General features: G+C 61.4%; 47 protein-coding genes, 1 tRNA gene, 3 pseudogenes and 1 riboswitch (1 of these 52 running past the window's edge). Of the genes and pseudogenes, 21 read left to right on the top strand and 30 right to left on the bottom strand.

From position 1 onward, the window contains the following. A protein-coding gene (locus tag HCZ87_RS03945) for a DUF427 domain-containing protein (RefSeq protein WP_175582145.1) crosses the window boundary here: on the top strand, positions 1–1,310 show its 3' portion. Its footprint begins 196 nt before the window's first position; the window shows 1,310 of its 1,506 coding nt (coding positions 197–1,506); the start codon falls outside the window, past its left edge; its stop codon occupies positions 1,308–1,310. A 54-nt stretch (positions 1,311–1,364) separates the two neighbouring features. Here the strand turns inward: HCZ87_RS03945 and HCZ87_RS03940 are convergent, their stop codons facing one another. From HCZ87_RS03940 to HCZ87_RS03930, 3 genes are all read right to left on the bottom strand, one after another. Then, entirely contained in the window at positions 1,365–2,873 is a 1,509-nt protein-coding gene (locus HCZ87_RS03940) for an aldehyde dehydrogenase family protein (protein ID WP_254868511.1), read from the bottom strand. Positions 2,874–2,881: 8 nt separating this feature from the next. Continuing rightward, a complete protein-coding gene (locus tag HCZ87_RS03935) occupies positions 2,882–3,991 on the bottom strand; it encodes a saccharopine dehydrogenase family protein (RefSeq protein WP_167642469.1) in 1,110 nt (369 codons plus the stop codon). 117 nt (positions 3,992–4,108) lie between these two features. Beyond that, positions 4,109–4,561 (bottom strand): Lrp/AsnC family transcriptional regulator, encoded by a 453-nt coding sequence (locus HCZ87_RS03930; protein WP_254868510.1) that lies wholly within the window; start codon positions 4,559–4,561, stop codon positions 4,109–4,111. A gap of 309 nt (positions 4,562–4,870) precedes the next feature. Between HCZ87_RS03930 and HCZ87_RS03925 the strand changes: the two genes are divergently transcribed. Continuing rightward, the gene (locus HCZ87_RS03925; RefSeq protein ID WP_254868509.1) at positions 4,871–6,409 is read left to right on the top strand and encodes a bifunctional diguanylate cyclase/phosphodiesterase; all 1,539 of its coding nucleotides are present in this window, start codon (positions 4,871–4,873) and stop codon (positions 6,407–6,409) included. 100 nt (positions 6,410–6,509) lie between these two features. Here HCZ87_RS03925 and HCZ87_RS03920 read toward each other — a convergent pair whose 3' ends face one another. From HCZ87_RS03920 to HCZ87_RS03885, 8 genes are all read right to left on the bottom strand, one after another. Beyond that, positions 6,510–7,655, bottom strand: coding sequence for an iron-containing alcohol dehydrogenase (locus HCZ87_RS03920; protein ID WP_167642466.1), 1,146 nt, complete (start codon positions 7,653–7,655; stop codon positions 6,510–6,512). A gap of 106 nt (positions 7,656–7,761) precedes the next feature. Further along, positions 7,762–9,144: an aldehyde dehydrogenase family protein gene (locus HCZ87_RS03915; protein WP_167642465.1), complete on the bottom strand. Its 1,383-nt coding sequence runs from the start codon at positions 9,142–9,144 to the stop codon at positions 7,762–7,764. A 102-nt stretch (positions 9,145–9,246) separates the two neighbouring features. After that, a complete protein-coding gene (locus HCZ87_RS03910; RefSeq protein ID WP_167642464.1) occupies positions 9,247–10,608 on the bottom strand; it encodes a glutamine synthetase family protein in 1,362 nt (453 codons plus the stop codon). Between the two features lie 114 nt (positions 10,609–10,722). Continuing rightward, entirely contained in the window at positions 10,723–11,757 is a 1,035-nt protein-coding gene (locus HCZ87_RS03905) for a TRAP transporter substrate-binding protein (protein ID WP_167642463.1), read from the bottom strand. Between the two features lie 27 nt (positions 11,758–11,784). Next, a complete protein-coding gene (locus HCZ87_RS03900; protein ID WP_167642462.1) occupies positions 11,785–12,522 on the bottom strand; it encodes a DUF4336 domain-containing protein in 738 nt (245 codons plus the stop codon). Next, entirely contained in the window at positions 12,512–13,831 is a 1,320-nt protein-coding gene (locus HCZ87_RS03895) for a TRAP transporter large permease subunit (protein ID WP_167642461.1), read from the bottom strand. The genes HCZ87_RS03900 and HCZ87_RS03895 overlap by 11 nt, the downstream gene beginning before the upstream one ends. Continuing rightward, complete coding sequence (locus HCZ87_RS03890) at positions 13,828–14,415, bottom strand: TRAP transporter small permease subunit (protein ID WP_167642460.1); 588 nt, start codon at positions 14,413–14,415, stop codon at positions 13,828–13,830. The genes HCZ87_RS03895 and HCZ87_RS03890 overlap by 4 nt, the downstream gene beginning before the upstream one ends. Continuing rightward, a complete protein-coding gene (locus HCZ87_RS03885) occupies positions 14,412–15,176 on the bottom strand; it encodes an N-formylglutamate amidohydrolase (protein ID WP_167642459.1) in 765 nt (254 codons plus the stop codon). The genes HCZ87_RS03890 and HCZ87_RS03885 overlap by 4 nt, the downstream gene beginning before the upstream one ends. A gap of 114 nt (positions 15,177–15,290) precedes the next feature. Here HCZ87_RS03885 and HCZ87_RS03880 point away from each other — a divergent pair, with 114 nt between their 5' ends. From HCZ87_RS03880 to HCZ87_RS03870, 3 genes are all read left to right on the top strand, one after another. Next, positions 15,291–16,148, top strand: a complete 858-nt coding sequence (locus HCZ87_RS03880; RefSeq protein WP_167642458.1) for a MurR/RpiR family transcriptional regulator — start codon at positions 15,291–15,293, stop codon at positions 16,146–16,148. Positions 16,149–16,211: 63 nt separating this feature from the next. After that, positions 16,212–17,366 carry an AMP-binding protein gene (locus HCZ87_RS03875; RefSeq protein WP_167642457.1) on the top strand — a complete coding sequence of 385 codons (1,155 nt, stop codon included), beginning with the start codon at positions 16,212–16,214 and terminating at the stop codon, positions 17,364–17,366. Continuing rightward, complete coding sequence (locus tag HCZ87_RS03870; RefSeq protein WP_167642456.1) at positions 17,366–18,475, top strand: acetyl-CoA C-acyltransferase; 1,110 nt, start codon at positions 17,366–17,368, stop codon at positions 18,473–18,475. Before HCZ87_RS03875 ends, HCZ87_RS03870 begins: the two co-directional genes overlap by 1 nt. 65 nt (positions 18,476–18,540) lie before the next feature. On the opposite strand, the gene katG is transcribed toward HCZ87_RS03870, so the two are convergent. Beyond that, positions 18,541–20,781: a catalase/peroxidase HPI gene (gene katG / locus HCZ87_RS03865; RefSeq protein ID WP_167642455.1), complete on the bottom strand. Its 2,241-nt coding sequence runs from the start codon at positions 20,779–20,781 to the stop codon at positions 18,541–18,543. A gap of 165 nt (positions 20,782–20,946) precedes the next feature. Between katG and HCZ87_RS03860 the strand changes: the two genes are divergently transcribed. Continuing rightward, positions 20,947–21,870 (top strand): hydrogen peroxide-inducible genes activator, encoded by a 924-nt coding sequence (locus tag HCZ87_RS03860; protein ID WP_167642454.1) that lies wholly within the window; start codon positions 20,947–20,949, stop codon positions 21,868–21,870. 12 nt (positions 21,871–21,882) lie between these two features. On the opposite strand, the gene HCZ87_RS03855 is transcribed toward HCZ87_RS03860, so the two are convergent. Then, positions 21,883–22,776, bottom strand: a complete 894-nt coding sequence (locus HCZ87_RS03855) for a LysR family transcriptional regulator (protein ID WP_167642453.1) — start codon at positions 22,774–22,776, stop codon at positions 21,883–21,885. A 102-nt stretch (positions 22,777–22,878) separates the two neighbouring features. On the opposite strand from HCZ87_RS03855, the gene HCZ87_RS03850 reads away from it, so the two are divergent. Together HCZ87_RS03850 and HCZ87_RS03845 are read left to right on the top strand one after the other, a co-directional pair. Then, positions 22,879–24,078, top strand: a complete 1,200-nt coding sequence (locus HCZ87_RS03850; protein WP_167642452.1) for an acyl-CoA dehydrogenase — start codon at positions 22,879–22,881, stop codon at positions 24,076–24,078. A gap of 3 nt (positions 24,079–24,081) precedes the next feature. Then, complete coding sequence (locus tag HCZ87_RS03845) at positions 24,082–25,218, top strand: CaiB/BaiF CoA-transferase family protein (protein ID WP_167642451.1); 1,137 nt, start codon at positions 24,082–24,084, stop codon at positions 25,216–25,218. Between the two features lie 23 nt (positions 25,219–25,241). Here the strand turns inward: HCZ87_RS03845 and HCZ87_RS03840 are convergent, their stop codons facing one another. After that, complete coding sequence (locus HCZ87_RS03840; protein ID WP_167642450.1) at positions 25,242–26,270, bottom strand: LacI family DNA-binding transcriptional regulator; 1,029 nt, start codon at positions 26,268–26,270, stop codon at positions 25,242–25,244. A 124-nt stretch (positions 26,271–26,394) separates the two neighbouring features. Here HCZ87_RS03840 and HCZ87_RS03835 point away from each other — a divergent pair. Together HCZ87_RS03835 and HCZ87_RS03830 are read left to right on the top strand one after the other, a co-directional pair. Beyond that, positions 26,395–26,471: transfer RNA gene (locus HCZ87_RS03835), tRNA-Arg, on the top strand. A 155-nt stretch (positions 26,472–26,626) separates the two neighbouring features. Next, positions 26,627–27,058: a hypothetical protein gene (locus HCZ87_RS03830; protein WP_254868508.1), complete on the top strand. Its 432-nt coding sequence runs from the start codon at positions 26,627–26,629 to the stop codon at positions 27,056–27,058. Positions 27,059–27,374: 316 nt separating this feature from the next. Here the strand turns inward: HCZ87_RS03830 and HCZ87_RS03825 are convergent, their stop codons facing one another. From HCZ87_RS03825 to HCZ87_RS03810, 4 genes are read right to left on the bottom strand one after another with little or no spacing between them, the layout of a single operon-like run. Then, positions 27,375–27,785, bottom strand: coding sequence for a pseudoazurin (locus HCZ87_RS03825; RefSeq protein ID WP_167642449.1), 411 nt, complete (start codon positions 27,783–27,785; stop codon positions 27,375–27,377). 10 nt (positions 27,786–27,795) lie between these two features. Continuing rightward, positions 27,796–28,557, bottom strand: coding sequence for an ABC transporter ATP-binding protein (locus tag HCZ87_RS03820; RefSeq protein WP_167642448.1), 762 nt, complete (start codon positions 28,555–28,557; stop codon positions 27,796–27,798). After that, positions 28,554–29,606 carry an iron ABC transporter permease gene (locus HCZ87_RS03815; RefSeq protein ID WP_254868514.1) on the bottom strand — a complete coding sequence of 351 codons (1,053 nt, stop codon included), beginning with the start codon at positions 29,604–29,606 and terminating at the stop codon, positions 28,554–28,556. Before HCZ87_RS03815 ends, HCZ87_RS03820 begins: the two co-directional genes overlap by 4 nt. A gap of 2 nt (positions 29,607–29,608) precedes the next feature. Then, the gene (locus tag HCZ87_RS03810; protein WP_167642446.1) at positions 29,609–30,619 is read right to left on the bottom strand and encodes an ABC transporter substrate-binding protein; all 1,011 of its coding nucleotides are present in this window, start codon (positions 30,617–30,619) and stop codon (positions 29,609–29,611) included. Between the two features lie 104 nt (positions 30,620–30,723). Continuing rightward, positions 30,724–30,913: riboswitch (cobalamin riboswitch) on the bottom strand. Between the two features lie 313 nt (positions 30,914–31,226). Between HCZ87_RS03810 and HCZ87_RS03805 the strand changes: the two genes are divergently transcribed. Genes HCZ87_RS03805 through HCZ87_RS03785 form a run of 5 tightly spaced genes read left to right on the top strand, consistent with a single transcriptional unit; the run spans position 31,227 to position 36,363 of the window. Then, entirely contained in the window at positions 31,227–32,216 is a 990-nt protein-coding gene (locus tag HCZ87_RS03805; RefSeq protein ID WP_167642445.1) for a 3-oxoacyl-ACP synthase III family protein, read from the top strand. 1 nt (position 32,217) lies between these two features. Next, on the top strand, positions 32,218–33,204 hold the full coding sequence (locus HCZ87_RS03800) for an NAD(P)-dependent oxidoreductase (protein ID WP_167642444.1): 987 nt from the start codon (positions 32,218–32,220) through the stop codon (positions 33,202–33,204). Beyond that, on the top strand, positions 33,204–34,043 hold the full coding sequence (locus HCZ87_RS03795) for an MBL fold metallo-hydrolase (protein WP_167642443.1): 840 nt from the start codon (positions 33,204–33,206) through the stop codon (positions 34,041–34,043). Before HCZ87_RS03800 ends, HCZ87_RS03795 begins: the two co-directional genes overlap by 1 nt. Further along, positions 34,040–35,317 (top strand): CoF synthetase, encoded by a 1,278-nt coding sequence (locus HCZ87_RS03790; protein WP_167642442.1) that lies wholly within the window; start codon positions 34,040–34,042, stop codon positions 35,315–35,317. Before HCZ87_RS03795 ends, HCZ87_RS03790 begins: the two co-directional genes overlap by 4 nt. Continuing rightward, positions 35,314–36,363: a sulfotransferase gene (locus HCZ87_RS03785; protein ID WP_368484079.1), complete on the top strand. Its 1,050-nt coding sequence runs from the start codon at positions 35,314–35,316 to the stop codon at positions 36,361–36,363. Before HCZ87_RS03790 ends, HCZ87_RS03785 begins: the two co-directional genes overlap by 4 nt. A gap of 21 nt (positions 36,364–36,384) precedes the next feature. Here HCZ87_RS03785 and HCZ87_RS03780 read toward each other — a convergent pair whose 3' ends face one another. The 6 genes from HCZ87_RS03780 to HCZ87_RS03755 all read right to left on the bottom strand — a co-directional run bounded on the left by HCZ87_RS03780 (position 36,385) and on the right by HCZ87_RS03755 (position 41,707). Continuing rightward, positions 36,385–37,068 carry an aspartate/glutamate racemase family protein gene (locus HCZ87_RS03780; protein WP_167642440.1) on the bottom strand — a complete coding sequence of 228 codons (684 nt, stop codon included), beginning with the start codon at positions 37,066–37,068 and terminating at the stop codon, positions 36,385–36,387. A gap of 6 nt (positions 37,069–37,074) precedes the next feature. Continuing rightward, positions 37,075–37,797, bottom strand: a complete 723-nt coding sequence (locus HCZ87_RS03775) for an ABC transporter ATP-binding protein (RefSeq protein ID WP_167642439.1) — start codon at positions 37,795–37,797, stop codon at positions 37,075–37,077. 3 nt (positions 37,798–37,800) lie between these two features. Continuing rightward, positions 37,801–38,583 carry an ABC transporter ATP-binding protein gene (locus HCZ87_RS03770; RefSeq protein WP_167642438.1) on the bottom strand — a complete coding sequence of 261 codons (783 nt, stop codon included), beginning with the start codon at positions 38,581–38,583 and terminating at the stop codon, positions 37,801–37,803. Beyond that, positions 38,580–39,560, bottom strand: a complete 981-nt coding sequence (locus HCZ87_RS03765) for a branched-chain amino acid ABC transporter permease (RefSeq protein WP_175582141.1) — start codon at positions 39,558–39,560, stop codon at positions 38,580–38,582. The genes HCZ87_RS03770 and HCZ87_RS03765 overlap by 4 nt, the downstream gene beginning before the upstream one ends. Before the next feature lie 4 nt (positions 39,561–39,564). Further along, entirely contained in the window at positions 39,565–40,434 is an 870-nt protein-coding gene (locus HCZ87_RS03760; RefSeq protein WP_167642437.1) for a branched-chain amino acid ABC transporter permease, read from the bottom strand. Positions 40,435–40,519: 85 nt separating this feature from the next. Further along, positions 40,520–41,707: an ABC transporter substrate-binding protein gene (locus tag HCZ87_RS03755; RefSeq protein ID WP_167642436.1), complete on the bottom strand. Its 1,188-nt coding sequence runs from the start codon at positions 41,705–41,707 to the stop codon at positions 40,520–40,522. A gap of 230 nt (positions 41,708–41,937) precedes the next feature. Between HCZ87_RS03755 and HCZ87_RS03750 the strand changes: the two genes are divergently transcribed. Next, positions 41,938–42,657, top strand: coding sequence for a GntR family transcriptional regulator (locus tag HCZ87_RS03750; RefSeq protein WP_167642435.1), 720 nt, complete (start codon positions 41,938–41,940; stop codon positions 42,655–42,657). Positions 42,658–42,783: 126 nt separating this feature from the next. Here the strand turns inward: HCZ87_RS03750 and HCZ87_RS03745 are convergent, their stop codons facing one another. From HCZ87_RS03745 to HCZ87_RS21260, 4 genes are all read right to left on the bottom strand, one after another. Then, entirely contained in the window at positions 42,784–43,995 is a 1,212-nt protein-coding gene (locus HCZ87_RS03745; protein WP_167642434.1) for a fumarylacetoacetate hydrolase family protein, read from the bottom strand. A 41-nt stretch (positions 43,996–44,036) separates the two neighbouring features. Then, the gene (locus HCZ87_RS03740; RefSeq protein WP_167642433.1) at positions 44,037–44,858 is read right to left on the bottom strand and encodes a CPBP family intramembrane glutamic endopeptidase; all 822 of its coding nucleotides are present in this window, start codon (positions 44,856–44,858) and stop codon (positions 44,037–44,039) included. After that, positions 44,848–45,612: a MipA/OmpV family protein gene (locus HCZ87_RS03735; RefSeq protein ID WP_167642432.1), complete on the bottom strand. Its 765-nt coding sequence runs from the start codon at positions 45,610–45,612 to the stop codon at positions 44,848–44,850. Before HCZ87_RS03735 ends, HCZ87_RS03740 begins: the two co-directional genes overlap by 11 nt. A gap of 135 nt (positions 45,613–45,747) precedes the next feature. Continuing rightward, positions 45,748–46,920, bottom strand: a complete 1,173-nt coding sequence (locus HCZ87_RS21260) for an AraC family transcriptional regulator (protein WP_167642431.1) — start codon at positions 46,918–46,920, stop codon at positions 45,748–45,750. A 399-nt stretch (positions 46,921–47,319) separates the two neighbouring features. Here HCZ87_RS21260 and HCZ87_RS03725 point away from each other — a divergent pair, with 399 nt between their 5' ends. Next, on the top strand, positions 47,320–48,147 hold the full coding sequence (locus HCZ87_RS03725) for a CPBP family intramembrane glutamic endopeptidase (RefSeq protein ID WP_167642430.1): 828 nt from the start codon (positions 47,320–47,322) through the stop codon (positions 48,145–48,147). A 104-nt stretch (positions 48,148–48,251) separates the two neighbouring features. Then, positions 48,252–48,386, top strand: coding sequence for a hypothetical protein (locus HCZ87_RS21180; RefSeq protein ID WP_303048831.1), 135 nt, complete (start codon positions 48,252–48,254; stop codon positions 48,384–48,386). An 8-nt stretch (positions 48,387–48,394) separates the two neighbouring features. Here the strand turns inward: HCZ87_RS21180 and HCZ87_RS03720 are convergent, their stop codons facing one another. After that, entirely contained in the window at positions 48,395–49,858 is a 1,464-nt protein-coding gene (locus tag HCZ87_RS03720) for an MFS transporter (protein ID WP_167642429.1), read from the bottom strand. A gap of 85 nt (positions 49,859–49,943) precedes the next feature. Here HCZ87_RS03720 and HCZ87_RS03715 point away from each other — a divergent pair, with 85 nt between their 5' ends. Next, a complete protein-coding gene (locus tag HCZ87_RS03715; protein WP_167642428.1) occupies positions 49,944–50,516 on the top strand; it encodes a TetR/AcrR family transcriptional regulator in 573 nt (190 codons plus the stop codon). A 341-nt stretch (positions 50,517–50,857) separates the two neighbouring features. Here the strand turns inward: HCZ87_RS03715 and HCZ87_RS03710 are convergent. After that, positions 50,858–50,995: pseudogene (locus tag HCZ87_RS03710) on the bottom strand (integrase core domain-containing protein); the annotation flags it as partial. A 39-nt stretch (positions 50,996–51,034) separates the two neighbouring features. Here HCZ87_RS03710 and HCZ87_RS03705 point away from each other — a divergent pair. Next, positions 51,035–51,703 (top strand): annotated as a pseudogene (locus HCZ87_RS03705) (IS3 family transposase); the annotation flags it as partial. A 629-nt stretch (positions 51,704–52,332) separates the two neighbouring features. Beyond that, a pseudogene (locus tag HCZ87_RS03700) lies at positions 52,333–57,671 on the top strand (calcium-binding protein); the annotation flags it as partial.

Genomic DNA, 57,671 nt, shown 5'->3' with positions numbered 1-57,671 from the left:
TGCCGGGCAAAAAGGAGCTCTGCAATGCGGTGTGGAGCTACGACGAGACCCTGCCGGAAGCGCGACAGATCAAAGGGCATATCGGCTTCATCCCCGAGGCGCTGGATCGGCTGGATCTCGGCGACAACCGGCTGCAAGCGCCGGATTACGGGAATATTTCTGGCCCGCTGGTGGACTGGCTCTTGCGCGAGGCGGCCTTTCTGCCCACGCCCGAAGACTTCACCCAGGCTTTTGTCGACAAGCTGCACGAACAGGGCGTGCCGCTCTCGCGCCTGACCATCCTCGCTTGGGCGCTGCATCCCCGGATCGCCGGGCATCACTACCTCTGGGAAAAGGGCGACCCCGGGGTCACCACCCGCTCGCCGTCCTATGAAATTCACGAACTGCCGGAATTCAAGAATTCGCCGCTGCGGCATGTCTCCAGGGGGCTCGGCGGGCTTCGGTATCGGCTGACGGCTGCGGTGCCCTCGGAGGATTTCCCGATCCTGAAGGACCTGCGAGACCGCGGCATGACCGACTATGTCGCCATGCCGCTGCCCTTCTCGGATGGGCGGATCAATGTGCTCACCGCCGCCTCGGACGCCCCCAGGGGCTTTAGCACAGCGGATCTCGGGCTGATCTTTGAATGTTCGGCGGTGATCGCGCGCTATTACGAGGTCTTCATGCAGCGCGAAAACGCGCAGGCGGTGCTGGAAACCTATGTTGGCAAACGCTCGGGCGCGCGGGTCCTTGGCGGCAATATCCGCCGGGGCGATGGCGACGAAATTGACGCTGCGATCATGTTTTGTGACCTGCGTGGCTCCACCAAGCTCGAAGAGCTGCTACCGCGCGACAAATACATCAAGCTGCTGAACCAGTTCTTTGAGACCACATCCGACAAGGTGCATGAAAACGGTGGCGAGGTGCTGAAGTTCATCGGCGACGCGGTTCTGGCGGTCTTTCCCGCAGGTCAGAACCCGGTCGAGGCACGCATGCAGGCGCTCGCTGCGGCGCGGGCGATTGTCGCCGCCTTGGCAGAGATCGCGCCCTGCCCCAGCCAGGACTGCCTGGACTGCGCCATCGGGATCGCCTCAGGGTCTGTGCTCTATGGCAATATCGGCTCGCAGGAGCGGCTGGATTTCACCGTGATCGGCCAGGCCGCCAATATAGCGGCGCGGCTTGGGGACTATGGCAAAGCCGTCGGGCACCGCATTGTCGTCTCGAAGGATATTCTGGTGGAGGCAGAGGCCGACGCGCTGCCGCTTGGACAGGTGAAGCTGCACAACGTCAGCACCCCGGTGGAGAGCTTTGCGATTCCTGCCGACAGGTAAACCTCCCCGCCGGGGCCGGCGGAGAGGCATTGTTTCAGGCCAGCCCCAGCGCGGTTAAATGTCGAATTTGACCCCCTGCGCCAGTGGCAGCTCTGCCGAGTAGTTCACCGTGTTGGTTTGCCGCCGCATATAGGCTTTCCATGCATCAGAGCCGCTTTCGCGCCCGCCGCCGGTCTCCTTCTCGCCGCCAAAGGCGCCGCCGATTTCCGCACCGGAGGGGCCGATATTGACGTTGGCGATGCCGCAATCCGATCCGGCAGCGGTCAGGAAGCCCTCCGCTTCGCGCAGGTTGAGCGTGAACACACAGGAGCTGAGCCCCTGTGGCACGTCGTTTTGCATCTCCAGCGCCTGGTCAAAATCGTCATAGCCCATAACGTAGAGGATCGGGGCGAAGGTCTCTTCCTTCACGCTGGCGGTCTGGCTTGGCATCTCGACCAGCGCCGGCGCCATATAGACACCACCAGCGGGTACGCCCTCGGTGACCCGTGCGCCGCCATGCACGGTGCCGCCCTCGGCCTCCGCCGCACGGAGCGCGGCCGTCATTGCCTCGCCTGCGGCCTCATCCACCAGCGGCCCCACCAGGGTGCCCTCGGCGAGCGGGTCGCCAATGGGCAGGCCCGCATAGGCGGATTTCAGGCGTTTCACCAGATCCGCGCGGATCGAGTTATGCACGATCAGGCGGCGCAGGGTGGTGCAGCGTTGACCGGCGGTGCCAACGGCGGAGAACACAATGGCGCGCACCGCCATTTCCAGGTCCGCCGAGGGCGCGACGATCATCGCGTTGTTGCCGCCCAGCTCCAGAATGCATTTGCCAAAGCGTTCCGCGACCACAGGCGCGACCGCGCGCCCCATGCGGGTGGAGCCGGTGGCGGAGATCACCGGCACCATCGGGCTTGCAACCAGCGCCTTGCCCAGGTCGGCATCACCGATCAGCAGTTGCAGCAGCCCCTCGGGCGCGTCATCGCCGAAACGGGCCAGTGCGCGTTCAAAGATCCTGGCGCAGGCCATCGCCGTCAGCGGGGTTTTCTCCGACGGTTTCCAGATCACCGGATCGCCACAGACAATCGCCAGCGCCGTGTTCCAGGACCAGACCGCCACCGGAAAGTTAAAGGCGGAGATCACGCCCACCGGCCCGACCGGCTGCCAGGTTTCCCGCATGCTGTGGCCCGGTCGTTCCGACGCGATGGTCAGACCATAAAGCTGGCGCGACTGCCCGACTGCGAAATCGCAGATGTCGATCATCTCCTGCACCTCGCCAAGGCCCTCGGAGGTGATCTTGCCCGCCTCCCAGCTGACCAGCGCGCCAAGATCCTCCTTGGCGGCGCGCAGCTCCTCGCCCAGCAGGCGGATCAGCTCGCCACGGCGGGGGGCAGGCACCAGACGCCAAACCTTGAAGGCCGCCTGAGCGCGCGCGAGGATCGCGGGCATGTCGCTGACCGGGGTGTCCTTCAGCTCTGCCAGCAGGCGACCGTCGATCGGGGAATGCACCGCACGGGTGCCGCCGCTGAGGATGCCCGCGTCGAGGCCGAAGGTTTTCAGAATGTCGTCTACTGTCTGTGTCATATCTTTCATCACTCAGCCGCCATTGTCATGTGGTCCAGGTCACCAGCCCGGTAGAGCTGGCCAAATTCAGTCTCTAAAAAGGCGTTTAGCGCCACTTGTTCCTGCCGCAGGAAGCCCTGTTGCGGCAGTCGCCCCCGCCGCACCAGATCCACAACGCCAAGCACCCCGGCCGCCGTGGTCACCTGGATCGCGCTCCAGGTCTGATCGCCGATCTGACGAGAAAAGCTCTTGTTGATCAGGCTTTTTTCACGCAGCGCGCCGTTGATCTGTCCGCGCGCGGTGCAATAGACCAGCACAACGTCCTGATCGGTGCGCGGCAGCGCGGTTTCAAAAATCTCCTTCAAGAGGTCGCGCCGACGCTCAAGTCCGAGATCATGCAACAGCAGTTTCAGGATATCGCAGTGCCCCGGATAGCGGATCGAGCGATAGGACACGGCCCGCGCCTTGCCCTCCAGCGTTTCCGGCAGGGTGCCGAGCCCGCCCGAGGTGTTGAAACATTCGTATTCCACCCCATCGAGACCAAGGCGTTCGTAGTCTTCCAGCGGCGCGGTCTTGGTTCGCTCTCCGGCGACGATGGCGTCGCAGGGATTGCAATATTCGTTGATCAGCCCATCGGTGGACCAGGTCAGATTGTACTTCAGCGCGTTTGTCGGGAACTTTGGCAGCGCGCCGACCCGCATGTGCAGGCTGTCCAAGGTGTCAAACTCCGCCGCCAGCGCCGCGCCTGCGATGCCGACAAACCCCGGGGCAAGGCCACATTGCGGCATAAAGACGGTCGCGCTGCCCTGGGCCAGCGCGCGCACGGCGTCAGTGGCGGCGACGTCCTCGGTCAGGTCAAAGTAATGCGCGCGGGCGGATTTGGCCGCCGTGGCGATAGCGGGCGTCAGGAAATACGGCGCGGCAGAGATGACGGCGTCAAACCCCGCCAGCCCTCTGGCCAGATCGTCGGGATCCTTGGCGTCGATCTGGCGGGTTGGGACCCCAAGGTCAGAAACCGCGCCAAGCGCCGCCAAATCGTGATCCGCAAGCGTCACCTGGTAGTTGGGCGACATTTTCAGCAGCGTGGCAATCATCTGCCCGATCTTGCCCGCCCCGACGATACAGATATTCCATCGCATATGACCCGCACCTCCTTGTTTTTTATGAGGATGCAGGGACATTTGTTCATATTGTAGGGCGAGGATTGTCGGATTGACGCGGATTACCGCCAAATCGACGAAAGCTCCGTCATAGCGTCAGGTTCGGTCGATACGACGCCCAAACACCACCAGCGTATTGGTCCGCTGCACCCCCGGCATGCGCCCGACCTCATCCACCAGAATGTCCAGATCCTCGATCCGGGGCGCCTCGGCCGAGACCATCAGATCATACTCGCCATTGATCGACAGGCATTGGCGAATTTCGGGATAGGCCTCCAGACGTTTGACAATGCGGCTGGTGTCTTTTTGTTGCACCTCAAGCAGCACCACCACCATCACGGTGTTGCCCTCATCCGCCTCTCGCAACACCACCGTATAGCCGGCAATGATGCCGCGCTCTTCCAGCCGGGTGATCCGCTCGTGAACGGTGGTGCGCGCCACCCCAAGCTTTGCCGCCAGTTTGGTTGTGCTCTCCCGGGCATTCGCTTGCAGTGCGGCGATGATCCGGCGATCCAGATCGTCCATGGTGCCTCCGTCGTGGTCCTGCATGATCTACTGCAAAGCCATCCCGCGCCGCGCAAGGGTTTTATTGCCTTCTGACCGGCACGCCCGCCGGGGAGGCGAGACGATCAACAACCTATAGTTGACATAATAAGCACTTACGCTACCCTGAATCAGAACACAGGAGGATCAGAGGTTGCGCGGAGGAGGACGGGCACAGGCGGTTGCGAGACTGCGTGGCATAGCTTCTTTAAGGAGCATATGTCGCCCTGCACCGCGACCACCGCACAACATGGCGCGAGCGATCCTGCCATACGCCTTGCGATCCCCGTGCCAGGTGCGTCGGGGGGCATAGCGATGATGTCTCCCCCTGCAATGGTCGCGGTTCTGGCCTGTTTGGTCGCTCTCGCCTTTGCCGGAGGCTATCTGCTCAGCACTGTTCTGCACATGCGACGTCAGGCGGCACAAGGCCAGGCCACGCGCCTGCTGCCCCCCGCCACCCGGCGCCATGGGCCGCAGCCAATACCCAACAAGGAGAGACATGCGGATGGCCAGGCCAAAGGCGACGGCGTTGCCCCCGCCGCAGAGAACACGACGCTTCCGCTTCCTTTGCATACGCGGCTCAGCATCAAGAGCCAGATCACCCAGGCCCTGGCGCGCGCCGCAGCCAAGGGCGAACAACTGGCGCTCATGCTGGTTGATCTGGATCGTTTTCGGGACATCAACGACCATATGGGCGATGAGGTGGGCGATCAGGTCCTTATGCGCTTTACCGCGGCGCTGCGCTCCAGCCCTCGTCCCGGGCTGACCATCGGCACGCTGGGCGGCGATGAATTTCTGCTGCTCGTGGAGCGCCTATCTGCCGAAGATTGCCTGGAACAGCTGGCAAAGGAGATCGCCGCAGCCCTTGGCGATGAGGTCACCGCCGAGGGGCTGACCTGTCGATTGAGCGCCAGCATCGGCATCGCGCAATACCCTGCGGATGGTCACAGTTACCGCGATCTGATGCAGGCGGCCAAGGTCTCCCTGAGCCATGCCAAATCAAAGGGGCGCGGCCAGATCAGCTGCCATGCGCAGCATATGGAACGCCGCACCGAAGAGAGTCTCCAGCTGGAAAACGACCTGCACCATGCCATCGCCAATAACGAGCTCTTGCTGCACTACCAGCCGCAGATCGACCTGCGGACCGGACGCTGCGTCGGTGCCGAGGCGCTGCTGCGCTGGCAGCACCCGCAGAAGGGCATGTTGTTCCCCGGCGGTTTTGTTCCGCTTGCGCTGGATAGCGGGTTAAGCTCGGTGATCGACCATTTTGTCCTGCAACACGCCTGTGCGCAGATCGGTCGCTGGAAGGCCGAAGGCTATGATACGCATCAGATTTCCATCAACGTCTCGGCGGCGACCCTGTTGCAGCCCGGCTTCAGCAATCTCCTGCTGAGCAATACGCAAAAGCACGATATCGACCTGCGCAAATTGGAACTGGAAGTCCTGGAAAGCACCCTGTTCCCCCGCATGCGGGCCTCTATCGACGCCATCGAGGATCTATGCGCGACAGGCATTGATCTGGCCATTGATGATTTCGGAACCGGCTATTCCTCGCTGGCGATGCTCAAGGACCTGCCAATCAGCCGGATCAAACTGGATCGGCAGTTTATCAAGAACCTGCCCCGCGACCAAAAGGACGACCGCATCGTTGCCGCCCTCATTGCGATGGGGCGGAGCATGGGCATCAATGTCATCGCCGAAGGCATCGAAACCCGCGAGCAAAAAGAGCGGCTGATCGCACTGGGTTGCACCCATGCGCAGGGCTATTACTTCAGCCGCCCCGTATCAGCGGATGACTTCGCCGCGCGCTGGATGAAATGCGAATACGCGGCGCTGCATGCCTCTGGAAAGTGACCCCTTTCCCGCCGCGCAGCACGCCCCCGCCCGTCGCGCCAACCCGCGCCAACAAAAAAGCCACGCCCGGCAGGCGTGGCTTTTCTTACCTTCAAGGTGTTTAGAGCGCCTCTTGAAAGAGCGCGGTCAGATTTGCTTCGGTCAGCTCGATCGGATTGCCGCCACAGCTGGGGTCGATGAGGGCATCCTTGACCAATGCCGGGATCGCGTCTTCGGTGACCCCAAGATCAGAGAGCTTGCGCGGGATCTCAAAACTGTCGTTGAACCCCTGCACAAAGCTCTGAAAGCCCTCAAAGCCGCCCGCGATACCGAGATAGGCCGCCGCCATGTCAAAACGGTCGGAAATCGCGCTGGCGTTGAAGGCCAGAACCGCCGGCATGCAAACCGCGTTGGTGGTGCCGTGGTGGGTGTTGAAATGCGCCCCGATCGGGTGACTCATGGCATGGATCGCACCGAGACCTTTCTGGAATGCGGTGGCCCCCATGGCCGCCGCCGACATCATATGCGCCCGCGCTTCCAGGTCACTGCCATCGGCATAGGCACGCGGCAGATACTCCTTGACCAGGCGCATCCCCTCCAGCGCGATGCCCTGCGACATCGGGTGATAATGCGGCGAGGAAAACGCCTCGACACAATGGGCAAAGGCATCCAGGCCGGTGCCTGCGGTGATGAATTTCGGCATGCCGACGGTGAGTTCGGGATCACAGATCACCACCGAGGGCAGAACCTTCGGGTGGAAAATGATCTTCTTTTGATGCGTCACGCTATCGGTGATCACCGAGGCGCGACCAACCTCTGATCCGGTACCTGCGGTGGTCGGCACCGCGATGATCGGTGCGATCGCATCGGCATCGGCGCGGGTCCACCAATCGCCGATATCCTCAAAATCCCAGATCGGGCGGGTTTGACCGGCCATAAAGGCGACCATCTTGCCCAGATCCAGCCCCGAACCGCCGCCGAAGGCGATCACGCCGTCATGACCACCGGCCTTGTAGGCCTCGACACCGGCTTCGAGATTTTTCTCGTTCGGGTTGGGATCCACCTCGGAGAACATCGCGCGGCCAAGGCCAGCGGCCTCCATGATATCCAGCGTGGATTGGGTGACGGGCAAGCTCGCAAGCCCTTTGTCGGTAACCAGGAGCGGTTTGCTGATCCCCGCCTGGGCACAGGCCTCGGCCAGTTCCTTGATCCGGCCTGCGCCGAATTTGATAGCGGTCGGATAGGACCAATTTCCGATGAGAGACATAAGCAGTGCCTTTCGTGAAGTGGCTGGCGCAATGGCCAGTAGGTGAAATCGCGCCCACGCAAGGCGCAGAAAGGATGCCGGACCGCTCAGGGTCCGGGGAGAAACATCAGCCGGTGACTTTTTTCAGGTGATAGGACTTGGGCCGTGTCAGATTCTGATAGCCGATGACAGACAGACCGCCACCCCGCCCGGTGTTCTTGCAACCGGTCCAGCACAAGCCGGGATCAAGGTAATCAGCGCGGTTCATAAAGACAGTGCCGGTCTCGATTTGATCGCCCACCGCCTGCGCACGCTCCAGATCCTTCGTCCAGAGCGAGGCCGTGAGGCCGAAGTCGCTGTCGTTCATTAGCACAATGGCTTCCTCGTCCGAGGACACCTTCATGATGCCCACAACCGGGCCAAAGCTCTCGTCGCGCATCACCCGCATCTCATGGGTGACATTGGTCAGGATCTGCGGCGTCAGATAGGCGCCGCCATCATCGGCCGCCATCGGCGCGATATGCGCCACCGCGCCCTGCGCCACCGCCTCGTCGATCTGATCGCGCACCTCCCGGGCAAAGCGCACATTGGCCATCGGGCCGATGGTGGCCTCACCGTCCAGCGGGTTGCCCAGTTTGTAGCCGTTGACCAGCGCGACAGCTTTTTCAACAAAGGCGTCGTAAAGGCTCTCATGCACGTAGATCCGCTCGATCCCACAGCAACACTGGCCCGAGTTGAACATGGCACCGTCGATCAGCGTGTCCACCGCCGCATCCAGATCGGCGTCTTCCATGACATAGCCGGGATCCTTGCCGCCCAGCTCGGTGCCGACACCGGTAAAGGTGCCCGCCGCCGCGCGTTCCATCGCCTGACCACCGCCAACGGAGCCGGTAAAGTTCACAAAATCAAACGCCCGCTCGGCAATCAGCGCCGATGTGGTGTCGTGATCCAGGAAAACATTCCTGAACACATCCTCCGGCACCCCCACGGAATGGAAAGCCTGCGCCATGCGCTCGCCCACCAGCAGGGTCTGGGTGGCATGTTTGAGTACCACGGTATTGCCGGCGATCAGCGCCGGCGCAACGGTGTTGATCGCGGTCATATAGGGGTAGTTCCAGGGGGCGACGACAAAAACCACCCCATGCGGCAGGCGCTTGATGTAGCGTTTGAAGGTCGCATCTTCGCCGACCTCGATATCCGCCAGCGCCGTTGCAGCGATCTCGGCCATATGGCTGGCACGCTCGTTGAACCCGCCAAATTCTCCGCCAAAGCGCACGGGGCGCCCCATCATATGGGCCAGTTCCGGCACGATCTCGTCATTCATCGCGCCAACGGCGGCAACCCCAGCCATGACCAGATCAATACGCTCTTGCAGCGGGCGTGCGGCCCAGGCTTTTTGTGCCGCACGGACCTGCGCAACCTCAGCGCGGGCCGCCTCCAGCGTCAGTGTCTCGCGACTTGCAAAGACCGATCCGTCGATCGGCGAAATACAGTTCAGTGTCTTGCCCATTGGCCAACTCCTCGGAGGGCGCCTGTCGCGACCTCGCTACGCTTTCATCTTTTCAAAAATATCCCGGGGGCGCGGGGGCTGGCCCCCGCCTCCATCGGCATGTCAGGCTTTTTCCAATCCACGCGCGATCTCGTAATCGGTCACGACGCGGTCGAACTCCTCAATTTCCCACTCAGCGGCACGGGCGTAATGGGCGATGACCTCATCGCCCATCGCCTCGCGCAGCATATCCGAGGCCAGCAAGGCCTCGCGCGCCTCCGTCAGGCTGCGGGGGATATGCTGTGTTGCGTCATCCGCATAGGCATCGCCGCTAAAGGGCGCAGACAGCGCGAGCTGCTCTTCAATGCCCTTCAGCCCCGCCGCCAGCATCGCCGCCTGGGCCAGATAGGGGTTCATATCAGAGCCCGGCACCCGGCATTCCACCCGCACCGCCTTGCTGCCCTCACCACAAAGACGGAAGGCCGCAGTGCGATTGTCCACCGACCAGACCACCTGCGTCGGCGCAAAGGTGCCCTTGGCAAAACGTTTGTAGCTGTTGATATAGGGCGCCATGAAATAGGTGTAGTCGGCGGCGTATTTCAGCAGCCCGGCCATATAGTGATCCATCAGCCTGGACTTGCCCAGGGGCGCGGCCTCATCAAAAAACGCATTCTTGCCATCTGCCCAGAGCGACTGATGCACATGGGCGGCAGAGCCGACACGGTCCTGATGCCACTTCGGCAGGAAGCTGGCCGCATAGCCCTGCTGATGCGCGATTTCCTTGATGCCATGTTTGGCCAGCGTGTGATGGTCTGCGGTCGCCAGCGCTTCGGCATATTTGACGTTCAGCTCTTCCTGACCGGCCTCCGCCTCGCCCTTGGAGCCTTCGACCGGAATCCCCATGGCGCGCAGATGGTTGCGAATGGGACGCATCACCGGCTCTTCCTTGGAGGTCTGGAAGATGCTGTAGTCTTCATTGTAGGTGGAGATCGGCTTCAGCTTGAACCCGTTTTGCGCGATCTCGTCATGAGTGCCCTGAAACAGGAAAAACTCCAGCTCGGTGGCCATCACCGGCGTAAAGCCCAGCACGGCACAGCGGGCAATTTGCTTTTTCAGCATCTCGCGCGGGGAATGGGGCACCGGCGCGTGGTGGTGGTGATCAAGCACATCACAGAGCACCATTGCGGTGCCTTCCAGCCAGGCTACGGGCCGAAGGGTCGTCAGATCCGGCTTCATGATATAATCGCCGTAGCCCGCCTGCCAACTGGTGGAGGCATAGCCATCGGGCGTCGCCATCGCGAGATCGGTGGCCAGCAAATAGTTGCAGCAATGGGTCTCGCCCTCGGCCATCTCTAGGAAAGCCTCCGCATGAAACCGCTTGCCTGCCAGCCGGCCCTGCATATCGACGATGCAAACCAGAACAGTATCAATTGTGCCGCGCTCCATTTCGGCTTTGAGCGCATCGAGAGTGAGAAGGCCAGACATGATACGTCCCCCGGTTGGTCAGAGTGGAAGGGTTCCTAAACGGTGACCGGCCCCATCGGGGCCGGTCGCTGATCAAGACCGGTTCGGGCCCAAGGCCCGGACCGGCCCGCTGGGTCACCCGTAGCGGTAGGGGCGACCTGCTTTGGCCATATCGGCGTTATACTTCTTGAAGATCTCGACGACCTTCGCCTTGGTTTCGGACTCCGCCGCGATTTCATCCCAGAACTTCACGGCGGCGTCTTCTACCTGCTGCCATTCCGCATCGGGGATGGAGGTCAGCTGCATCTTGTCGCCATTGACGCGCAAGGAAGCTTCGCCGCCCCAATACCACCACTGACGGTAATAATGGGATTGATCTGTGCAGACCCGGAACAGGGTTTGCAGATCTTCCGGCAGCTCGTTCCAGCGATCCATATTGGCAAAGAAACTGCCCGCCCATGCGCCGGAGATATTGTTGGTCAGGAAGTAGTTGGTCACATCGGCCCAGCCCACGGTATAATCTTCGGTGATACCGGACCAGGCGATGCCGTCCAGCTCGCCGGTTTGCACCGCAACCTCGATGTCTTCCCACGGCAGGGTGACCGGCACCACGCCAAACTGGCTGAGGAAGCGACCAGCGGTCGGGAAGGTGAAAACCCGCTTGCCCTTGAGGTCCGCGAGGCTGCGGATCGGCTCTTTGGTGGCAAAGTGGCAGGGATCCCAGGACCCGGCAGAGATATGTTTGACGCCGACCTTGGAATATTCCGCGTCCCAGATCTCGTTCAGGCCATACTGGTTGAACAGCACCGGCACATCGAGCGAATAGCGCGACGCGAAGGGGAAGTAGCCGCCAAAAACGGTGACTTCGGTGGGCGAGGCCATGGAGTCATCATCCGACTGCACCGCGTCGATGGTGCCTTTCTGCATGGCCCGGAACAATTCGCCGGTGGGCACCAGTTGGTCGGCATAGAAAAGCTCGATCTGCATCCGGTCGCCCGCGATCTTGTTGAACATCTGGATCGCCGGGTCGATCACATGTTCGGCAAGCGCGGGACCGGCATAGGTCTGCATCCGCCAGGTGATTTTGCCGGAGGCCAGCGCCGGTGTTGCCAGCGGGGCCGCGGCGGCGCCCAATGCGGTGGTCTTTAGAAAGTTACGACGTGTCGTCATGTTTCAGTCTCCTCTGTCGGACTTTGTTCAATGGCTGTGCCGGGTTGGCGCCAGCCCTCTGAATCCTTCCCGGAGCCGTTGCGGTGCATTCTCGCGAAGGATGTCGCCATGCGCGAGCACGACGATCGTGGGGTCCCAGTCGAGCATCCGGGCCAATGCGGCCCCGAGCTTGTCCCGGTTGCCGGCAAAGGACATCCAGATGTCCAGCGGCATTTTTCCGTTTGGTGCAAGGATGCCGGCCAGCCACGCAAAGGGGCGCACCCAGAGCGGCAGCCTGGCGCCATGCATATTCTCTATCAGATCTGTCAGCACCAGCGTGTGGCTCTTTTTGTGAAAGAACACCACCTCGGTATGAGCCTTGCTGCCGCGAACGATCAGCTGGTCGATCTCCTCGGCCCAGTCGGGCGCGGGGGCCTCGCCCAGATCCCGGTCAAAGGCGATGGAAACATTGCGGCTCTCGGCCCGCTCGCGCACCCCGGGAGAGGCCCAGCTCACGGCCTCCGGGTAGTGCTCTGCCCAGGTGCCGATATAGGCATAGTGAATCCAGTTCGGCGACACCAGGTGACGGATCCGGCCCAGCGCCTCCAGCTCGGCGGCCAGTTGCGGCGTATAGGCGATGGGCGAATGCAAGAACAGATCGCCGTTTTGCAGCCGCATGACGGTCATCCGGGTCGGAAAGGGGATCTTGTAAAAGTCAATGGTGGGGCCATCAACGATCCAGATGTCCTCCCCCAATGGGGTCAGGAGAGCGGGGTCACTTGCCATAGACCAGCTCCGGCAGCCAAAGGGCGATTTGCGGAAAGACCATGATGATCCCCAGTGCCACCACCATAATGCCGACAAAGGGCACGATGGAGCGATAGATATCCATCAGCGAAATCTCGGGCGGGGCCATCGCCCGCATCAGAAAGAGGTTATAGCCGAAGGGCGGGGTCATATAGGCGATCTGCGTGGTGATCGTATAGAGGATGCCATACCAGACCAGATCAAATCCCAGCTCGCCAACCAGCGGCACATAGAGCGGCGCAACGATGACCAGCATGGCGGTATCATCAAGGAAGGTTCCCATGATGATGAAGGACAGCTGCATCAGGATCAGGATCACCCAGGGGCTGAGGCCCCATTGATCGGTAAACAGGCTGTCGATCGCCTTCACCGCGCCGAGCCCATCAAACACCGCGCCAAACCCCAGCGCGGCCAGAATGATCCACATGAACATGCAGGAAATCGCCAGCGTGCTGCGGGTGCAGGATTCAAAGATTTTCCAGCTCATCCGACGCTTGGCGATCGAGGCCGCCAGGGCGGTCAGCGCCCCGATGGCGGAGCTTTCCACCAGCGAGGTCCAGCCGTTGACAAAGGGCACCATCATGGCGGCAAAGATCAGCAGGGGCAGCGCACCGGCACCGAGCAGGCGCAGTTTTTCGGCACGGCTGACCTCATGGGCATCTTCCATCGCCGGGCCTAGATCGGGCGAGATTTTGCAGCGCAGCCAGATGTAAATGATGAACAATCCGGCCATCATCAGCCCCGGCATCACCCCCGCGAGCCAAAGCTGGCCCACGGGCTGACGCGCAATCATCGCATAAAGCACCAGCACCACCGAGGGCGGCACCAGAATGCCGAGCGAGGACCCCGCCTGAATCACGCCGGTGACCATGGTTTTGTCATAGCCGCGCTTCAACAGCTCCGGCAGTGCGATGGTGGCGCCGATCGCCATGCCCGCAACAGACAGGCCATTCATCGCCGACACCAGCACCATCAGGCCGATGGTGCCAATCGCCAGCCCGCCGTTGATCGGCCCCATCCAGACGTGGAACATCTTGTAAAGGTCATCGGCCAGGCGGCTTTCGCTCAGCACATAGCCCATAAAGATGAACATCGGCAGCGTCAGCAGCGGATACCATTTCATCAGCTTCATCGCTGCCGAGAACGGGATGTCATAGCCTCCGACACCCCAAAGCAGCATGGCCGCAATCGCTCCGACAGCACCGATCGCCCCAAAGACCCGCTGCCCGGTGAAGAGCATCAGCATCATCGACGCGAACATAAAGATGGCGATATATTCCTGGTTCATGCGTCACGCTCGCTTGCAATCTCGTGCCCGTTGAGGCGGGCAATGTCTTTGAAGAGTTCGGAGACGGCCTGAAGCAGCATCAGGAAGAAGCCCAAAACCATGATGGATTTAATCGGCCAGATGAAGGGGCGCCACGCGGTGGAGGCGCGCTCCATATGGCCAACCTCTTCAGCGCCAGTGATCAAACCCCAGAAAAACGCAAAGGGATTGTCGCCCCAATAGCCCAGTGAATAGGCCGTGGAGCCAAGCCCGCCGTAAAAAAGGATCGCGAGATAGATGATCAGGAACAATACGGTGAAGGCATCAAACCAGGCTTTTCGCCGCGTTGACCAGCTGTGGTAGAACAGGTCCATCCGCACGTTGGAACCCAGCTGGATCGAATAGGGTCCGCCCAGGATATAATAGGTCACCATGGCAAACTGCGCCATTTCCAGCGTCCAGAGCGATGGCAGGAAAAAGGTCTTGGAGATCGAGGACCACAGCAGGACCCCCATCATCGCAAACAGGCCCCACATCATCACCCGGCCAATCCGGTAGTTCACCGCATCCACGACACGGGCATATCCCAACATGGCGTTGATCATGCAAAGCCCTCCTTCAAAGTGGCGCGGATCCAGGGGGCCAGGGCATCGGCCCAGGCGTCCTGCTGTGCGGCGGTCGCAATCAGATCGTTGCGGATTTCCAGCATGACATTGAGCAGCCCATTGTCACAGCCGTGTAAATCCAGCGTATGCGCAACACCGTCGCTGGCGCTATAGGGCGCGTTGAGGCGTACATCCCAGCCAAGATCCGCGGGCTTGCGGGCCAGCATTTCCGTGGCGAAACGCGCATCGCGGCCGTGCAAGAGGCCAAGTTCAACCGCCCGGCGCTCGCCCTTATAGACCGGGGTGAAACTATGCACTGTCACCATCAGGCGCAGCGCGTCTTTGCGGCGGACGATTTCCTCCGCCAAAGCGGCGCGGAACGGCTCGTACACAGCCGCCACCCGCTGCGCGCGCGCCGCGTCCGAGAGGTCGTGGTTGCCGGGAACGTCAAAAATCTCTGACCTGGTCGGGATCGCGCTAGGCGCCGAGGGCGGCCGGTTCAGATCGTACACAAGCCGCGAGATGCAGCCCTCCACCATCGGCCCGCTGAACCGCTCTGCCAGGCGGCGCGCAACGGCGAGGGCGCCGGGATCCCAGGCGATATGGCTCTGACGGGTCGCCGCATCCAGACCCAGATCCGCAAGCGCAGGCGGGATCCAGTTGGCGGCATGTTCACAGACGACGATCACCTCCGCATCTGGGGATGAGGGCGTCTTGGCGAATGCGGGGCCGAAGCCCGAGGCAGAGGAATCCGGTTGCATATGTCGCATGCTCTTCAGCCAGCGGCCTTCTGTCAATATACTTTCTGTAAAAATCCTTTCATCGAACACTCGTCTGTAATAATATGAATAAATATCGAGCAGAGGGAGACCGGAATGCCGACGATTGCCGAAAAGCTAAAGGCCCGTGAACAAGATCTGACTCGGGCAGAGCGACAACTCTCGGCGGCGATCCTCGACAATTATCCGATCCCCGGGCTCGGCAGCATTACGGAGCTGGCGGAGCTGGCGCAGGTTTCGACCCCGACCGTTGCCCGTATGGTGCAAAAGCTCGGCTTTTCCGGCTACCCCGAATTCCAGCATGCGCTGCGCGAGGAACTGCACGAGATTATCTCCAACCCTGTGGAAAAACGGGCAGAAATGGCCCCCGCCCTGCCCGAGACCCATATGCTCAATCGCTTTGCCATAGGGGTCTATGACAACATCCGCGCCACGCTGGAGAATGTGAACCTGGAGGAGTTCGACACGCTCTGCGATCTTCTCGCGGATACCAACCGGCGCGTGCATATCGCCGGCGGGCGGCTGAGCGGGACATTGGCGCAATCGCTCTATCTGCACCTCCAGATGATCCGAAAAGATGTCTTCATGATCCCGCCACGGGCCTCCTGGGCGCATTCGGTGCTGGATCTCCTGCCCGGCGACACGCTGATTCTGTTCGACATCCGCCGATACGAGAACGCCACCTTGCTGCTGGCCGAGATGGCGCATGAGCGCGGGGTTGATGTGGTGCTCTTCACCGACCAATGGCGCTCGCCGATCCAGAAAGTGGCGAAATACACGTTTTCTGCGCGCATCACGGTGCCCTCGGCCTGGGATTCCGGCGTTGCGCTGCTCTTGCTGGTGGAAAGCATGATCGCCCAAATCCAGGAGCAGCACTGGGAAACCGTAAAGCTGCGCACCGACGAGCTGGAAGCCGCCTTTGATCGCACCCGGCTGTTTCGCAAGTTCACCTGAGGCCTGTTCTCTCACCCGGCCCCGCGATACGCTGATCGCCGACCAGAAAGCGGCGGAGCGCGCATGACCTCGACCCAGAACAGATTTCAGCTGTCGCCGCAGACCCGTTTCCTGACACCCGATGTTGCAGGTCTGCCGGAGCTGCGAGAGGCGCTGCTAAGCGAAACATCCATCCTGGCAAAGCCCGAGGATGCGCCCATTTCCCCTGTATTAGAGCCGCAACAATGGCTTTATTGCCAAAGCTCCGGCTCCACCGGCTATGCCAAAACCATTCGCCGCAGCCCTGAAAGCTGGATCCGCAGCTTTGAGCAGGATCGGGATCTTTTTGCCCTGAAGGGGGCCGATACCTATGCCACCCTTGGCAGCCTCTCGCATTCGCTGACGCTCTTTGCCGCTGTCGCCGCCTGTCACATCGGCGCCGATCTGGCGATGCTGGGAGGCGCGACGCCGCGCTCTCAGCTTGCCCAGTTGCGCGCTTTGGAGGCGAGCATTCTCTATGCCACCCCGGCGCAGCTTCGGCTGCTGCTCAGGGCCGCCCATGACCGCAATCTGCCGCAGCTGCGTCTGATCTTTTCCTCCGGCGGCAAGCTGGACGAGGCCAGCCGTCACGCCCTCGCCCGGCTCTGCCCAAATGCACAAGTGATGGAGATTTTCGGCGCGGCGGAGACCAGCTATATCACGCTTTCCACACCGGAGACCCCGGCAGGCTCGGTCGGGCGCCCCTATCCGGGGGTCGAGCTCCGCATTGCCGATCCCGACCCCCTGGGCCTGGGCGAGATCTGGTTGCGCAGCCCCTATCTGTTTGACGGCTATGCCGAGGGCAGCAGCACCGAGACCCGCTGGGATGGTGACTGGCTCAGCATTGGCGAGATGGGCTGGCTGGATGCAGCGGGCAACCTCTACCCCAAGGGGCGGCGCAACCGGATGGTCACCGTCGCTGACAAGAATGTCTTTCCCGAAGAGATCGAAAGCCTGTTGATGCAGGCCGAGGGGGTCGAGGCCGCCGTGGCGCTGGCCCTGCCGGACCCCATGCGCGGACACCGGATCGTGGCCGTGGTCCAGGGCGATTGCAATCCTCAGCACTTACGGCAGCTCTGCCGGACCCAGATCGGCGCCCATGCGGTGCCAAAGGAGATCCGCAGCCTCGACAAGATCCCGCTGCTCGCCGCAGGCAAGCCCGACTTGCGGGCGCTGGCAAAACTCTGGGAGGGTGCATAATGGCGCGGATCATCGCCGCGCGGCGCAGTGCAGTGGTGCCAAAAGGCGGGAAATTCGCCGCATTAGAGCCACATCAGCTCGCCGCGCCGGTGATCACAACGTGCCTGTTGGATGCCGGATTGCGGACCGATGAGGTTGGCGAGCTGATCCTTTCCAACGCGCTTGGCGGGGGCGGCAACCCGGCGCGGATTGCGGCGCTGGCGGCAGATCTGCCCGAACGCGTCGCGGGGTTGAGCATTGATCGCCAGTGCGCGGGCGGGCTGGATGCGATCCTGCTGGGCCATGCGCTGGTAGATGCGGGCGTGCATGACGTGGTGATCGCAGGCGGGGCCGAGAGCTACTCCCGCCGCCCGCTGCGCGCCCACCGTTTTGCCGATGGCCGCACGCCCGAACCCTATGATCAGGCGCCCTTCACCCCCTGGCCCGAACGCGACCCCGATATGGCAGAGGCCGCCGCCGCGCTGGCCCAAACGCAGGGCATCAGCCGTGCCGAGCAGGACGACTGGGCGATCCGCAGCCATGCATGGGCCCGGGCCGCTGCCACGGCGCGCAGCGCCGAGATCGTGCCGATTCATACCATCACCGACGATCAGTTCACCCGTGAGCTGAGCCCGCGCCATTGTGCCAGAGCGCCAAGTGTTTTTGGCGATATCACCGCCGCGACCATGGCGGTAGCGGCAGATGCGGCGGCCTTTGTGGTGATCGTCAGTGATACCCTCGCGCGGCGGCTGAACCGGGGTGGGATGCGCCTGATGCAGGGCGTCACGCTGGGGGCCGACCCGGAACAGCCGGGCCTCGCCCCAATCCCCGCCATCGCGGAGGTGCTGTCGCGCGCCGGACTATCCGCCAAAGCACTGCACCGGGCGGAAATCATGGAGGCTTTCGCGGTGCAGACGCTGGCCTGCATCCGGGGCGCACATTTGGCCGAGGAGATCGTCAACCCGGCAGGGGGCGCACTGGCGCAGGGCCATCCCGTCGGAGCCTCCGGTGCAATCCACGCGGTGAAGCTGTTTCACGCGCTGCGCCCCTCCGATGGTCCTGCGCTTGCCGCAATTGCGGCAGCGGGTGGGCTGGGCTCTGCTGCGCTGTTTGAAGCCATCGCACCCTGATCCCCCAAGACGAAAAAAGGCGCCGCTCACCGCGACGCCTTCTTTGCCTTCAGGATCTGAAAGACTTATTTCAGATCAAAGCGGTCCAGCTCCATGACCTTGACCCAGGCCGCAACGAAGTCATTCACGAACTTCTCGGCGTTGTCATCCTGCGCATAGACCTCGGACAGCGCCCGCAGCTGCGAGTTGGAACCAAAGATCAGATCCGCACGGGTGCCGGTCCATTTGACCGCGCCAGATGCGTCGCGACCCTCGAACAGCTCTTCGCTGTCGTCGGCGGCGGTCCATTTGGTGTTCAGGTCCAGCACATTGACAAAGAAGTCATTGGTCAGCTGGCCCTTGCGGTCGGTGAAGACACCATTTGCGCGGTCGCCATAGGTCGCCCCAATGGCCCGCAGACCACCCACCAGCACGGTCATTTCCGGTGCGGAGAGCGTCAGCAGCTGCGCCTTGTCCACCAGCATCTCCTCGGTGGAGACAGTGAACTTGGCGCTGGCGTAGTTGCGGAACCCGTCGATTTTCGGCTCCAACGGCTCGAAGCTCTCGACGTCGGTTTGCTCGGCGGTAGCATCGCCACGACCCGGCGTGAACGGCACGGTGATGTCAAAGCCCGCGTCCTTGGCGGATTTCTCGACCGCGGCCGAACCTGCCAGCACGATCAGGTCCGCAAGCGAAACCTGTTTGCCACCAGAAGCCGACGCGTTGAACGCCGATTGCACGCCCTCCAGCGCCGCGAGCACCTTGGAGAGTTTCGCAGGCTCGTTGGCTTCCCAGGTGTTCATCGGCGCCAGACGGATGCGCGCGCCATTGGCACCGCCGCGTTTGTCCGAGCCACGGAACGTGGAGGCAGAGGACCACGCTACATAGACCAGATCCTGAACCGAAAGACCGGTGGCCAGAATGTCAGCCTTCAGGGCCGCAACATCCGCATCGTCGATCAAGATATGTTCGACCGCGGGGATCGGATCCTGCCAGATCAGGTCCTCTGCGGGCACGTCCGCACCAAGATAGCAGGCTTTGGGGCCCATATCGCGGTGTGTCAGCTTGAACCAGGCGCGCTTGAAGGCTTCGGCGAACTCTTCCGGGTTTTCGTGGAACCGCTTGGAGATCGGGCCATAGATCGGGTCAAACCGCATCGCCATATCGGCGGTGGTCATCATGATCGGAACCTTCTTGCCGGAGCCGTCCACCTCAGGCGCGTGATCTTCCTCTTTCAGGTCCACCGCGTGCCAGATATGCGCGCCCGCCGGGGATTTGGTCAGTTCCCATTCGTAACCGAACAGGACGTCGAAATAGCCCATATCCCATTGGGTCGGGTTCGGCGTCCATGCGCCCTCGATGCCGGAGGTGATGGTGTCCACGCCCTTGCCAGTGCCATGAGAGGACAGCCAGCCCTGGCCCATTGCCTCGATCGGCGCGGCTTCGGGTTCCGGGCCGACCTTGTCAGCGGGACCGTTGCCATGCGCCTTGCCGAAGGTGTGACCGCCAGCGACCAGCGCCACGGTTTCCTCGTCGTTCATCGCCATGCGGGCGAAAGTCACGCGGATGTCCTTGCCGGAGGCCACCGGATCCGGGTTGCCGTCCGGGCCTTCCGGGTTCACGTAGATCAGACCCATCTGCACGGCGGCCAGCGGGTTTTCCAGCGCGGTTGCACCGCCGTCGCCCTTGTCCAGGTCGCGCTCGCCTGCATAGCGGCTGTGCGGATTGCCAGACCCGGCCAGCCATTCGGTTTCGGCCCCCCAGTAGATGTCTTCCTCGGGCTCCCAGACGTCGGCACGGCCACCGCCAAAACCAAAGGGCTTCAGCCCCATGGATTCGATGGCGCAGTTGCCGGCCAGGATGATCAGGTCAGCCCAGGACAGCGCGTTGCCGTATTTCTTCTTGATCGGCCACAGGAGCATGCGGGCTTTGTCGAGGTTGCCGTTGTCGGGCCAGGAGTTCAGCGGCGCAAAGCGCTGCGTGCCGGTGGAGGCGCCACCGCGACCGTCTGCGGTGCGGTAGGTCCCGGCAGAGTGCCAGGCCATACGGATCATGAAGCCGCCATAGTGACCGTAGTCCGCCGGCCACCAGTCCTGGCTCAGGGTCATCATCGCCATCAGGTCTTTTTTGACCGCGTCCAGATCCAGGCTCTTGAACGCCTCGGCATAGTCAAAATCTTCGCCCAGCGGGTTCTGGCGAGCCTGATGCTGGTGCAGAATCGCGAGGTTCAGCTGATTGGGCCACCAATCGCGGTTGGAGCGACGCCCCTTGCTGGTGTTTGCGCCGGAAAACGGGCAGCCGCCTGCGCCCATATCTTGTCCGTCCATGTCTTCCTCCAGAAATCGTCCGTGGTGGGGACTGTTTGAATGGTTTGAAACGTCTTGCCGCTCGCCGGTGTAACAGCGAATCCCGACCGCTTCCGCTGGTGACGTTAGCAAGGTTTGAGAATTATTCTAAGTTGCATTTTTTGATGATTGCGATAAGAAAAAGCTATGGTCAACATTACATTCAAACAACTCCGCTATTTCGAGGCCCTGACCCGTCACGGCCATTTTGGGCGTGCCGCCGATGCCTGTGCCATTTCCCAGCCTGCGCTGTCGGTGCAGATCAAGGAGCTGGAAGAAAGCCTCGGCATCGTGTTGTTTGAACGTAGTGCGCGGCAGGTGCGGCTGACAGGCTTTGGGCAGGATTTCGCCGAACGCGCCCGCGACATCCTGCGCGCGGTGGATGAGCTTGGCGATCTGGCGCGGCTGGCGCGGGATCGCATGATCAGCCGCTTGCGCATGGGAGTTATTCCCACCATCGCGCCCTATTTGCTGCCGACGCTCATCCATCAGCTGCATAGCGAATATAGCGGCCTTGATGTGCATATCCGCGAAACCCTGACGCAAAAGCTGATTATCGAACTGCTGGACGGCAGGCTGGACGCCGCCATCGTCGCCCTGCCCGTCTCGGAACCGGGGCTGGTGGAGACCGCGCTCTTTGACGAGAAATTCGTGCTGGTGCGCAGCGCGGCGGATGCGCAGGCGCCGGTGCCCTCTCCCGAAGGGCTGCGCGAGATGAAGCTGCTCTTGCTGGAAGAGGGCCATTGTTTTCGCGACCAGGCGGTTTCCTTTTGCAACCTTCGCCCATCAATGCCCCAGGCAGGGCTGGACGGCAGTTCGCTCTCGACGCTGGTGCAGATGGTCGGCGCGGGGATCGGTGTCACGATCATTCCCGAAATGGCGATCCCGGTCGAGACACGCTCCGCCCCGGTGTCGCTGGCGCGCTTTTCCGGCGAAGAGCCCGGGCGCACCATTGGCATGGTCTGGCGCAAGACCAGCCCCCTCGCCCCGCAGCTGCGCGATATCGCCGAGGTGGTCCGCCGCGCCGCCGAAGCGCTTTATGCGCAGCATCGCTACGTCTTGCCCGCCTGATCCGGCCTGCCCTCATGCTGGCATAGACGCCTGACCGGAGACCCAGCTCCGAAAGGCGCGCAGGGGCGCATCCGCATCTTTGTCCTTTGGCCAGGCGAGCCAATAGGCACCCCGGACGGGAACCGCCTCAGTCAGCACCGGCACCAGCCGCCCTTCTGCGATCTCGATCTGTGCCAGATAGTCCGGCAACAGCGCGATCCCCAGACCGGAAATCGCCACCTGTATCATCATCGAAAACTGATCCATCAGCATGCCGCCCGCCGTCGTGATCTCGCCGCCCTGCGCGGCATACCAATCGGCCCAGGCGGTTGTCCGGCTTTCCAGATGCAAGCGGGGCAGCTCCGCCAGATCCTCCAACCGCTCCAGCCGATGCTGCCTGCCATAGTCGGGCGAGACGCAGGCCGTCACCGTTTCATCCAGCAGCTTGAGATGATTGACCCCATCCCAATCGCCCAGCCCAAAGTAGATCGCGGCGTCAAAGGGCTCGTTCGTGAAATCCACATGGCCGATGCGGGTGGACATGTTGATGCCAACCCCGGGATGGGCATTGAAGAATGCTCCCAGCCGCGGCCCCAGCCATCTGGTTGCAAAGGTGGGCAAAACCGCCAGCGACACGGTGCCGCTCTCGGGGTTGGTGACAAGCGACATCGACGCCCGATGCACCATGTCGAGCGCCCGCGCCACGTCCTGCTGATAGCGCAGCGCCGCCGCATTCGGGATCAGCCGTCGCCGCTCACGGGTGAACAAATCCTGCCCCAGCTGCGCCTCCAGCGTCAGGATCAACCGGCTCACGGTGCTTTGGGTCAGGTTCAGCTCTGCCGCCGCAGCCGTCACCGACCGATGCCGCACCACCGCATCCAGTGCCATCAGGAGCTTGATCGAGGGAAGGAAACGTCGCTGTCGCATTCATACATTTTCTACATGATTAAATGCAGAAATACCGCTTTTTATCGGCGATATCCATGCATACAATCGCTGAAATTTCAAAAATCAATGGAGACTGCCGCGATGTCCACATCCTCTCACAAAGGTGTAGCCTATAATTGGGAAGATCCCTTTGCCCTCTCCGCGCAGCTCTCCGACGAGGAGCGCATGATCTCTGACGCGGCCAAGGCCTATGCGCAGGATCGCCTGCTGCCCCGGGTGCGCGACGCTTACCTCAACGAGCAAACCGACCCGGAAATCTTTCGCGAAATGGGCGCGCAGGGGCTCTTGGGTGTGACGGTGCCGGAACAATACGGTGGCGTTGGCGCATCCTATGTGTCCTACGGCCTGGTCGCGCGCGAGGTCGAGCGCGTGGACAGCGGTTATCGTTCGATGATGTCGGTGCAATCCTCGCTGGTGATGTTCCCGATCTACGCCTATGGCTCCGAAGAGCAGAAGATGAAATATCTGCCCAAACTGGCCAGCGGTGAATATATCGGCTGCTTTGGCCTCACCGAACCCGATGCGGGCTCTGACCCGGGCGGCATGAAGACCCGCGCCATCAAGACCGACGGCGGCTATGTGCTGCGCGGCGCGAAAATGTGGATCTCCAACGCCCCGATCGCCGATGTCTTTGTCATCTGGGCCAAATCCGAAGCCCATGGCGGCAAGGTGCGTGGCTTTGTGCTGGAAAAGGGCATGAAGGGCCTCAGCGCGCCGAAAATCGACGGCAAGCTCTCCCTGCGCGCCTCGATCACCGGCGAGATCGTGATGGACGATGTGGAGGTCGGCGAAGATGCGCTGCTGCCCAACGTCGAAGGCATGAGCGGCCCCTTTGGCTGTCTGAACCGCGCGCGCTATGGCATTTCCTGGGGCGTGATGGGCGCCGCCGAGGACTGCCTGCATCGCAGCCGCCAATACGGGCTGGATCGCAAACAGTTCAACCGCCCCCTCGCCGCCACCCAGCTGTATCAGAAAAAACTGGCGGATATGGAAACCGAAATCGCCCTGGGCCTGCAAGCGAGCCTGCGCGTCGGGCGGCTGATGGATGAGGGTCAATTCGCGCCTGAAATGATCTCGCTCATCAAGCGCAACAACTGCGGCAAGGCGCTCGATATCGCGCGTCAATCCCGCGACATGCACGGCGGCAACGGCATCCAGATCGAATACCACGTGATGCGCCATGCGCAGAACCTGGAGACGGTGAACACCTATGAAGGCACCCATGACGTGCACGCGCTGATCCTGGGCCGTGCCATCACCGGCCTTCAGGCCTTCGCCTGATCCATGACGCAGAGCAACGCTCCCCTGCACGGCTTGAAAGTGATCGAGCTGGCACGCATTCTGGCCGGTCCCTGGATCGGTCAGACGCTGGCCGATCTCGGTGCCGAGGTGATCAAGGTCGAAGCCCCGGAGGGCGACGACACCCGCCGCTGGGGGCCGCCCTTTATCGAGCGCCCCCTGCCGGAGGGCGGCACCGAAACCGTTGCCGCCTATTTTCACGCCGCCAATCGGGGCAAATCCTCGGTCACCTGCGATTTCAGCAACCCCGAAGATCTGGCCCGCCTCAAGGAGCTGATCGCCGGGGCCGATGTGCTGGTCGAAAACTTCAAGGTCGGCGGCCTGGCGAAATTCGGTCTTGATTACGAGAGTCTCTCTGAGCTCAACCCGCGTCTGGTCTATGCCTCGGTCACCGGCTTTGGTCAGGACGGCCCCCGCGCCAGCCAGCCCGGCTATGATTTCCTGATTCAGGGCATGTGCGGCATCATGGATCTTACCGGCGCGCCGGAGGGCGAGCCGCAAAAGGTTGGCGTCGCCTGGATCGACATCTTTACCGGCCTCTATGGCGTGATCGGCATCCAGACCGCATTGGCCGAACGTGCGCGCTCGGGCCTGGGTCAGCATGTGGATCTGTCGCTTCTGGATTGTGGCGTCGGGGTGCTGGCGAACCAGGCCAGCAATTTCCTGCTCGGCGGCCTAGAGCCAACCCGGCTTGGCAACAGCCACCCCAACATCGTGCCCTATCAGGTTTTTCCCACCTCCGACGGCCATTTGATCATCGCCTGCGGCAACGACCGGCAATTCGCCGCGCTGGTGCAGGTGCTGGGGCTCGACGGGCTGGAGCAGGATCCGGCTTTTGCCACCAACCCCGCGCGAGTGGAGAACCGGGTCGATCTTTGCGACAGGATCGCTGACAAGACCTCCCGCTGGAGCAAAGCGGCGCTCATCGCGGCACTGGACACAGCCAAAGTGCCCGGAGGTCCGATCAATTCGGTCGCCGAAGCCTTGAACGAACCCCAGATCACCGCGCGCGGTCTGCGCATCGCCCCCGAAGGCATCGAAGGGCTGCGCACGCCCATTCGGTTTTCCCGCAGCGAAATGGCGCTGGATCAGGCGGCCCCTGCCCTTGGCAAACGGATCTAAGCTCAGGGTCTGGGGCTAACGCCCTAGACCCGCCGCTTCAGCGTATCGCCATAGGTGATCGTCGGAGTCAGCGTGACGTGCTTTTCCGCCACCGCATCCGGGTCTTCCAGCTGCGCCGCGATAATCTGGGCGGCCTTCATGCCGATTTCGGTACGGCAGGCATCCATCGTCGCCAATTGCCGCGGCAGGCCCGCCAAAAGCTCGACCCCGTTAAAGCCGGCCAAGCCAATCTGGCCGGGCACCTCAATACCCTGATCCAGCAGATAGAGCAGCCCGCCCGCACCGATCATATCGTTGGAATAATACAGGAAATCCAGATCCGGCGAGCGTTCCAGCATCGCCTGCGTCATCTCGCGCCCCTTGGCCAGCGCAGAACCACCGGAGTAGAATTCGCGATCCTCGATCTCCACCCCTTCTTTGGCCAGCGCCTCGGTGAAGCCTTCAAACCGTTTGCGCGCACGATGGTCGAGCGGCATCTTGGTGCCCATAAAGCCGATATGGCTGTATCCCGCTTTCAGGATCGCCTTCGCCATCTCCCGCCCGGCGCGGCGATGCGAAATCCCCACCATCGCGTCCACGGGATTGCCATCGGTATCCATGATTTCCACCACCGGAATCCCCGAGGCCGCCAGCATCGCCCGCGCCGCATCGGTATGCTCCAGCCCTGCGATGATCACCCCGGATGGCCGCCAGGAGAGCATCTCATAAAGGACCTTTTCCTCTTTTTCCGGCTGATAGTCCGTCACCCCGACCACCGGCTGCAATTCGGTGTTCTCCAGCACGCGGTTGATCCCGGTCAGCACCTCGGGAAAGACCATGTTTGACAGCGACGGAATGATGACCGCCACCAGGTTGACCCGCTTGGAGGCCAGGGCGCCCGCGATCTTGTTTGGCACATAGCCAAGCGCTTTGGCCGCTTCGAGCACCTTTTGGCGGGTTTTTTCCGAAACATCCCCCCGGTTGCGCAAGACACGGCTGACAGTCATCTCGGATACGCCGGTGGCGTCGGAAACATCGCGCAGCGTCAACGGACGCTTGTTGTCATTGGTCACGTGCTTGGCCTCTTTAACTTTGTCCAGTAGAGGTTAGCCAGTCTCGCATAGGGACACAATGACCCATGCACGGATCAAGCCGCGCTTGTGGTCAGGGTGCCGATTTGCTATCGCCACTACGCGTGGCCCCGTGGCTCAACTGGATAGAGCAGCCCCCTCCTAAGGGGCAGGTTGCAGGTTCGAATCCTGCCGGGGTCACCAAAACCACCTGAAAAATATGGTTTATTTACAGGGCATTGCGCAGAAGCGTGCAGAAATCCCCGCGAGCTTTCGCGCGAAATTCGCCTGAAACGGGTGAAGTCTCGTACAAAACCTGTACAAAATTCGCACGTCTGCGCGCCTTTCGGGACGGTCCGATGAGCTGGCGGGTGGCGAACGCGTGCGCCGAACGGAAGTTCGGCAGTGCCACGCGCAAGCAGATCATCATGTTCCTGGCGGACAAGGCCTCGGACGATGGTTCGGGCATCTGGTGTTCCAAGGGAACAATCCAACGGCACACCGAGCTCGGCGAGACCACGGTCAAGCGGACGATCCGGGAGTTCCTGAAGGAAGGTATTCTGGTCGAGACCGGCGCGCGGGGCTACAAGAACGGTTTCACCGTCGTTTACCGGATCGATCTGGCCAAGGTTCAGGCGCTGGAACTGACCGCCGAGCCCGATATCGAGACGGGGGCCACGGTGGCCGGGGTACCGGGGCCACAGCGGCCCCCACGGGACCTTACGAGGGGCGGCAAGCCTCCCCTTCGAACCCCACCGGCGCGGGAAAAGCCCGCGCAAAGGAGCTGCTGACGGAGACCTTCGTCTTCCGTTGCACGGCGGCTGAGAAAGCCGAACTGCGCGCCAAGGCTGAGGCCGCAGGCCTGCCCGCCGCAACGCTCTTGCGCGAGGCGCTTGAACGGCACCTACGATCCGCTGGAAGCCACCGCACGCTTTCACCACAAGCTGGTCTGGGTCCACCCAGCAACGGGCTGGGTAACGCGCATCGGCGCAATGTCGCGACACCGCAGGGCAGCCAGTCAACACGTTCCGCCCATCGGACGCGTCATCAGGCCCGTTGCAGGAAAATTCCGCTCCCCGCTCAAACGCCTGTTGCTGGGGGACATCCTCATTGAGCCAGCAATATTGCCATCCGCTCCCGCGCGCGACGCGGCAGCGCCTCTGGGAGCGGCACGGAGGGATCGACCTCGCCGACATCAATGATCATCACCATCCCCATGGCATAATGCGGAGAACATTTGACACCATAGCGCCCCTCGACATCGAAGGTCACCGCGATTTCCTCGTCGATTTTGCCGATGAACCGCGCGGCGCCCTCTGGCAGCATCTCGGGAATGGAGGCCGCGTTATGCCCGCCCTGAACAGGCAGAAAGCGAACCGTGTCACCGGGCGCGATCTCCAGATAGCCGGGTTCATAAACCATCGCACCGGTTTCGCCGCGGGTGAGCATGTTCACCTCATGGGTTTCAGCCAGCCCGACAACAGGCAGCAGGGTCAGAAGACAAGCAAACAGGCGCATGAGCAATCCTTTACAAAGCATGTGAAAAATGAAGCCGCGGCGTGCCATCCGGCGCCGCGTGACGGGTTGCGGCAACGCCAAAAACCTCGGCCAAGAGGGCCTCGTTCAGCACCTCGTGCGGCGGGCCTGCGGCCACAAGCCGTCCCCCCCGCATCACCCCGACCCGGTCGCAAACGGCGGCCTGGTTCAGATCGTGCAATGCAACGATGCGCGTGATCGGCAGCTCCCGCACCACCGCCATCAGGGAAAGCTGGTGGCGGATGTCGAGGTGATTGGTCGGCTCATCCAGAAGCAGCAGCTCTGGGTCCTGGGCAAGGGCGCGGGCGATGTGGACGCGCTGGCGCTCGCCGCCTGAAAGCGTGTGCCAAAGGCGGTCGGCGAAACCGGTCATCTCTACCGTGGCAAGCGCGCGCTCGACGGCGGCGCCATCCGCCTGCCCCCACCCCCGCAACGGCGAGAGATAGGGCGTGCGGCCCAGTTCCACCGCTTGGCGAACCGTCAGACGCTCCGTGGTGTCGGCCTGCTGCGCGACCAGCGCAATCCGGCGGGCGCGTTGCCGGGCAGGCATCCGCGCAAGGTCGCTGTCATCTGCAAGAACGCGACCCGCGGCAGGACGTTGCAGCCCGGCAAGGCAGCGCATCAGGGTGGACTTGCCCGACCCGTTGGGTCCAACGAGGCCAAAGAGTTCGCCGCTCTCGATAGCGAGGGAAATAGCCTTCAAGAGCGGGGTGCGGTGGATCTTTGCCGACAGCTGCTGCACTTCGATCCTCATGTCCGCGCCCCCCGCACAAGGATCAGCGCGAAGGCCGGCGCGCCCACAAGGGCGGTCACCACCCCGATGGGCAGAACCTGACCCGGCACGATAATGCGGCTGATCACGTCAGCGGCGACCAGGAACACCGCGCCCGCCAGCGCTGAGGCCGGCACCAGGCGGTCGTGACGGGTGCCCACCAAAAAGCGCATGGCATGGGGCACCACAAGCCCGACAAAGCCGATGGCACCGACCTTGGACACCAGCACTCCGACCATGACTGCGGTTGCGGTAATCAGGCTGCCGCGCAGCACCCGAACGTTGATACCCAGCGAGGCTGCGCCGTCCGCGCCAAAGGTGAAGGCATCGAGCCCGCGCCGGTGCCACAGGCAGAGCGCCACGCCCATCAGGGAAACCGCCACGCAGGGGCCCACGTCGTCCCATCGGATGCCCGAGAGGTTGCCCATGAGCCAGAACATGATGCTGCGGGCCTGCTCGGCATTGGCCGAACGGGCAATGGTGAAGGCAGTGAGCGCGTTGAACATCTGCGAGCCGGCGATCCCGGCGAGGATGATCGCGGCGGCGGACTGGGCCGCGCGTCCGCCGCCTGCGCCGCCGCTCACCGCATGGGCGAGAAGCACAACGCAGCCGAAGGCGAGCAGCGCCCCGCTCAGGGCGCCGAGCGACATGGAGACCGCGCCGCCTCCCACGCCCGCGACGGTCACAAGAACCGCGCCGGTCGAGGCGCCCGCCGAGAGGCCCATCAGATAGGGATCTGCCAGCGGATTGCGCAGCAGCGCTTGCAGAACGACGCCGGTCAGCGCCAGCCCCGCGCCACAGCAGGCCGCCACGATGGCGCGCGGCAGGCGATAGCTCCAGATGATCCCGGCATCAATGCCATCCACCGCATAGCCCGCACCCCAAAGGTGGTTCGCCAGCGTCTGCAGCACCGTCTCAAACGGCAGCCGGGTCTCGCCAATGGCGGTCCCGGCCAGGATCGTCAGCCCCAGAAGGCAAGGCGCCAGCCAGATGCTGCGCCTTGCCTCAATGCGGGTGGGCACGGCCACCATGGTCATTTGAAAGACATCTCCGCGAGCGCCTCGGACAGGGTTTGCAGCCCATAGATCGACCGCATCGTCGCGCTCATTGCATGGGCGTCCATCTGCACGATCCGTCCTTCGCGCACGGCGGTCATCTGACTGGTGACGGGGTCGCTGCGCAGGAATTCGAGCTTTTTCTCCACATCATCCGCCGGAAAACGGCGGCGGTCCATATAGGCGATGACGAGAATATCAGGATCGGCGCGGGCGATGCTTTCCCATCCGACCGTCGGCCATTCTTCATCGGACTGGATGACGTTCTCGATCCCCAGCTTTGACATCATGTAACCTGGCGCGCCGAGCCGCCCGGCGACATAGGGGTCGATTTCAAGATCGGCAGAGGAGAACCAGAACAGCGCCGAGAGATCTTCCGGCAGATCCAGGCTTTCGGCCCGGGTGATCGCCGCGCTCTCGGTGGCTTGCAGCTTTGCAACCAGGGCCTCGCCCGCGGCGCTCACGTCGAAAATCTCCGCCAGCTCCCGGATGCCCTTATAGACCGAGCCCGTCTCGAAGGCACCGATGCGGGTTCCGTCACCGCCGGTGGAGTTGTCCTTGGTGTCACAATCGGCGGGCAGGATATAGGTCGGGATGCCCAGATCGCCGAACATCTCCCGCGTGCCGACGATGCCGTTTTCGCCGACGTGCCATTCATATTGCACCGCAACCAGCCCGGGGCGCTTGGCGACCACGCTTTCAAAGCTGGGGTCATTGTCGGCCAGACGCTCGATCCCCGCGTTGATTTCGGCGTATTCCGGCAGAACCGGGTTGAACCAGACGGCGGTGCCCGAGACCTTGGGCGCAAGGCCAAGGGAATAGAGGATCTCTGTCGCGGATTGGCCGATGGTCACGGCGCTGTCCGGCGCGGCGTCAAAACTGACCTCGACGCCGCAGTTCATCAGTGTCAGGGGGTAGTCCGTGTCCTGCGCATGCAGGGGCAGTGTCGCACCGGCCAGCAGCGCGGCCGTCAAAATACTCAGTCTCATCCAATCCATCCCGTCAGATAATAGGACCATCAGGGACAAGACGCGAAACGGAGGGCGGCGAAATGGCCGCATCAGGTTTCCCGCCGCGGCACACCCCGTCCGGTCGTGGTTTCACTCTTGTCGGCAGGTCTCCTGACTGACGGGTCGTCACACCTCTCGCCTTCCCGGGGTATCCCAGTGGCATGCAGAGAGGCACTCGCCGCCTACAGTTGCGGGGGCAGTTCCGTTTTCTGGCCAAGGCCAGAACGGATTCCCTTTTCATTCCCGAAGGAAACCGACAGCGCGATCAGTTGCACAATTATGGCACCACCACAAGAGATCAAGAGCCGGGATTTCGTCCATGAGTTGCAAGCCAGCGGCCTGCCGCCAACCACGCGGGCCATGCCCCGCGCCGCCAGGATCAGATCGTCAATCGTCTGCATCATGCGGTCGGCATCGCTGGTCGCCAGCCATTGATGAAAGATGCCGACAATGCTCGTATAGATGAAATGCGCGACCACCCCGACTTGACAGGGCATTTTCCCAAGACCGATAACGGTCCAACATTTTGAGGGGGCCAGCCATGATCCGCATCGGCGGGGTGGCGCACTCCCATAGGATATCGTTCATGCGGATTAAGATCGCAGGCACGGGGCGGGCCCTGCCCCATACCTGCCGCACGACAGCAGAGTATGAGGACGCACTTGGCCTGCCCTGTGGGCAACTCTCCGCAGCGGTCGGCGTGGCGCAGCGCTATGTCTGCGAGGAAGAGAGCCAGATTGATCTCGCGGTGGCGGCAGCCGAGGCTGCCCTGCGCGATGCGGGGCTGGCGGCCAGCGACATTGATCTGGTTCTGGCGGGATGCGCGGTTCCCTATCAGCCGATCCCGGCCACAGCGCCATTGGTCATGTCGCGGCTTGGCATTGCGGATGGCATGGCGCAGGCTTTTGACGTCAACAGCACCTGCCTCAGCTTCCTCACGGCCTTTGGCACGGCGGCGCGTATGATTACCTGCGGCGAGGTTCAGAGGGCGCTGGTGTTCTCCTCCGAGGTCGCCTCGCGCGCCTTGCCCTGGCAGCAGGACCCGGAGGTGGCAGCGCTGTTTGGCGATGGCGCGGCGGCGGCGGTCGTTACCGGTTCAGCCGAGGCTGGCGGCACGCTGAAAGCCACATTGATGCGCAGCTATCCGTCGCTTTATGACGCCTGCGCGCTGGCCGCCGGTGGCACAAGGTTCGACTTCGCCCGCGATCCTGAGCGTTTTGCCCGGCACGCGCTGTTTCAGATGGAGGGCAAGCCGCTGTTCCGCCTCGCAGCGCAGAAATTCGGCGGCTTCGTGACAGATTTGCTCGACCGCGCGGGCTGGACCCGCGACGAGGTCAGCCTGGTGGTGCCGCATCAGGCCAGCCCGGCGGCTTTGGCGCATATGATCCGCCAGACGGGGTTTGATCCGAGCATCGTGATGGATATCACCCGCGACTATGGCAACCAGATCGCCGCCTCGATCCCCTTTGTGCTGGATATGGCGCGCCGGGAGGGGCGCATTCACGCGGGCGACAAGCTCTTGTTCCTGGGCACATCTGCGGGCGTGTCCTTTGGCGGCATGGCGCTGGAATACTGACGTGGCGGGGCGCGTTCTGGTCACCGGCGCGACCGGGTTTCTGGGGGCAGAGGTCCTGCGTCTGCTGCGCGCGCGGGATCTGCCGGTGGTGGCGCAGGGGCGCGACCCTGAAAAATGCGCAGATCTGGCCGCAGAGGGCCACCCGGTTCTGCGCTGGGATCTGGCCACACCCCTGCCGGAGCAGGTCCCGGCGGAACTGGCCGAAGTCACATCAGTGCTGCATTGCGCGGCCCTGTCTGCGCCCTTTGGTCCGCGCGCGGATTTCGAGCGGGCCAATGTCACGGGCACGCGCAATCTCCTCCGATTTGCCCGCAGCCAGGGCGTGCAGCGATTTGTGCTGATCTCAAGCCCCTCGGTCTATTTCGCGATGCAGGACCAGCTGGGGGTGAGCGAAGACATGCCGCTGCCCCGCCCCTTCAATCCCTATGCCGCCAGCAAACGCGCCGCAGAGCAACTGGTGCTCGCGCATGCCGATCTGGGCCCCGTTGTGCTGCGCCCGCGTGGGATCTATGGCGCCGGGGACAGCGCCCTTTTGCCCCGTCTGCTGGCCGCTGCGCGCAGCAGGCCCCTGCCCCTGTTGCGAGGGGGGCAGGCGCGCATTGACCTGACCCATGTGAGCGATGCCGCGGGCGCGGCACTTGCGGCCCTTCTGGCGGATCAATCGGCAGAGGGCGAAATCTTCAATATTTCCGGCGGCGAGGTGCTGCCGGTGACCGAAATCGCCGGGCAAGCCTGCACACGGGCGGGCGTCGCACTGAGGTGGCGCAGCCTGCCGTTACGCCCGCTGATGGCCATGGCCGCGCTGGCGGAGGGCATCGCCCGATACAGCCCGGGCCAGCCTGAACCCTTGGTCACACGCTATGGGCTGGCGCTATTTGCCTATGCACAAAGCCTGAATATCGACAAGGCTCGGCGCGTCCTGGGCTGGTCACCCCAGGTCCGCTTTGCCGAGGGGCTGGACATGACCTTTGCCAAGGGCGCCCCGTGATGCAGCCGCTTTTTGCCAATAGCGCTTGGGTCGCCGCGCCCGAGGCCCTGCTCTTAAAGGGCGGGGGCTGGCGCCGGATCCGCTTGCGGGTTCGTTATGGGCTGGTCAGACATCCGGTGATTGGGCCGGTGCTGATTGATACCGGCTACACCGCGCATTCCCTTGCGGCCCCCGGTCGCAGCCTGCCCCTTCGCGCCTATGGCCAGCTTCTGCGCCCCCAAATGAACGCCGCCGAACAGCCAGAGGTCTTTCTGGCCCGCCACGGGCTTGGGCCTGCGGATATCGCTTGCGTGATCCTCACCCATTTCCACGCCGATCATGTCTCCGGTCTGCGGCTGTTTCCCAAGGCCAGGTTTATTGCCAGCGCCGCCGCGTGGCGTGGGATCAAGCAAAACCGAGCCTGGGCAAACCTGCGTCACGGCGTATTTCCCGAACTGCTTCCGGCGGATTTTGAGGCCCGGCTGTCTCCTCTGGAGCAGATGCCTGCGGCGAAAGCTGCCGCTCTGCCTGTCGGCTTTTCCGAGGCCGGGGATCTCTTTGGCGATGGCAGCGTGTTGGCGGTGGCGCTGCCCGGTCACGCCGCCGGGCAGTTTGGCCTCTATTTCCCGCAGCTCGACCCGCCGCTGCTCTACGCGGTTGATGCCCAATGGCTGTTGGCAGCACTTATCCCGGGTCGCTCTCCGGGGGGGGCCGCGGGGTGGATTGCGGATGATCCGACGGCACTCGGCAGCACCGCTGCGGCCTTGCGCAGGTTTCAGGCGGCGGGCGGTGAACTGATGCTCTGCCATGACCCTGCCGCCACCCGCTATGACCTGCCTTCCAGCGAGGCCGGGGCATGAGGGCCGCATTGGAGACTGCCTCGGCCTTTGTGACCGCCACGCGCATGGCCCGTCCGGGGTTGAGCCGCGCAGCGTTTGACCACTGGCAGCACCGCATGCTCCGGCGCTGGCTGGCGCGCGACGTTAGAGGTGTCCGCGCCTATCAGGGCGGGGCAACCGAGCTGCAAGACCTGCCGATCCGCGACAAGGCCACACTGATGGCGGATTTCGCTGCATACAACCGTGCCGGGATCTCTGCCGATCAGGCCTGGCAGGCCATCGGCGACACCTGCCGCATCGGGGATTTCACCGTCGGCGCCAGCACCGGCACCAGCGGCAATCGCGGGGTGTTCGTGATTTCCGAGCCCGAGCGCTACCGCTGGCTTGGCACCGTGCTGGCCAAGACCATGGGCGGCTTGTGGGGCCGTCGCCAGCGGGTCGCGATCATCCTGCCACAGGACACCCGGCTTTATGACAGCGCGCGCAGCCTGCCGCTGATGCAGCTGCGGTTCTTTGATCTGCGCAGCGGGCCGGAGAACTGGCGCACAGAGCTGGAGGCCTTCGATCCCAGCGTCCTTATCGCACCGCCAAAGCTCCTGCGCCATGTCGCGCAACAGCAGTTCCGGCTGCGCCCGCAGCGTATCTTTTCAGCGGCAGAAACGCTGGACCCGATGGACCGGTCAGTGATCGAAACCTGTTTCGGGCAAGCGCTGGAACAGATCTACATGGCGACCGAAGGGCTGCTGGCGGTGACCTGCCGACAGGGCGGACTGCATCTGGCGGAGGAGTCGATGTTCTTTGAATTTGAGCCAGCTGGCAACGGACTGGTCAATCCGGTGATCAGCAGTTTCCGGCGACAGACGCAGATCCTCGCGCGATATCGGATGAACGACCTGTTGCGCCTGGCAGAGCGGCCCTGCGCTTGCGGCTCGCCGCTGCGTCTGGTCGAGGAGGTCGTCGGCCGCGTGGATGATTGTTTTCACCTGACCGGCGCGGCGGGGCCGGTGTTCCTGACGCCAGATGTGCTGCGCAATGCAATTCTGGACAGCGACCGGCGGATCACGGATTTCCGGCTGATCCAGGTTGCTGTCGATGAGATCGAGCTCCGGCTGACGACCGACCTGCCTGACGAGGCCGCACAAGCCGCCGCGACCGCTGTTGATCAGCTCCTTGCCTGCCGTCAGGCCACGTGCCGGATCACCCAGAAAAGGGCAACGCTCACCTTTGATCCGAGTCGCAAACTGCGCCGTGTCGAGTGCCGCCTTGGCCCGGATATGCGGTGGGCGGCACGATGATGCGGGGGGCGTTTCTTCTCAGCGCGTCGCGCAGTGGTTCGACCATGCTTTCGCAGATCCTGCGGATGCATCCCGAGGTGTTGAGCCTGTCTGAACTGCTCACCATGCAGGCGTCGCGGGCCTTGCTGCCGGGGCATATCAGCGGTGCCGCGTTCTGGCGGCAGCTCTCCCGCCCGACGCCGCTGCTGCGGCAGCTGGCCAATCCGAGCGTCGCCCCGGAGGAGTTCCTTTATCACCGGGTTGCGCGTCGCCGGTTTGATCCCGACAATTGCCCGCCCCTGCTGGCGGTGACGCTGCCGCATCTCTTTGATGACCCGGACCCGGTCTTTGATCAGCTCGCGCCGATGATCTGCGCCGCGCCCAGGCAGAGGCGGGCGGACCATTATCGGCACCTGTTCCACTGTCTTGCCCAAGACAGCAATGCGAGCCTCTGGATCGAACGCTCCGGCGGCTCCCTGTTGGCGGCCCCTACGCTGAACGCGCTGTTTCCCGAGGCCAAAAAGGTTCTGCTGCTGCGCGATGGGCGGGATACAGCGTTGTCGATGCAGAATTACAAACCAGCGCGATTTGTGATCTGGATGTGGAAACAGGCCCGCCGCGCCGGTGTTGATGTACTCTCTGCCGACGCGCATCTGGGGCGCTCCCGTCGGATCTGGCTGGCGGAGCTGCTGGGCGCGCGCTTGCTGCCCATGCGCCGGATTATGGCGCAGCCGCCCTCGTTGCAGGATTGTGCGGCATTCTGGTCCGCCATCACCCTGGCCGGGCTACGTGGATTGGCACAAACCCCGCCGGAGCAGCTGCATGTTTTGCGCTACGAAGACATCATTGAGCAGCCGCGCCCACGACTTGCGGGGTTGGCAGACTTTCTGCAGATCTCGCAGGATGCAGCATGGCTTGATGCTGCCAGCCCGATCCCGCAGCCGCGCGCCCCTCGGCACCGAGCGCTGCCAGAGCAGGATCGCGAGGCGCTTGATCTCTGGACAGCGGAGGCGCGGCAGGCCGTCGCCCGCTTTCCTGCACTGGCCGCTGCACCGGCGGAACGATGACCGCACCGCCGGAGGTTCTGACTAAAGGCTTGAATATGCACCGATCTTGGAGGTCTTGAGCTTGGTATTTACCAAGGCTTCGGCAAAGGTGACCCCGGCGGCGACCCCATCAATGACGGGCAGGCCGAACTCGGCGCTGAGGTCAGCCATGAGGTCGGCCATGCCCGCACATCCCAGCACGATGGCTTCGGCGTAGTCCTGGTCGATGGCCTCGCGAATTTCCGAGCGGATCTTGTACATGGTGGCCGGGTCGCCTTCTTCCAGCTTCAGCACCGGAATTTCCGTTGCCCGCACCCTGGCGCATTTCTGGGCAAGCCCATAGCGCGTCAGGTTGTCCTCAAGCCCCGGCACGGATCGGGACAGGGTCGTGATCACGCTGAACTTGTTGGCGACCATGCTGGCGGCGTGATAGGCGGCCTCGCCGATGCCCAGAACCGGCACCGACACCAAAGTGCGCACCGCGTTGAGGCCGGTATCGTCAAAACAGGCGATGACGATCGCATCGACGTCGGGGTGGCGTGCGACCTCTTCCAGCAACCCCGGCACACAGGTCGCAACATCGAGATAGCCCTGAATGCTTGCGGGACCGTTTTGCGAATTGGTGGCTATGATCTCCGTGTCCGGGCGGGCAACGGCCCGGGCCGCTGCCCCGATCTTGTCGGTCATGGAGCTGGTGGTGTTGGGGTTGATAACCAGAATTTTCATTATTGTTTACACCTCTGCGCCAAGATAGGCGGCCTTGATCCGATCATCATGCAGGAGCTCCTTCGAGTTCCCCTCGATCACCACATTCCCGGTGGCCATGGCATAGGCGCGATGCGAAATGCTGAGCGCCATGCGCGAGTTCTGCTCGACCAGCAGCACAGAGACCCCTTCGTCGCGGTTGATCGCCACGATCGAGCGGGCAATGTCCTGCACCAGCTTGGGCGCAATGCCGAGGCTGGGCTCGTCCAGCAAGAGCAGCTTGGGCTTGGCCATCAGGGCGCGCCCGATCACCATCATTTGCTGTTCGCCGCCCGAGAGCGTGCCCGCTGCCTGGCTGTAACGTTCCTTGAGGCGGGGAAAGCGGGTCAGGATGCTGTCCAGCGTGGCCTGAATTTCGGCCTTGTCGCTGCGGGTGAAGGCCCCCATCATCAGGTTGTCCTTCACCGACATATAGGGAAACACCCGCCGCCCTTCCGGCACCATGGCGATGCCCCGTTTGACGATGGCCGACGGATCAGTGCCATCGACACGCGCGCCCTCGAATGTCACGGATCCGCGCGCTGGCTTTGCCAGCCCGGTGATGGCGCGCAGGATCGAGGATTTGCCCGCGCCATTGGCGCCGATCAGGGCGACGGTCTCGCCCTGATTGACCTGTAGCGACACGCCTTTCAGCGCGTAGACGTGATCGTAGTACAGTTCGACATCTTTGAAATCCAACATGGCTGTCATGGCTTACATCCCGATCTCGTCGTCCGCGCTGCCCAGATAGGCCTCGATGACGTTTTCATTGTTCTGGATTTCAGACGGTGTGCCCTCGGCGATCTTTTCGCCAAAGTTCAGAACCACAATCCGGTCAGAGATGCTCATCACCGCCGGCATGTCATGTTCGACCAGCATGATGGTCACGCCGCGCTCATCCCGCACTGAGCGCACCAGATTGACCATATTCATGGTCTCGTCATGGTTCATGCCGGCAAAGGGTTCGTCCAGCAGCAGCACCTTGGGCGCGGTGGCCAAGCCGATGGCGATGCCAAGCGCCCGCAGATTGCCCTGCGGCAGATTGCTCGCCAGCTCGTTGGCGATCTCGGACATGCCGAGGAACTCCAGCAGCTCGTCGGCGTATTTGCCAAAGGCAGCCACATCATCCTGCGCGGTTCTGGAGCCCCAGAAATACCCGGCAAGCGAGGCCTTGGCGCGCAGGTGCTGGGCGACCACGACGCTTTCGCGCACGGTCATGCTCTTGAAGATCGTGGTCTCCTGAAAGGTGCGCACCACGCCCTTGCGGGCCACGATATGCGGTTTCAAATTGGAAATCCGCTCGCCGCGATAGAGCACCTCGCCGGAGGTGGTGGGCGTGAACGAGGAAATCATCTTGAACAGGGTCGATTTACCAGCGCCATTCGGGCCGATGACCGAGAGGATCTCGTGTTCGCCCACATCAAAGCTGATGTCGTTGTTTGCCGTCAGGCCACCGTATTTCTTGGTGACATTCTTGACCTGGATGAGGCTGCTCATGATTTATCCCCCTTGCTGAAACGGATGCTGAGCAAGCCATTGGGCAGAAAGCGAATGATCAGGATCAGGAGGGTTGAGTAGATCAGCATCTGGTACTTGCCGAATTCAAACAGCAGGTCCCAGCCGAAGTAGAGCACAAGCGTGCCGAGCATCGGACCAAAGACATAACCCAGCCCGCCAAGGAAGCAGTTCAGCATGAAGTTCACCGAATCCGCGACCTGAAAACTGGAGGGGTAGACCGACTGCGCGATGGAGCCGAACATCGCACCGCCAAGACCGCCAAAGAAGCTGGAAATCGCAAAGATCACGATGCGGATATAGGCGATGTTCACGCCGATGGAGCTGGCCAGCTCTTCGTTCTGCTGCATCGAGCGGCAAAGGTGACCCAGCCGCGAATTGACCAGCCGGTAGAGCGCCGCATAGGTCACCACCATCAGAATGCAGGCGGTCAGATAAAAGGCCAGCTTGGTATTTTCCATGCTGCCGAAATCGGGAATGAGCGGAATGCCGAACAGCGACAGCCCCGAGGGCAGCGGGATGTTCGAGATCCCCTTGGCGCCATTGGTGATCGGCAGGGCCAGCGCGGTCAGCGTTACCACCTGCGTCAGAACCAGCGTGATCATGGCAAAATAGACCCCGCGCAGCCGCAGGATCGGCAGGCCGATCAGCACCGCAACAAGGGCGGCAAACAGGCCCGCGGCGGGCAGCGACAGCCAGAAAGACCAGCCCGCCTTGACGACCAGGATGGCCGAAACATAGGCGCCGATCAGGGCAAATGCGCCCTGACCGATGTTGATCCGGCCGATGTAGAAGGTCAGCCAGACGCCCGCGCTTGCAATTGCCAGCAGCGCGACGGAGGTCAGCGTGAAGTAGAAATCCCAGCGTCCCGTTGCGCCAATCAGCAGCGGCACGCCGACAAAGATCGCAAAGAGAAAGACGCCAAGGCCCATCATCTGTTTTGAAGAAAAACCCATCATGCGCTCAACCCCACGGCTTGCCCATCAGGCCCTGAGGCCGGATGGCGAGGAAAATCATCAGCGAGATGAAGATCAGCAGATAGGTGATGTCGCCGTATTGGGACAGCACCGCGAGGCCGATCGCCTCCATGAAGCCAAGGATGATCCCGCCCCAGATGGCGCCGGAAATCACCCCCGCGCCGCCGATCATCACCATCATGAAGGCCTTGATCGAGGTCGGCCCGCCCATGCCGAGGTTGACGCCGGTGATGGTGACCAAAAGACCACCGACCAGCCCGGCCAGCATCGCGCCAAGGGCAAAACCGATCATCGAATAGCGGTCAACATTCACGCCCATCAGCTGGGCGGCGGTGCGATCCTGCGCCAGGGCACGCAGGGCGCGGCCCGTCTTGGTGTATTGCATCAGGCCGATGAAGGCGACGATCGACAGGATCGCCAGACCGCAGATCAGGATGCGGTCATAGGGCATGATCAGTCGGAAATCATAGTTAAAAACCCCATTCACGATCTTTGGCACACCGCGTTGTTTCTCGCCAAAGATGATCAGGATCAGCGCATCCAGAAAGAAGGCGATCCCGGCGGCCAGAAGCATGGTGCTTTCTTCGCGGGCGGATCCCTTGATCACCGGCGCAAAGAGGAATTTTTCAATCAGCGCCCCCAGGATCGCCAGGGTGACGCAGGACATCACAAGCGCCACGACAAATGGCAGGCCCAACTGGCCGTAGACTGTATAGGTGACAAAGCCACCGATGACATACATCTGCCCGTGCGCGAAATTCAGGACGTTCATCAGCGCAAAAATCAGGGTCAGACCAAGCGCGATCATCGCGTATTGGGACCCCAGATAGACGCCATTCGCCAGTATCTGTTCCATGGAGTTTTCCTTGTTGGAAAAGCCCCCGGGCCCTTTCACAGGCCCAGGGAGGTTCTGCTCAGTTCAAAGCAGTCGGGGACGTTTCTTAGTCAACTTCGGCGACGAACAGCGTCTCGAAGGCGCCATCCTTGTAGACATTCACCACCAGCGGCACCGCAACCTGACGTTTCTGGCCAAAGGAGGACATGCCGACATAGCGCAGTTTGGCATCGCCGTTCATATAGGGGTTGGGCGCTTCAAAGCTGTCCATGGTGGTCTTGAAGGCATCCACGTCGGAGATCGCGGCGGGATCGGCCTTCAGCGTCTCCAGGATGTACTCCAGCGCGTAAACCTTGGTGTTGGACTCATCGTTATATTCGCCAAACATGTCGGTATACCGCTGCACGAATTCGTTCATCATCGGCGAGGCCAGCTCGGGTGTGGAAGCGCCACCGACCGAGATAAAGCCATTCGCCAGATCACCGGCGCCTTCGGCCAGAACGCCAGCGTCCTGCGCGGTCTCGGTGGAGATGATGCCCTCAAAGCCCAGCTCGCGTGCCGAGCGGATCAGCTGGGGCGCGTTTGCCGGCGACACGCCGGACAGAACCAGCAGGTCGGGGCGCGTGCGCATGACCGGCGTCAGCACCGGGGTGAAATCCGTGGTATCGACCTGATAAGTGACATTGGCAGAAACAACATCCAGACCCAGCGCCTCGGCAGCGGCCACGCCACCGTCACGCTGGCTCAGCGGATCGGATTCATTGGCGGCAATAAAGGCAACGCTTTTGACGCCCTTTTCATCCATCAGATATTTGTAGATCGCCGGGCCGGACTGATAGTTGGCGACCATGCCGAGAACCGCGTTTGATGCGGGCGGCTCATAGAGAGATTTCGGGAAGGCATAGGGGAAATACATGATCCCGTTGGCTTCGGCGACCGGGCGCACGGCTGCTGCGCCGTCATCGACGTTCGGGCCGACCACATAGTGGATGCCTTCCTGCGCCATTTTCTCCATGCCCGCGATCGCGCGCTTGGGGTCTTTCTGGTCGTCAAAGGAAACGATCTCGATATCATAGGTGGTGTCGCCGATGGTGACGCCGCCGGTCTCGTTGATCCAGGCCGCGCGGGTTTCCATCGAACGCTGGTTGGAAATCCCCCAGGCCGCCGCCGGGCCACTGGTGACGCCGACAAAACCGATCTTCAGAACCGGATTTTCCGCGACAGCGGCGCTGGTGCCCAGTGCCGTCAGCGTTACGGCTGTCAGGGCCGCCTTCATAAGTGTTCTTCGTTGCATGTCTCAACTCCCGTTGGATTCGATTTCGGCGCGTTTCGCGCTATTTTTGGCCGGCAGTGAGGTGGAGACTCCGTTCATGCCGCGCCTTCAGCGAAGTATTGTTAACAATCTTTGTCAACACTTTTGACAATCTGATCGACAAATTCTGAGATTTGCCCTTACATTGATCGAAGTTTAGGCGTTTACCGCCAACCAACGTTGTAAAACCCGTTAGTCTTGAAGGTGATCTTGTGCCCTCCGATCCGCAGCAAAACAGCCTAACCACATCGAGCTCCAAAGCGGGGCCGGATGAGAGTTTTATTGTTGAGCGCATCTATAAGGCCGTGATGGAGCAGCGCTTGGCGCCCAATACCAAACTGAGTGAAGCGCGCCTTTGCGAGACCTTCGGGGTCGGGCGTATGCGAATCCGCCGGGTGCTGCTGTTGCTGTCCAGTCAGGGAATCATCAAGCTGGAGTCCAATCGCGGCGCCTATGTCGCCTGCCCCGACCAATCCGAGGCGAACGAGGTTTTCGCCGCCAGAATGTTGATCGAGCCGCCGCTGGTGCGCCAATTGGCGCAAAGCGCCGAGGACCTGGACCTGACGGTTCTGGTCGATCACATCGCGCTTGAGGACACGGCGCGACGCAACAAAGAGCGCACGGAAATCATTCGCCTGTCAGGTGAATTTCACACCAAACTGGCCGAGGCGACGGGGAATAAGTTCATCTTCCGCATGATGCGGGAACTGGTCACGCGCACGTCGCTGATCGTTGGTCTTTTTGGATCGTCCGAGAACGCCAGCTGCCCGGATGATGAGCACAGCAACATTCTCCAGGCGATCCAGTCGCAAGACCCGGAACAGGCAGAGCGGTTGCTGATCTCGCATCTTGAACACATCCAAAGCGGGCTCGACATGAACGCGCGACCGGATCCACAGGATGATCTGGCCGCAATTCTGGGGTCGGGCTAAGCGCAACGCAGCATCCCGCCCCCCGCCCGACCAGCCCGCTGCCCGATGCTGATCGGGGTACGACATACAGGCGGCCAACTCGCTACGGTTGGCGCAGCAAACACAAGCAATAGGTTGAACCTGTTCTCATCCTGTCGTGCCCTTTTCCTTTATCTGCGTCTTGATCGTTCCGAGGCGGGTCGCGCGATGGACCACTGTATCGCCGGGCTGCAACATAGCGCCCTCGCGGAGCCCGCTTTGGATGAAGTTTTCCAGGATGTAGCGATAGGGTGAGCGGCCGGAAAAGGCCCCGCCCAGCAGCAGATAGCTTCCAACATTGGCCAGAATGGTTCGTCGGCTCGGGCGGCGCAGCAGCACGCCCTCGGGGGTTCCAGAGAGAAGCACCTGGCCCTTGCGGATGACGCGGCCCGGTATCAACGGGATTGCGCTGCCTTGATGGACCCAGTCATCGGCACCAGCGCGCTGCAACGTGAAATCCGCCATCTGCCCAAAGTCCAGCTGCATGTCCGCGCCGCTGGCAAATTGCATCGGCTGTCCGTTCAATTCCGTCGCGATGTACTCCTCTTTGACGAAGCTGCGCCAGTCGCGCGGGATGACCAACACCGGACCAGTGGGGAAGGCCCCCGGCAAACTCTTGGCATCGGTGAAGCCGATCCCGCTGAACGTCTTCTCTCCCTCTGGCATCCCGCGGAGTAGGGCAGCGCGATCTGTGAAATCGCCGCATAGGAAAATCGCCTTGCGGGCGGCCTCGAAATCGCCAAGCACGGCAATATCGCGATCAAAGCGCATACAGAGCTCGACCTCGTAATCCAGGAGAACCGCCTGACTGTCCACGGCAAGTTCAGTCATGGCGGCGGAGGGCCGTGTCAGGCGCGGAAAGGCAAAGGGTGCCTCGTTTTCCACCTCCTTGCCGTGGCTCTGGAAGTTCGTTCCGAAGGCCACATGCGCCTCCCCCTCGGCAACCGGAAGGAGGCTGTCTATCGGGAAAAAATCGCTTGCCCCTTGTGAGGCCATCTGGACGAGGTCCGCCCAGCCCAGAATATCGACGGCGTCAAAGGCATCATGGCTTCCCGGGGGAAGATGCGGGGACAGGTCGATGGCGAAAACATTGTCGAGTCCGATCTCGGTGACAAGCAACAGACGCCTTTGGGCTTGTGCATCCGAATTGCCCGACGTGAAGGCAAAGGTCAGCGCGTCTTCAGGGTCCGCAAGCGTCTGATCGACCAGCCGCGGCGCCTCCTGCCGCGGGAAATTCCAATCCGGCAAGGCCAACAGGCTCAGAACGGCGGCATAGGTGGCTGCCAGAAGAATAGCGGCGGTCATCAATAATTTTCGCATTTCGGGTCTCCATGCGATCAAGTTTAGGTTTCAGAGTGAAATCAAAGAGGGCCGCCCAGAACGACCAGGAGCACGGCTGCGATCAGGACGAGACCTTCAAAGCCGTGGATCAGCAGCGCGGGCCAGATCGAGCGCGTGTATTGCGCCGGCCAGCTATACGCGACGCAGGACAGGATGACCGTGGGCCAGACAGCGGCCTTGTGCGCGTGATAGAGCCCAAAGGCCACGGCATTGACGGCCCAGGCCCGGCGACCGAAGGTCTGCACCATCCTGGGCAGCAGAATCCCGTGAAAGAAGAGCGCCTCTCCCAGACCATAGTTGAAGACACTCGACACGAGGGCGATCCAAAGCAGGCTCCAGTTGCCTTTGTTCGCCGCGGTGGCGAGAGCGGTGATGTCTGCGTAAGATGGCACCAGCCATTCCGGCAACCGCGCGGCAAGCACCGCATCAAGCCATCCAAAGGCGCTATCAACGGCAAGAACACAGAGAACACCGACAGGAACCAACCTCCAGAGGATAGCCCAATTGGCCCGTTTTGTGCCGTGCAAAGATGGCGCGCGCAGCCAAAGACCGCGCCGGAGTGCGTCGAGGGTCCACCCCTGCCCCTCCCAGGCGAGCACCCCGATGGAGACCACGGTTTGCCAGGCCATGCCCGCGATGATGGTCTTCCAGAAGATCAGCCCAGGGTCCGCATCGGGAAGGCGCGCAATGAGATAGGGGGCAAGACCGAGGGACAATCCCGCCATCGGCAAGGTGACCAGAAGCCAAAGCCCCAGCAGGCCCGCCGCCGACCATTGTGGGAGCTGCGCGGAGCCATCCTCTGTCCTGCGCGCCGGTCGCTGATGGGCTGCCTCAGTACTCAAAACGCAACCCGATCATCGCAGAGGTTAGAGTGTCCCGTTTCACGATCAGACTGTCGGTCGCCTGCCTTGGAAGAAAATCGACCGACACCCCCGCGACGAGCGCGAGCCGGTCGGTAAGCTCATAGTTCGACCGGACCCCGATCGACGGCACCACCAGATTCTGAACCGAATATGCGGCGAGCGTGCCGCGCGCCTCGCTTGGGAGGACGCCAAAGCTGTAGGTCGCCAGATTTCCATCCATCCAGGTGGCTCCGGCCTCTAGCGCAATGCCCCACCGCGGCGCGGGGGTGAAGGCGGTTCCAACACTGGCCCGAACCGCTGTCCCCCTGTGAGTGTCGGAAACATCGGTGAGCGCCTCGATGCCGGTCGAAATCCGGCCATAGCGCAGCTCTGCCGCCACCCCGGCCTCCAGGGCGATGTCGCGGTCCAGATGGCCAAGGCCCGGCACCGAAGTGGGGTCGGCAAAGGTTCTAGGAGCCAGCTTGGCGGTGAGGGTGATCTGGTCAGTGCTGACCACATCAAAGCCAAGGCCAGAGGTGCCAATGCTGAAACGGCCCCTCGTATAATCGAAGGCCGGTATCAGGGCATTGTCAGACGCCGCAGCGCCAAAGGGGGAGACTGCCGTCGCCGCATAGAGGCCGATCGAAAAGCCGGACCCCTTGCTCTGTGCGCGCGCCTGGCCAGGGTCCAAACACACAGCAACAAGAAATATCATGGTCAGTTCGCAACAGCGGTCGCGTATATCTCGGTTCATTCCTACCGTCCTTTTGCCTGTTCGCTCGAAGGTGTCGCCGGTCAGGCGCACCAACAGATCCATGACAGAGCGGAAGCCGCTCTGCGTCCGGTCAGGCAGGACAGGACATTTCAACGTTCGGACGGGACGGTTCGGTCAATCGGCGCGGTGCGCCTTTCCCCCTTTGCGCAGCTCGGAGGGAGACATGCCACGGTGCTTGCGTATGGCGGCATTGAAGGTGGACCGGGAGTTGAACCCGACGTCCAGCGCGATCTCGGTGATGCTGCGATCTGTGGTGCGCATCAGTTCTTCTGCCTCGTCGACCCTGAAACCGTTGACAAAATCAAAGAAGCTGACCCCCAGGTGGTCGTTGAGCGTCTGCGAAACATAGTTCGGGCTGGCTCCGACCTGTTCGGCAAGACGGCGCAGCGACAGAGCGGAGTCACGGTGCAGCGCATCTCGCTGCATCAAGAGCGTGATACGCTCCCCCAGTTTCTGCATCCTGTCAGCGCCCAAGGCGGAGCGCGCGTATTTTTCGGTGACCGTGTCCACCGCCGGAACCGCGGTCGCCCGCCGGTCGGGTTCCTGTAGTACGGGACGCTGGCGAATGCCGAAAAACGCCAGCATCGTCACCCAGGTCAGGGTTATCCCAGCGTCGATCCTCTCAGCCCAATCGCCATCTTCCAGGGTCCCGGCGAGCAAGGGCTGCAACGCGGCCTGCACCCAGGCAAGGAAAATGAGGATCATCACCACACGCAGCCACCTGAGCGTGCGGTCTTCGATGGAAGAAAAAAGCGCTCCGACCCGGCGCAAGTTGTCATCAAGAGCGCGCCAGCACGCGACAAGGTAGCCAAAGGTGATCGCGACAAAGGAATACTGCATCGCGATCATGATCATTCCAGCCAGATCCGCCCGCGCGGGGTCCGACACTGGCATGGATGAAATCATGGCCAGCCGCACGTCGCGCGGCAACTGGGCTGCGGCGGCAAAGAGCAAGAGCGCAACCGCCATCGGACCGCCGTACAGCAGAGCGACATGGCGCCGAGAGGGGGCCGTTCCTGTCACTGTCAAAACATATGTATAAATGGCCGGGCCATAGAGAAAAATGACAACGGGTTCGAGGCTACCGATCCAAAGCAGCGCGTCATATGCGTCCCACAGTCCGATCAAGACCGCGACATTGTCGAATGCCGCAATCAGGAGAAACGCGATCAAGCCACTGTTCAGCTGGCGCTGTCCCTGATCCCCAGCCATCACGCTCGCACCGAACAGAGCAATGGCGAATGTCATCGTCACCAATGTTACGGTCGCGATATCCACAGCAATCACGGCAGTCAGCCTTTCTGTATCATTTGATGTGCAAGGCACTCTTGAAATGAATGTCGACACCAAACCGGCCGAGACATGCGGAAAACAAAGTTGCGACTTTCTGCTGCGCCGAGGGCAACTGCCTCTTGGACCGGGGCATGGTGTTTGGACACGCAGTGGCAGGAGACAATCTCATGCCGTCTTTGGCCTTCCAAGACATATCACGCAGCGCAGCGTCGGGCGCATCCTGCCGCATAAAAAATCAAACCGCTACTCTTGATCCGAAAGGGCGGCATTCCGATTTTGCAAAGCGCATATCCATGAAACCTTTTCGACAGATCAAATAGCTTCGCCAAAGTTTAGGGCTGCGCACAGCGATGCTGGCTGATCCCTAGGCAATTTCCGAAAGGCTGGCCATCCATGCCGTCTCTGCTGAAAGCATATCCTGCTGTCCTCTTGACCGTTGTTGCCATGGCTCTCGGGACGGCACCTATCCTGGCCGTTGCCTCCGGCGCCCGGCCATCCGGGATCAGCCAGCTTGGCGCGTTCAGCGCCAGCCTTGCGGCGTTCCTGCTTGTCGCAATGGAAAATGGTTGGGCCGGCGTCCGGGACTTGATGCGCAGGGCACTGATATGGCGCGTCGGCTGGTTCTGGTGGGCCTTTGCCCTGTTCTTTCCGATCTTTCCCGCGGTTGCCTCCCTGTATCTCTATCATGCCCTGGGCGGACCATACCCGGATTGGAGTCACTTGAAACCGATCTGGCAGGTGATCCCGATGATCCTGATCTTGACCCTGCTGGCCGGTTTCGGCGAGGAATTCGGCTGGCGCGGTTTCGCCTTGCCGCGGCTGAAACGCAAGCACACGGCCCTTGGCGCCAGCCTTGTCATTGGGGTGTGCTGGGGCATGTGGCATATTCCCCTGTTCCTCGCCCCCGGCACGGTCCAAAGCCAGTGGCTTCAGGACGGAGGTTGGCTGACCGCTGTCGGCGGCTACACGCTATTTTGCATTGCATGGTCCGTGCAATATACTTGGGTCTTCAATAACACGCGCGGAAGCGTTCTTGTGGCGGCGGTCATGCACGGCGCGGGAAATGCTTGGTTTGGCGGCTACATCGATGTCTATCGGGGCCACTTCGAAGGTATTCTGGTCTTCGCGGCCGTCATGGCTGCGATATCGCTGCTGATCGTGGTGACGAGCGGAGCAGAGAGGCTGTCATCACACGACGACACAATCAACCAAGGTGACTGAGTTCTAGGGTCGGTCCGCCCCGCGATGTTCTGAACCGTGAGGTGGTTCCAGAAAACTGCACAGTCGGCTCAGGTATAGCCCAAACCTATTGAGGGGATACGAAAATGCCGAAGCGCCGGAAGGCCACAGGCCAGTTTGCGGCGAATGTGGCGCTGCTGAGAGATACGGGTTGGTATGTGAATGACAACCGCGTGGAACGGCTATGGCGGCGAGAGGGGCTGAAGCCGCGCATGGCGTGACGGGTATGTTACGTCCTCCGGCGCCAGATACAGAGCGCCGCGCCTAGGACTACGACGGAAGCAACTGCAATCACGCCGACGAAAGCTTCGTCGAAGGCGTCCCGGGCGAGCGACGTGAGGTGCGCGGCAGCGCTGCCGTTCAAGCTCTCGGCAATCAGTAACGCCTGATCGATGCTGTCGGTGACGTTTGCGCTGAGCCCCGCAGGAACGGTCATGGCTCGGGTGTAGAGCGCGGTCATGACGCTGCCGAGAATGGCGATACCGACGGCGCCACCGAGTTCGAACGAAACCTCCTGCACCGAGGCTGCCATGCCAGCTTGATCCTCTGGTGCGGATAGCATGATCACGCTTGACGCGGCCGTCATGGTGGCTCCAACTCCGAAGCCCATGACCGCCAGGACCGAAAGCCAGAGGCTTGTCGGTCCCTGATGTGTCAGCAGGAAAGCCAGCAGCGCAAGGCCCGTCAGCGCCAGCGCCGAGGTCAGCACTCGGACCTCCCCAAGGCGCGGCATCGCAAGGCCCGTCAGCGGGCCGGCTATGAAGGACGCGGCCGAAATCGGCAGGATCAGCAACCCTGCCTCCAGCGGCGACAGGCCGAGGACCAGCTGCAGGCGCTGACTGAAGACCAGCTCGACCCCGATCAGGGCTCCGGCGGCCACCAGGGCCGCAACCACACCAGAGGCAAAGCGCGCATTGCGGAAGAGCGCGAAGTCGATTAGCGGATGCGCGCTCGACCGCTGGCGGCGCACGAAAGCCCATATGGCGACGGCTCCGGCGGCAAGAGCGATGCCCGCGGCTGCGAAGGACGGGTCGCTCTTGGCGACCTCCTTGATCGCGTAGACCAGACCGACCAGCCCGATCATCACCTGGGCCGAGCCCGCAAGATCGAAGGGATGCGACATTTCGGGACGCCGATTGACCAGTATCAGCGCGCCGCCGACAAGGGCTGCAACGATGACTGGCACGTTGATGAGAAAGACCGACCCCCACCAAAACCACTCCAGCAAGAGGCCTCCGACGACCGGCCCCGCGGCCGCACCGCCGGAGGCGACGGCGGACCAGATGCCGATGGCGAAGGCGCGCTCTTTCTCGTCGGTAAAGGTAAGGCGGATCAGCGACAAGGTGGCCGGCATCATCATCGATGCACCCACGGCCAGCAGCGCCCGTGCCGCGATCAACGCCGTGGGCGTCGGGGAAAAAGCTGCGGCCAGCGAGGCGAGACCGAAGACCGCCAGCCCGGCGAGGAACATGCGCTTGTGGCCGACCCGGTCTCCCAAACCGCCCATGCCTGGCAGGAGGCCCGCTACAACCAGCGGATATGCGTTCACGATCCACAGTTTCTCGGAGGCCGTCGCGGCAAGATCCTGTGTGAGGCGTGGCAGTGCGGTATAAAGCACCGTCACGTCGATGACGATCAGGAACAGGGAGCTTGAGACGATCGCCAGCACGAGCCAACGGTTGCGGGGAAGCATCTGGGGTCTCCTTGGAGAGTCGTGTTAGGCTTGCATCACATGGCTGCGCATATAAATACAGTCGTATCGTAATGAAAGAGACAAAATGGCCGGACGTCCCCGCTCTATCGACCGTGACAAAGTTCTTGATGCAGCCGAGGCGCTCGTGATGACCGAAGGCGCTTCAGCGCTCAGTTTCGACGCCGTGGCGAAAGCTGCGGGGATCACTAAGGGTGGCGTGCAATACGCCTTCGGGACGCGCGACAACCTGATCAGATCGATGATCACCCGCTGGGAAGAGGCCTTCGACGCCGACGTGGCCCAGCGAACCGGGCCCGATCCTTCGGCACAGGCGTTGATCCGGGGGCATCTTGCGGCGATGCGAGATGCGGAGGAGGCCGACCATTCCCGCGCAGCCGTCGCCGTGACCGCGCTGTTTCAGCATCCTGACCAACTGGCAGAGACACGCGACTGGTACGCCGCCCGCTTTGGGCGACTTGATCTGTCGAAGCCGGGAGACCGTCGGTTGGCAACGACCTTCCTCGCCGCTGAAGGTGCATTCCTGCTCAAGGCCTTCGGTCTTCTGTCTTTGCCGGATACGCAGTGGAAGGCGCTGTTCGACGACATGTTGTCCGCAACGCCGACGGGTCTGGAAGATGCCGAGCCACAGAACGAGTGAGCGCCAAAAGTAAGCGGCACCCGGCCGCAGTGTCGCAATGCCCGCTCCCGACGATCATGTGCCGGCCAGAAGCCCGGCATAGACGCTGATTGGCCCCCACCTGAGAGGTCCATTTTGAAAGTTAGTGCATGACTGGCCTTTGGTCCATCGGGACGATGGTCTCCGGGGCCGAGGGGCAACCGCAAGCACATGCATTCAGTTGACAACCATCCAGATCGCAACGCCTGCTAGAACGACACCGAACAGACTGACCTGCTCCCCTTGGAGTCCGCTAACTTAGGTTAGCTCTGTTCCGGTCTTGGTCTTCTGGCGTGCCCCCATCGGGTGGTCCGGTTTGATTGTTAGTGCATCGTGGGCCTCTGGTCCATCGGCGCGATGCTTTCTGGAGCAGGCGGACGGTAGCCCAATGCGCTATGCGGCCTGACAGTATTGTAGTGAACTCGCCATTGTTCGATCAGGATTTGGGCTTCCCGCAGGGTGAGCTACTTCCCATCTCTTGGACAGGATCTGGCGTAATTTACGGCTACCGTCGGATTGCCGCTCTGCTGAGAGACGCAGGCTGGCAGGTGAACGATAAACGTGTCGAACGTCTATGGCGGCGAGAGGGGCTAAAGGTTCCAATGAAGCAACCCAAGAAGGGACGGCTCTGGCTCAACGACGGATCATGTGTCCGGCTGCGGCCGGAGTATCGCAATCACGTTTGGTCATACGACTTCGTGCATCACCGGACAGATGATGGCAGGGCGTTCAGGACATTGAACATCCTGGACGAACACAGCCGAGAGTGTCTTGCGATCCGGGTGAAGCGAAAGCTGAACTCGACCGAAGTCATCGACGCGCTGACGGATCTGTTCATATTGCGTGGTGTCCCAGCGTATATCCGATCTGACAACGGCCCAGAGTTCATTGCGGAGGCTGTCAGGGGTTGGATCAAAGCTGTCGGGGCCAAAACTGCGTTCATTGAACCAGGGTCACCTTGGGAGAATGGCTATTGCGAAAGCTTCAACGGGCGAATGCGCGACGAGCTGCTGAACGGGGAAGTTTTCTACTCGCTACGTGAGGCGCAAATTATCATCGAAAGCTGGAGGAAACACTACAATACCAAAAGACCCCACAGTGCTCTGGGCTACCGCCCACCGGCTCCAGAGGCCATCGGCTCGATGGACCAAAGGCCAACCATGCACTAACTTTCAATTTGGACCACTCAAGTGGGGCTGATCAGTCTTCTCGTTTGAGGGTCCCAACTGCTGCATGGCTTCTTTGCGACCAAGTCAGCTACCATGCGGGATTGACGACATGAATCCCCTCAGCCTATTGGAGTGGAAAAGCCTCTGAGCTACCCAAAACTGCAAGGTTACGCGAAGCCAAACAACATACCCAGAGAAAAGGCTTGATTTCACGATTTTGAAGGGCAAAATAGTATTCAAGTTGCGGTAGATCCGTTGGGGGGGACGCCGTATAGGATTGGCGTGAGGTTGAAAGGCCGTATCTACAATGAGAAAAATTATGAACGCCTACACTAAAATGGCAAACTTGGTTATAAACGAACCAGCGAAAAGTTTTATTTTCGTTTGCATGGTTCTTTTCCTTATTGTCATCTGCGCCGCGACCTTCTCAGGCTTCCATAACGTATCATACTTCATACATCTTCTCACGAGAATTCTGATGCTCGGGGTGGCCTTCCCCGTCATTTTGATAGTAGCGTTCAGGAAGCTTTTCTAAATCGGCGCAGGTATTTAAGTTTTTATAGTTAAAAACTGCCGCGGATGCGTTGTGGCTTTTCTTCAATGAATAATTAAGAGAAAGAGTTTCTTAAATGGGACGTGTGAATTTTTCATCCTCAAATAATGGGGATACAATTGTTGATTTTAGTTATTCTAATGGGAGTGGAGCTGGAAGTAGTTTCATTTCTGGAAAGATGGAAGGTTCGGTCACCGCTCTTGGCGAGTTCACACGGAGCATTGGTTCCCCCGCAAACCCGAGGTATAACCCATCCGATAATATCTATTCTGCAGGAGCGGCGCTAGGGCTTGGCGCGGGTGTAGAAGCCAGCGGCTCATATAACGTTGCAACGCACACACTAGAGTTGTCTGTCGGTGGGTACCTTGGAGTGGGAGGTGACCTCACGGTAACAGTTGATTTTTCTGAAGGCATTATCAGTGGTGTATTGGGGACTGAGGTTGAAACAAGTGTAGGTTTTGGGGCTATCGCAGCAGCGCAAATTAGCGTGTTGGGTGAGGGTATGGGCGTTGGTGGTAAAGCAGAGCTTGGCCTGCATTACGACGCCGAAAATGGAGTGTATATTGGCTCACAGGTGGCAGGAGACGCTCAATTTATTACGGCGCGTGTTGAGGCTGACTATCGGTCGGGTGTCGTAATTTCAGAAAATCACTCTAGTGGTGATCAATCAGACACTGGCGATAATTCCGGTAGCGGCGGTAATTCCGGTAACGGCGGTAATTCCGGTAACGGCGGTGGTGGAGGCTACGGTGTCGGTGGTGACTCCTCAGAACCCTCATTGTCGGACGTCGCCGGGGGGAATACAACCCCTTCACCCGGAGGTGGTGGCTACACCTTCGACACGGGCGGGGTGACATTTACCGGTGACAAGACTGGCGCAAATGTGCCTATCATTTTCGATCTTGATGGCAATGGCGTAGAGATTGGCTTCGATCAGAGCGTATTTTTCGACTGGGACGATGATGGTTTCCAGGAACAAACCTCTTGGGCGGGTCCTGACGATGGTTTCCTTGCGCTCGACTTGAACGCAGATGGGACGCGCGGAGCAGGCGATGGTGTCATTGACCAGGCGCGGGAGTTGGCATTTGAGCTGTGGGGCGAAGAAGGCGATACCGACCTCCAAGCCGTGCGGCGGGCATTTGATTATAATGACGATGGTGTTCTGAACGAAGCGGACGATGTTTGGAATGAGCTTCGAATTTGGCAAGACGCAGATCAGGACGGTGAAGCGGATGAAGGCGAGTTAAAGACTCTGGCGGAGTGGGGGATCACCGAGATCAACCTCAATTATGATGGAGAATCCCCACAAACCGCAGAAGACAATGCGGCGATGTATGCCGACGAAAGTGACGATATCCATATCTATGGTAACACTCTGTTTGGGTTGGCCTCTTTTACGCATGATGGATCAGTGCTGGACTTTGGCGTATCGGATGGCGAGGGGGGCAAAGTTGCAACCAGCGCTGTCGGTGATGTGTCTCTCAGCCATAGTACCCTCGGTTGGCGTGAGGATACGGTTAACGGCATCCATACTATTGAGTTTGAGACAGGCGAGACCTTCCGCTATGCGGAAATGGACGGTTCCGGCAGCGCAGACATCAATCTGGTCACAGATGTTCTTGACGGTGCGACTGGAGACAGCAGATCGAACAATCTGGACGCGAATGGCCATTCGCGATCTTTGCAAATATCTGGCGGCGCTGGTGACGATGTAATTCGAGGCGGCAATAATGACGATATGTTGTCAGGAGATGCCGGGACGGACACCATCCGTGGCTATGGTGGCAATGATATCCTGTTTGTGGATGCCGACGACTTCGATGGTGGCAATGTGCAGGGTGATGGCGGGAGAGATACCATCATCGTAACCGGTGATGCGGCAGTTAGTTTCTCGCTTGTCGATCACACAGCTGAGATCGCCTATGGCGGAGGCGGTAACGACAGTCTGAGCGGCGCAGGGTTGTTTGATGACTTGGCGCTCGGCGGTGGCGGTGGCGACGATACACTTCGGGGCGGGGAGAGTAACGACTACATTTCCGGCGACGATGGCGATGACATTCTGGATGGCGGCAACGGCGATGATGTTCTGAGTGGCGGCAGTGGTGCGGACACCCTGAAGGGGAACGCCGATGATGATCTCCTTATGGGAGGAGAAGGCCACGATGTTCTAGATGGTGGCAATGGTGATGATGACCTGATTGGCGGGACCGGTCACGATACGTTGGACGGCGGTAATGGCGATGACATTCTGGATGGCGGCAAAGGGGCCGACCATCTAAATGGTGGCCGTGGCGACGATACCCTGCGTGGGGGCCAGGGTATGGACCATCTGTATTTCTGGCGCGGGGATGATTTGCTCATTGGCGGTGGCGGAGATGACACCTTCTATCTGCAACCGGACGAACAATATGATGGCGACGCCAATTTTGGTTGGTCCGTCGTCCAGGGCGGCATCGGTAGCGATACATTGCAGTTGAGTGTGAATTCTGTTGATCGAATACGGCACATCGGAGGAAACCAGTGGCAATTGGTGAACTACGTGAATGCCTCCAACAAGATCATTGTCGATTTACAGGATATTGAGTTTGTCCGTTTTGCTGACGGTCGGGTTCGAGAGCTGAGCACAGACACGTCGTTGGATACTAGCGATGATTATCAAAGGTCGAGCCCCGACACGTGGATGGGAGACGCGCAAACCTACTACTATGGTGATGGTCGGTATACGACCGGTGCAACCATCGGTGAGGCGATCGTCACTACCAGTGGAGATGGCTGGGCCGGGCAGGACACTCTTCAAGGATATTCCGGTAGTGAAGTTCTTAATGGAGGCAGCGGCTCGGACATTCTTTCTGGCGATAGTGGCCATGACACGCTGAGAGGTGGCAGCGGCTCGGATCAGATTGTTGGTGGTGATGGCAATGATAATATTTATGGCGACACCGGAGCGGACCTCATCAGCGGCGGCAATGATCAGGATACAATCGATGGCGGTTCCGGCTCAGACCGCATTTGGGGCGACAACGGTCATGATAGCCTGAGCGGTGGTGGCGGCGCTGATATGCTCAGTGGCGGCAATCACAACGACACTCTGTTTGGCGAGAGTGGCTATGATACGCTTTACGGTGGCAGCGGCGATGATCTGCTGGACGGCGGCACGGGCGCAGACGGGCTGAGTGGCGGTGAAGGGCAGGATTCTCTCACTGGTGGCGCCGGAGCGGACGAACTGTTCGGCGGCGACGGCAACGATACGTTGTCTGGCGATGATGGATTTGATGTGCTGTACGGAGGGGCTGGCAACGACCTCCTGAATGGTGGTCACGACGACGACTGGCTTTTTGGCGGCGATGGAACCGATACGCTGACAGGCGGCGATGGCCGGGATATTTTGCAAGGTGGCAGCGGCGCGGACGTCCTCAATGGTGGCGGCGGTATTCTTGACGTAGCGAGTTACGAGCAGTCCTCGGCAGCTGTCTCCGTCAATCTTGCCAACGCGACTGCATCTGGAGGAGACGCGCAAGGCGATACGCTGACCGACATTGAAAGTCTGGTCGGATCCGGTCACGCAGATAATCTGACAGGCGGTGCGCTGGACAACACACTCGAAGGTCTCGCCGGAAACGATACGCTGAATGGCGGCGGCGGGCACGACATGCTCATTGGCGGCGATGGAGATGATGAATTCGATGCCGGAGCCGGAAATGACCGCGTTTGGGGCGGTCGTGGCGCAGACGATGTTGATCTCGGCGCTGGTGATGATCAGTTCTTCCACGACGATCTGAGCGATGACGCAGTAGGAGATACTGTGTCGGGCGGTCTTGGCAACGACGAAATTTTCGGCGGGGCGGGGAACGATAGCCTCAAAGGGGATGATGGTAACGATAGCCTCGAAGGCGGCGCGGGATCTGACACGATGAGAGGCGGTCTAAACAGTGACACGCTGCTTGGCGGCAACGGAAATGACGAACTTTGGGGGAATGTGCACAACGATTCCATGCTCGGAGGCGAGGGAGATGATAAACTCTATGGGGGATCGCAGAACGATGCATTGTATGGCGAGGCCGGTCGTGATGTGCTCAACGGTGGAGAGGACGATGATACGCTTTATGGGGGGGCTCATAACGATACCCTTCTTGGTGGTGCAGGCGCGGATTACTTGAATGGTGGCTCTGGTGGTGACGAGGCGGCCTATTGGGACGCGACCAGCGCTGTCATAGTTAATCTTGATGACGCCAGCCAAAACGCTGGCGAAGCGGCTGGGGATACATTTGTTTCGATTGAGCACCTTGCAGGTTCGCTCCACTATGATGACACACTGTTTGGTGATGATGGAAATAACCGGCTTTGGGGTGGTGGTGGTGGTGATCACCTCTATGCTCGTGACGGCGCTGACACACTGCTTGGTGATGACGGGAACGACCGCCTAAATGGAGGGCGTGGCGCCGACCGTCTGGACGGTGGTTCTGGCACTGATAGGGCGCTTTATTGGTACGCATCATCTGGCGTTCGGGCTGATCTCGCCAATGCCTCAAGCAATACCGGCGAGGCGGCGGGGGATACCTATATCTCGATCGAGTATATAGAGGGGTCCAACTACACCGATACGCTGGCCGGCGATGGTGGAAACAACGCCCTGTGGGGGCGGGATGGCGCTGACAGCCTCTATGGGAGAGCCGGAAACGATCTGCTTGGCGGCGGTGATCATAACGACAGCCTCTTTGGTGAGAGCGGAGCCGACACGCTCCGCGGTGCTGCTGGAGATGATTATCTAAGCGGCGGTGCGGGAGCCGACGAGCTGGACGGAGGCAGCGGAACCGACCGCGTGCGCTATGATGATTCCGATGCCGCCGTGAACCTCGACCTGAACCGGGCAACGCAAATTGGGGGGGCTGCGCAGGGTGACAGGCTGATCAGCATCGAGCAGGTCTTTGCGTCAAACCATGCAGATACCGTAGCTGGCAATGCACAGAACGACAGCATCTGGGGCATGGCAGGCAATGATGCGCTCTATGGCCGTAATGGCAATGATCGGCTGGATGGTGGAACAGGCAACGACACGCTTGAAGGCGGATCTGGTGCGGACCAGTTGATCGGCGGTAGCGGGACAGATCTTGTTTCCTATGAAGGCGCGACATCCGGTGTCGTCGCAGATTTCCTAACCATCTCATCTAATACTGGTGATGCGGAGGGGGACACCTACGCCAGCGTAGAAAACCTCTCTGGATCTGCTCACCGTGATCGCCTTTATGGCAACGACGGCAGCAACAGGCTCTGGGGGCAAAACGGCGACGACGATCTACACGGTCGGGACGGCAACGACAGTCTCTATGGTGGAAACAACAACGACCGCCTAAATGGAGGGCGTGGCGCCGACCGTCTGGACGGTGGTTCTGGCACTGATAGGGCGCTTTATTGGTA

The sequence above is a fragment of the Phaeobacter sp. HF9A genome, assembly GCF_011806385.1.
In the GTDB taxonomy this organism is placed as follows: Bacteria; Pseudomonadota; Alphaproteobacteria; order Rhodobacterales; family Rhodobacteraceae; genus Epibacterium.
Note: the sequence above shows the minus strand (reverse complement) of the source record. Positions and strands in the feature narration are given on the sequence as shown.

What these genes read in the sequence shown, in the direction of transcription:
- HCZ87_RS03940 (WP_254868511.1), bottom strand. Translation starts at nt 2,873, where the DNA reads ATGACACAGACAGTAGACGACATTCTGAAAACCTTCGGCCTCGACGCG.
- HCZ87_RS03935 (WP_167642469.1), bottom strand. Translation starts at nt 3,991, where the DNA reads ATGCGATGGAATATCTGTATCGTCGGGGCGGGCAAGATCGGGCAGATG.
- HCZ87_RS03930 (WP_254868510.1), bottom strand. Translation starts at nt 4,561, where the DNA reads ATGCAGGACCACGACGGAGGCACCATGGACGATCTGGATCGCCGGATC.
- HCZ87_RS03925 (WP_254868509.1), top strand. Translation starts at nt 4,871, where the DNA reads ATGATGTCTCCCCCTGCAATGGTCGCGGTTCTGGCCTGTTTGGTCGCT.
- HCZ87_RS03920 (WP_167642466.1), bottom strand. Translation starts at nt 7,655, where the DNA reads ATGTCTCTCATCGGAAATTGGTCCTATCCGACCGCTATCAAATTCGGC.
- HCZ87_RS03915 (WP_167642465.1), bottom strand. Translation starts at nt 9,144, where the DNA reads ATGGGCAAGACACTGAACTGTATTTCGCCGATCGACGGATCGGTCTTT.
- HCZ87_RS03910 (WP_167642464.1), bottom strand. Translation starts at nt 10,608, where the DNA reads ATGTCTGGCCTTCTCACTCTCGATGCGCTCAAAGCCGAAATGGAGCGC.
- HCZ87_RS03905 (WP_167642463.1), bottom strand. Translation starts at nt 11,757, where the DNA reads ATGACGACACGTCGTAACTTTCTAAAGACCACCGCATTGGGCGCCGCC.
- HCZ87_RS03900 (WP_167642462.1), bottom strand. Translation starts at nt 12,522, where the DNA reads ATGGCAAGTGACCCCGCTCTCCTGACCCCATTGGGGGAGGACATCTGG.
- HCZ87_RS03895 (WP_167642461.1), bottom strand. Translation starts at nt 13,831, where the DNA reads ATGAACCAGGAATATATCGCCATCTTTATGTTCGCGTCGATGATGCTG.
- HCZ87_RS03890 (WP_167642460.1), bottom strand. Translation starts at nt 14,415, where the DNA reads ATGATCAACGCCATGTTGGGATATGCCCGTGTCGTGGATGCGGTGAAC.
- HCZ87_RS03885 (WP_167642459.1), bottom strand. Translation starts at nt 15,176, where the DNA reads ATGCAACCGGATTCCTCTGCCTCGGGCTTCGGCCCCGCATTCGCCAAG.
- HCZ87_RS03880 (WP_167642458.1), top strand. Translation starts at nt 15,291, where the DNA reads ATGCCGACGATTGCCGAAAAGCTAAAGGCCCGTGAACAAGATCTGACT.
- HCZ87_RS03875 (WP_167642457.1), top strand. Translation starts at nt 16,212, where the DNA reads ATGACCTCGACCCAGAACAGATTTCAGCTGTCGCCGCAGACCCGTTTC.
- HCZ87_RS03870 (WP_167642456.1), top strand. Translation starts at nt 17,366, where the DNA reads ATGGCGCGGATCATCGCCGCGCGGCGCAGTGCAGTGGTGCCAAAAGGC.
- katG (WP_167642455.1), bottom strand. Translation starts at nt 20,781, where the DNA reads ATGGACGGACAAGATATGGGCGCAGGCGGCTGCCCGTTTTCCGGCGCA.
- HCZ87_RS03860 (WP_167642454.1), top strand. Translation starts at nt 20,947, where the DNA reads ATGGTCAACATTACATTCAAACAACTCCGCTATTTCGAGGCCCTGACC.
- HCZ87_RS03855 (WP_167642453.1), bottom strand. Translation starts at nt 22,776, where the DNA reads ATGCGACAGCGACGTTTCCTTCCCTCGATCAAGCTCCTGATGGCACTG.
- HCZ87_RS03850 (WP_167642452.1), top strand. Translation starts at nt 22,879, where the DNA reads ATGTCCACATCCTCTCACAAAGGTGTAGCCTATAATTGGGAAGATCCC.
- HCZ87_RS03845 (WP_167642451.1), top strand. Translation starts at nt 24,082, where the DNA reads ATGACGCAGAGCAACGCTCCCCTGCACGGCTTGAAAGTGATCGAGCTG.
- HCZ87_RS03830 (WP_254868508.1), top strand. Translation starts at nt 26,627, where the DNA reads ATGAGCTGGCGGGTGGCGAACGCGTGCGCCGAACGGAAGTTCGGCAGT.
- HCZ87_RS03825 (WP_167642449.1), bottom strand. Translation starts at nt 27,785, where the DNA reads ATGCGCCTGTTTGCTTGTCTTCTGACCCTGCTGCCTGTTGTCGGGCTG.
- HCZ87_RS03820 (WP_167642448.1), bottom strand. Translation starts at nt 28,557, where the DNA reads ATGAGGATCGAAGTGCAGCAGCTGTCGGCAAAGATCCACCGCACCCCG.
- HCZ87_RS03815 (WP_254868514.1), bottom strand. Translation starts at nt 29,606, where the DNA reads ATGGTGGCCGTGCCCACCCGCATTGAGGCAAGGCGCAGCATCTGGCTG.
- HCZ87_RS03810 (WP_167642446.1), bottom strand. Translation starts at nt 30,619, where the DNA reads ATGAGACTGAGTATTTTGACGGCCGCGCTGCTGGCCGGTGCGACACTG.
- HCZ87_RS03805 (WP_167642445.1), top strand. Translation starts at nt 31,227, where the DNA reads ATGCGGATTAAGATCGCAGGCACGGGGCGGGCCCTGCCCCATACCTGC.
- HCZ87_RS03795 (WP_167642443.1), top strand. Translation starts at nt 33,204, where the DNA reads ATGCAGCCGCTTTTTGCCAATAGCGCTTGGGTCGCCGCGCCCGAGGCC.
- HCZ87_RS03790 (WP_167642442.1), top strand. Translation starts at nt 34,040, where the DNA reads ATGAGGGCCGCATTGGAGACTGCCTCGGCCTTTGTGACCGCCACGCGC.
- HCZ87_RS03785 (WP_368484079.1), top strand. Translation starts at nt 35,314, where the DNA reads ATGATGCGGGGGGCGTTTCTTCTCAGCGCGTCGCGCAGTGGTTCGACC.
- HCZ87_RS03780 (WP_167642440.1), bottom strand. Translation starts at nt 37,068, where the DNA reads ATGAAAATTCTGGTTATCAACCCCAACACCACCAGCTCCATGACCGAC.
- HCZ87_RS03775 (WP_167642439.1), bottom strand. Translation starts at nt 37,797, where the DNA reads ATGACAGCCATGTTGGATTTCAAAGATGTCGAACTGTACTACGATCAC.
- HCZ87_RS03770 (WP_167642438.1), bottom strand. Translation starts at nt 38,583, where the DNA reads ATGAGCAGCCTCATCCAGGTCAAGAATGTCACCAAGAAATACGGTGGC.
- HCZ87_RS03765 (WP_175582141.1), bottom strand. Translation starts at nt 39,560, where the DNA reads ATGATGGGTTTTTCTTCAAAACAGATGATGGGCCTTGGCGTCTTTCTC.
- HCZ87_RS03760 (WP_167642437.1), bottom strand. Translation starts at nt 40,434, where the DNA reads ATGGAACAGATACTGGCGAATGGCGTCTATCTGGGGTCCCAATACGCG.
- HCZ87_RS03755 (WP_167642436.1), bottom strand. Translation starts at nt 41,707, where the DNA reads ATGCAACGAAGAACACTTATGAAGGCGGCCCTGACAGCCGTAACGCTG.
- HCZ87_RS03745 (WP_167642434.1), bottom strand. Translation starts at nt 43,995, where the DNA reads ATGCGAAAATTATTGATGACCGCCGCTATTCTTCTGGCAGCCACCTAT.
- HCZ87_RS03735 (WP_167642432.1), bottom strand. Translation starts at nt 45,612, where the DNA reads ATGAACCGAGATATACGCGACCGCTGTTGCGAACTGACCATGATATTT.
- HCZ87_RS03725 (WP_167642430.1), top strand. Translation starts at nt 47,320, where the DNA reads ATGCCGTCTCTGCTGAAAGCATATCCTGCTGTCCTCTTGACCGTTGTT.
- HCZ87_RS21180 (WP_303048831.1), top strand. Translation starts at nt 48,252, where the DNA reads ATGCCGAAGCGCCGGAAGGCCACAGGCCAGTTTGCGGCGAATGTGGCG.
- HCZ87_RS03720 (WP_167642429.1), bottom strand. Translation starts at nt 49,858, where the DNA reads ATGCTTCCCCGCAACCGTTGGCTCGTGCTGGCGATCGTCTCAAGCTCC.
- HCZ87_RS03715 (WP_167642428.1), top strand. Translation starts at nt 49,944, where the DNA reads ATGGCCGGACGTCCCCGCTCTATCGACCGTGACAAAGTTCTTGATGCA.